Origin of the sequence: Vibrio sp. 10N.261.46.E11, assembly GCF_041472735.1 — a bacterium.
Classification (GTDB): Bacteria; Pseudomonadota; Gammaproteobacteria; order Enterobacterales; family Vibrionaceae; genus Vibrio.
This window is the reverse complement of the sequence record NZ_JBFRQW010000068.1, coordinates 42,499-91,562: the sequence shown is the minus strand read 5'-3', so window position 1 is coordinate 91,562 and position 49,064 is coordinate 42,499. Positions and strand designations below refer to the sequence as shown.

General features: G+C 44.4%; 45 protein-coding genes and 1 pseudogene. All 46 read left to right on the top strand.

What is annotated here, in order from left to right:
• The first annotated feature begins 225 nt into the window (after positions 1–225).
• Positions 226–621 carry a flagellar basal body rod protein FlgB gene (gene flgB / locus AB4407_RS19265; protein WP_009848575.1) on the top strand — a complete coding sequence of 132 codons (396 nt, stop codon included), beginning with the start codon at positions 226–228 and terminating at the stop codon, positions 619–621.
• A gap of 4 nt (positions 622–625) precedes the next feature.
• The gene (gene flgC / locus AB4407_RS19260; RefSeq protein WP_086048935.1) at positions 626–1,039 is read left to right on the top strand and encodes a flagellar basal body rod protein FlgC; all 414 of its coding nucleotides are present in this window, start codon (positions 626–628) and stop codon (positions 1,037–1,039) included.
• Positions 1,040–1,056: 17 nt separating this feature from the next.
• A complete protein-coding gene (gene flgD, locus AB4407_RS19255; protein ID WP_009848573.1) occupies positions 1,057–1,767 on the top strand; it encodes a flagellar hook assembly protein FlgD in 711 nt (236 codons plus the stop codon).
• A gap of 45 nt (positions 1,768–1,812) precedes the next feature.
• Positions 1,813–3,117 carry a flagellar hook protein FlgE gene (gene flgE, locus AB4407_RS19250; RefSeq protein ID WP_372121672.1) on the top strand — a complete coding sequence of 435 codons (1,305 nt, stop codon included), beginning with the start codon at positions 1,813–1,815 and terminating at the stop codon, positions 3,115–3,117.
• A 269-nt stretch (positions 3,118–3,386) separates the two neighbouring features.
• A complete protein-coding gene (flgF, locus tag AB4407_RS19245; protein ID WP_009848571.1) occupies positions 3,387–4,136 on the top strand; it encodes a flagellar basal-body rod protein FlgF in 750 nt (249 codons plus the stop codon).
• Between the two features lie 20 nt (positions 4,137–4,156).
• Entirely contained in the window at positions 4,157–4,945 is a 789-nt protein-coding gene (gene flgG / locus AB4407_RS19240; protein WP_372121671.1) for a flagellar basal-body rod protein FlgG, read from the top strand.
• A 71-nt stretch (positions 4,946–5,016) separates the two neighbouring features.
• Positions 5,017–5,793: a flagellar basal body L-ring protein FlgH gene (gene flgH / locus AB4407_RS19235; RefSeq protein ID WP_372121670.1), complete on the top strand. Its 777-nt coding sequence runs from the start codon at positions 5,017–5,019 to the stop codon at positions 5,791–5,793.
• A 93-nt stretch (positions 5,794–5,886) separates the two neighbouring features.
• Positions 5,887–6,978: a flagellar basal body P-ring protein FlgI gene (locus tag AB4407_RS19230; RefSeq protein WP_372121669.1), complete on the top strand. Its 1,092-nt coding sequence runs from the start codon at positions 5,887–5,889 to the stop codon at positions 6,976–6,978.
• A 10-nt stretch (positions 6,979–6,988) separates the two neighbouring features.
• Positions 6,989–7,915: a flagellar assembly peptidoglycan hydrolase FlgJ gene (gene flgJ / locus AB4407_RS19225; RefSeq protein WP_372121668.1), complete on the top strand. Its 927-nt coding sequence runs from the start codon at positions 6,989–6,991 to the stop codon at positions 7,913–7,915.
• Between the two features lie 221 nt (positions 7,916–8,136).
• On the top strand, positions 8,137–10,017 hold the full coding sequence (gene flgK, locus AB4407_RS19220) for a flagellar hook-associated protein FlgK (protein ID WP_372121667.1): 1,881 nt from the start codon (positions 8,137–8,139) through the stop codon (positions 10,015–10,017).
• Positions 10,018–10,026: 9 nt separating this feature from the next.
• The gene (flgL, locus tag AB4407_RS19215; protein WP_372121666.1) at positions 10,027–11,217 is read left to right on the top strand and encodes a flagellar hook-associated protein FlgL; all 1,191 of its coding nucleotides are present in this window, start codon (positions 10,027–10,029) and stop codon (positions 11,215–11,217) included.
• A 400-nt stretch (positions 11,218–11,617) separates the two neighbouring features.
• Positions 11,618–12,817 (top strand): flagellin, encoded by a 1,200-nt coding sequence (locus AB4407_RS19210; RefSeq protein WP_372121665.1) that lies wholly within the window; start codon positions 11,618–11,620, stop codon positions 12,815–12,817.
• Between the two features lie 667 nt (positions 12,818–13,484).
• Complete coding sequence (locus AB4407_RS19205; protein ID WP_372121664.1) at positions 13,485–14,651, top strand: flagellin; 1,167 nt, start codon at positions 13,485–13,487, stop codon at positions 14,649–14,651.
• 476 nt (positions 14,652–15,127) lie between these two features.
• The gene (locus AB4407_RS19200; protein ID WP_372121663.1) at positions 15,128–16,306 is read left to right on the top strand and encodes a flagellin; all 1,179 of its coding nucleotides are present in this window, start codon (positions 15,128–15,130) and stop codon (positions 16,304–16,306) included.
• Positions 16,307–16,386: 80 nt separating this feature from the next.
• Positions 16,387–16,812: a flagellar protein FlaG gene (gene flaG / locus AB4407_RS19195; RefSeq protein WP_372121662.1), complete on the top strand. Its 426-nt coding sequence runs from the start codon at positions 16,387–16,389 to the stop codon at positions 16,810–16,812.
• Between the two features lie 22 nt (positions 16,813–16,834).
• On the top strand, positions 16,835–18,889 hold the full coding sequence (fliD, locus tag AB4407_RS19190; RefSeq protein WP_372121661.1) for a flagellar filament capping protein FliD: 2,055 nt from the start codon (positions 16,835–16,837) through the stop codon (positions 18,887–18,889).
• Positions 18,890–18,892: 3 nt separating this feature from the next.
• Complete coding sequence (locus AB4407_RS19185) at positions 18,893–19,198, top strand: flagellar protein FliT (RefSeq protein ID WP_372121660.1); 306 nt, start codon at positions 18,893–18,895, stop codon at positions 19,196–19,198.
• A gap of 12 nt (positions 19,199–19,210) precedes the next feature.
• Positions 19,211–19,621: a flagellar export chaperone FliS gene (gene fliS, locus AB4407_RS19180; protein WP_086048951.1), complete on the top strand. Its 411-nt coding sequence runs from the start codon at positions 19,211–19,213 to the stop codon at positions 19,619–19,621.
• Positions 19,622–19,847: 226 nt separating this feature from the next.
• Entirely contained in the window at positions 19,848–21,311 is a 1,464-nt protein-coding gene (locus tag AB4407_RS19175) for a sigma-54 dependent transcriptional regulator (protein ID WP_372121659.1), read from the top strand.
• 186 nt (positions 21,312–21,497) lie between these two features.
• Positions 21,498–22,538, top strand: coding sequence for a PAS domain-containing sensor histidine kinase (locus AB4407_RS19170; protein WP_372121658.1), 1,041 nt, complete (start codon positions 21,498–21,500; stop codon positions 22,536–22,538).
• Positions 22,539–22,571: 33 nt separating this feature from the next.
• The gene (locus AB4407_RS19165; RefSeq protein ID WP_372121657.1) at positions 22,572–23,981 is read left to right on the top strand and encodes a sigma-54-dependent transcriptional regulator; all 1,410 of its coding nucleotides are present in this window, start codon (positions 22,572–22,574) and stop codon (positions 23,979–23,981) included.
• A 132-nt stretch (positions 23,982–24,113) separates the two neighbouring features.
• On the top strand, positions 24,114–24,425 hold the full coding sequence (gene fliE, locus AB4407_RS19160) for a flagellar hook-basal body complex protein FliE (protein ID WP_372121656.1): 312 nt from the start codon (positions 24,114–24,116) through the stop codon (positions 24,423–24,425).
• A 15-nt stretch (positions 24,426–24,440) separates the two neighbouring features.
• Positions 24,441–26,183 carry a flagellar basal-body MS-ring/collar protein FliF gene (fliF, locus tag AB4407_RS19155; RefSeq protein WP_017099171.1) on the top strand — a complete coding sequence of 581 codons (1,743 nt, stop codon included), beginning with the start codon at positions 24,441–24,443 and terminating at the stop codon, positions 26,181–26,183.
• A complete protein-coding gene (fliG, locus tag AB4407_RS19150; protein WP_372121655.1) occupies positions 26,176–27,234 on the top strand; it encodes a flagellar motor switch protein FliG in 1,059 nt (352 codons plus the stop codon). The genes fliF and fliG overlap by 8 nt, the downstream gene beginning before the upstream one ends.
• Positions 27,235–27,360: 126 nt before the next feature.
• The gene (fliH, locus tag AB4407_RS19145) at positions 27,361–28,161 is read left to right on the top strand and encodes a flagellar assembly protein FliH (protein WP_372121654.1); all 801 of its coding nucleotides are present in this window, start codon (positions 27,361–27,363) and stop codon (positions 28,159–28,161) included.
• On the top strand, positions 28,161–29,480 hold the full coding sequence (gene fliI / locus AB4407_RS19140) for a flagellar protein export ATPase FliI (protein ID WP_009848550.1): 1,320 nt from the start codon (positions 28,161–28,163) through the stop codon (positions 29,478–29,480). The genes fliH and fliI overlap by 1 nt, the downstream gene beginning before the upstream one ends.
• 22 nt (positions 29,481–29,502) lie before the next feature.
• A complete protein-coding gene (fliJ, locus tag AB4407_RS19135; RefSeq protein ID WP_372121653.1) occupies positions 29,503–29,940 on the top strand; it encodes a flagellar export protein FliJ in 438 nt (145 codons plus the stop codon).
• Positions 29,941–30,122: 182 nt separating this feature from the next.
• On the top strand, positions 30,123–32,234 hold the full coding sequence (locus AB4407_RS19130; RefSeq protein ID WP_372121652.1) for a flagellar hook-length control protein FliK: 2,112 nt from the start codon (positions 30,123–30,125) through the stop codon (positions 32,232–32,234).
• 113 nt (positions 32,235–32,347) lie between these two features.
• A complete protein-coding gene (gene fliL / locus AB4407_RS19125; protein ID WP_372121651.1) occupies positions 32,348–32,836 on the top strand; it encodes a flagellar basal body-associated protein FliL in 489 nt (162 codons plus the stop codon).
• A gap of 7 nt (positions 32,837–32,843) precedes the next feature.
• Positions 32,844–33,887, top strand: a complete 1,044-nt coding sequence (gene fliM / locus AB4407_RS19120) for a flagellar motor switch protein FliM (RefSeq protein WP_009848546.1) — start codon at positions 32,844–32,846, stop codon at positions 33,885–33,887.
• Between the two features lie 29 nt (positions 33,888–33,916).
• Positions 33,917–34,327: a flagellar motor switch protein FliN gene (gene fliN / locus AB4407_RS19115; RefSeq protein WP_004739851.1), complete on the top strand. Its 411-nt coding sequence runs from the start codon at positions 33,917–33,919 to the stop codon at positions 34,325–34,327.
• Positions 34,327–34,767, top strand: a complete 441-nt coding sequence (fliO, locus tag AB4407_RS19110) for a flagellar biosynthetic protein FliO (protein ID WP_372121650.1) — start codon at positions 34,327–34,329, stop codon at positions 34,765–34,767. The genes fliN and fliO overlap by 1 nt, the downstream gene beginning before the upstream one ends.
• Positions 34,754–35,683 (top strand): flagellar type III secretion system pore protein FliP, encoded by a 930-nt coding sequence (gene fliP, locus AB4407_RS19105; RefSeq protein WP_009848544.1) that lies wholly within the window; start codon positions 34,754–34,756, stop codon positions 35,681–35,683. Before fliO ends, fliP begins: the two co-directional genes overlap by 14 nt.
• A gap of 11 nt (positions 35,684–35,694) precedes the next feature.
• Complete coding sequence (fliQ, locus tag AB4407_RS19100) at positions 35,695–35,964, top strand: flagellar biosynthesis protein FliQ (protein WP_372121649.1); 270 nt, start codon at positions 35,695–35,697, stop codon at positions 35,962–35,964.
• A 6-nt stretch (positions 35,965–35,970) separates the two neighbouring features.
• On the top strand, positions 35,971–36,753 hold the full coding sequence (gene fliR / locus AB4407_RS19095; protein ID WP_372121648.1) for a flagellar biosynthetic protein FliR: 783 nt from the start codon (positions 35,971–35,973) through the stop codon (positions 36,751–36,753).
• Positions 36,754–36,762: 9 nt separating this feature from the next.
• The gene (gene flhB, locus AB4407_RS19090; RefSeq protein ID WP_372121647.1) at positions 36,763–37,893 is read left to right on the top strand and encodes a flagellar biosynthesis protein FlhB; all 1,131 of its coding nucleotides are present in this window, start codon (positions 36,763–36,765) and stop codon (positions 37,891–37,893) included.
• A gap of 347 nt (positions 37,894–38,240) precedes the next feature.
• Complete coding sequence (gene flhA / locus AB4407_RS19085) at positions 38,241–40,343, top strand: flagellar biosynthesis protein FlhA (protein WP_372121646.1); 2,103 nt, start codon at positions 38,241–38,243, stop codon at positions 40,341–40,343.
• Between the two features lie 27 nt (positions 40,344–40,370).
• The gene (gene flhF / locus AB4407_RS19080; protein WP_372121645.1) at positions 40,371–41,882 is read left to right on the top strand and encodes a flagellar biosynthesis protein FlhF; all 1,512 of its coding nucleotides are present in this window, start codon (positions 40,371–40,373) and stop codon (positions 41,880–41,882) included.
• A 13-nt stretch (positions 41,883–41,895) separates the two neighbouring features.
• Entirely contained in the window at positions 41,896–42,783 is an 888-nt protein-coding gene (locus AB4407_RS19075) for a MinD/ParA family protein (protein ID WP_372121644.1), read from the top strand.
• Positions 42,776–43,510 carry an RNA polymerase sigma factor FliA gene (locus AB4407_RS19070; protein ID WP_009848537.1) on the top strand — a complete coding sequence of 245 codons (735 nt, stop codon included), beginning with the start codon at positions 42,776–42,778 and terminating at the stop codon, positions 43,508–43,510. The genes AB4407_RS19075 and AB4407_RS19070 overlap by 8 nt, the downstream gene beginning before the upstream one ends.
• A gap of 42 nt (positions 43,511–43,552) precedes the next feature.
• Positions 43,553–43,921 carry a chemotaxis response regulator CheY gene (gene cheY / locus AB4407_RS19065; RefSeq protein WP_012603445.1) on the top strand — a complete coding sequence of 123 codons (369 nt, stop codon included), beginning with the start codon at positions 43,553–43,555 and terminating at the stop codon, positions 43,919–43,921.
• A 114-nt stretch (positions 43,922–44,035) separates the two neighbouring features.
• Complete coding sequence (locus AB4407_RS19060) at positions 44,036–44,767, top strand: protein phosphatase CheZ (protein ID WP_372121643.1); 732 nt, start codon at positions 44,036–44,038, stop codon at positions 44,765–44,767.
• A 9-nt stretch (positions 44,768–44,776) separates the two neighbouring features.
• Positions 44,777–46,978, top strand: coding sequence for a chemotaxis protein CheW (locus AB4407_RS19055; protein ID WP_372121642.1), 2,202 nt, complete (start codon positions 44,777–44,779; stop codon positions 46,976–46,978).
• A 13-nt stretch (positions 46,979–46,991) separates the two neighbouring features.
• Positions 46,992–48,116: a chemotaxis response regulator protein-glutamate methylesterase gene (locus tag AB4407_RS19050; protein WP_086048967.1), complete on the top strand. Its 1,125-nt coding sequence runs from the start codon at positions 46,992–46,994 to the stop codon at positions 48,114–48,116.
• Between the two features lie 10 nt (positions 48,117–48,126).
• Positions 48,127–48,909 carry a ParA family protein gene (locus AB4407_RS19045; protein ID WP_372121641.1) on the top strand — a complete coding sequence of 261 codons (783 nt, stop codon included), beginning with the start codon at positions 48,127–48,129 and terminating at the stop codon, positions 48,907–48,909.
• Positions 48,896–49,064: pseudogene (locus AB4407_RS19040) on the top strand (chemotaxis protein CheW); the annotation flags it as partial. The gene AB4407_RS19045 and the pseudogene AB4407_RS19040, both read left to right, overlap by 14 nt.

Below are 49,064 nucleotides of genomic sequence, written 5' to 3'. Positions count from 1 at the left end.
CTTAAGTGAACGGCATTACAGCCAAGTGCTGGGTTTTCTTTTTCTGATTTAATCTATATCTTTAAGGCAGAGTGACATTCCAATTTACTCTATTTGTTGGCTTGTATATTGCAAGTTTACCCACGAGTAACCTGTAAAAGTAATGCTAGGCCACTTTGTTTCTAAAGTTGGTATATATATTGCTTAAGTTATTTCATAACAGTCAGTTCTTGAGTTGAGGTTTACATGGCTATTTCTTTTGACAATGCTTTAGGCATTCACCAACACACAGTTGGTGTACGTGAGCGTAACGCTGAGGTGCTTTCCACTAATATCGCGCAAGCTAACACACCTGGGTATAAAGCAAAGGGATTAGACTTTAATAAATCACTGCAAGCGGCAAGTTCTGGGGCAAGCATTGGTCTTAGCCGAACAGACGGTCGGCATATTTCTGCCTCAACGACGGTGAATGGGGAAACTAAGTATCGAATTCCTACGCAACCTGATACCGGAGATGGCAATACGGTTGATTTGGATTTGGAAAGAAACCTTTTCATGCAAAACCAAATTAGGCATCAAGCCTCTCTCGACTTCCTAGGAAGTAAGTTCAAGAATTTAACTAAAGCGATAAAAGGGGAATAACTAGATGAGCTTATTTAATGTATTCAATGTGACTGGTTCTGCGATGAGTGCTGAATCTGTTCGTCTAAATACTACCTCAAGCAACCTTGCTAACGCAGACAGCGTAAGTAGTTCTGCTAAAGACACTTACAAGGCTCGCCACGCAGTGTTTGGCGCTGAGTTAAATCAGGCACGTAATAGTGGTCACACTGTGCCGGTGAAAGTATTAGGTATCGTAGAAAGCGATAAGCCGCTGAGCGCGGAGTATAACCCAGATCACCCGTTAGCGAACGACGAAGGCTATATCTATAAGCCTAACGTGAACGTTATGGAAGAAATGGCAAACATGATTTCAGCATCACGTGCGTACCAAACAAACGTACAGGTTGCTGACTCGAGTAAACAAATGCTGCTGCGTACGCTGCAGATGGGTCAATAAGGATAAGGAGGTAGCAAATGGCTGGAATCAACAATGTTGGTCAAAGCGGCTTGTCCTATGTTGACCAGCTGAAGAGTCTTCAGGATGGTGCTAAGAAGCCCGATGAAACAACAGGTAAGCAAGATCTTAAACAAGATGACTTCTTATCTTTGTTGACTAAGCAACTTGCACAACAAGACCCTTTTAAGCCGGTTAGCAATGACCAGATGATTGCGCAAATGGCTTCATTTGCGACCGTAGATGGCATTGGCAAAATGAATACACAGTTTGAAAGCTTGAATTCATCAATGACCTCTAACCAAGCACTGCAGGCATCCTCTTTGGTTGGCCGTGATGTATTGGTTCCTGGTGCGGCAGGTGTGAAACAGGGTGATGGCGGTATGGCGTCAATGGTTAAGCTTCCTCAGGCAATGGACAATGTAATGGTCCGTGTTGAGAATGAAGTTGGCCAATTGGTTCGCACTTTTGATATCGGCTCAAAACCATCTGGTGACACACGTGTTGAGTGGGACGGAAAAGACGAAGACGGTAATCCATTGCCGGCCGGTAAATACAACGTAAAAGCGTCGGGTTTATTGGAAGGTGAGAACACAGAGTTCCAAGTGTCGAGTTATGCGAACGTGAACAGTGTGCTTCTTGGTAAAGGCGATGGCAACGTACTACTCAATCTGGCTGGTTTTACATCGCCAGTACGACTTGCTGAAGTACTAGAAGTTGGTAAAGCGTAGCTCTTTTTAGAGTGATTATGCTAGCTAGATTAGGAGAATATTGGAATGTCATATGTATCTTTAAGCGGTCTATCCGCTGCACAGTTAGACCTGAATACAACCAGTAACAACATTGCGAACGCAAACACATTTGGCTTTAAAGAGTCTCGTGCAGAGTTCGGTGATGTTTACTCAAGCTCGTTGTTCACTAACGCAAAAACGACGCCAGGAGGCGGTGCGCAAGCTAGCCAAGTAGCGCAACAGTTCCACGAAGGTTCAAGTATTTATACGAATAACCCAATGGACTTGCGTGTAAGTGGTACAGGTTTCTTTGCAGTATCGAAAGACCGTATGGTGCCAGAGATCAATGAACTAACGCGTAATGGTGCATTTCACCTAAACAAAGACAACTACATGGTTACGGCTAATGATGAGTTTCTTTTAGGCTATGATGTTGATCCAAATACCGGTGAAGTTCTTTCTTACGCACCAAAGCCTCTCGACATTCCTGCAGAGTTTGGTAAGCCTAAACAGACAGAAAACATTGAAGTAGGGGTTAACCTTCCTGCAAATGGTGATCTGAAAGACCCGGCGACATTTGACTTCAAAGATCCTGACACCTATAACCGTGCAACGTCTTCGACGGTCTACGATTCTATGGGACAGTCTTACAAGTTAACGACTTACTACCTAAAAGATCAGACTCAACCGAATACTTGGCAGACGTACTACACCATGTCAGATGAAACGGGTGAGAAGCCGGTAAACATTACTGGTGGCGACGCGACGAATTCAGCTGGTCATGTTGGTCACACCATGAAATTCAACAATGACGGTACCTTAGCAAGCCTTAACGGTGGTCAGCCAATTTTGTCTGATCCTATCGGCGCAGGTGAGAACGCAATTGATTTGAACGGTGCTGATCCAACACAGGTACTTAACTTTGGTCTGGATTCTTCAACTCAGTTTGCTGCTCCGTTCGAACTGTCTAGGTTTGATGAAGATGGCGCGACAACTGGTTTCTTAACGAAAATCGATTTCGATGAGTACGGCAGTGTTCTAGGTAGTTACTCAAACGGTGAAAATGTGATACTAGGCCGCGTAGGTTTGGTTCGTGTACCGAATGAGCATGGTCTAGATAAGAAAGGCGGTACTCAATGGGATTCTACTAACGCTTCAGGTGATAAAATCTGGGGTGAATCAAATAAAGGTTCATTTGGTAGTATCAACAATGGCTCACTAGAGCAGTCGAATATCGATATGACTCAAGAATTGGTTGATTTGATTTCTGCTCAACGTAACTTCCAAGCGAACTCTCGTTCTCTAGAAGTACACAACCAACTACAACAGAATATTCTTCAGATTCGTTAATCGTTTCGAACGTCTGAATCATCTGCGAATACCCAATTCAATGTTATTGAGTTGGGTATTGTTGGTGAATTTTATATGGCTGTTTGTCTTTTTATTTGCCGCCCCTATTGCCGCACGGTAATGCCACTGGCAACAATTCTTCCTGAATGATCCTTTGATGATCACATTTCTTGTTCGATTTCTATTTAAATTACTGATAAATAACAGTTAAAAATATTGGCACAGTGTTTGCTTTATTAGCCCCAGAAGATGATTTTTGGAGCAAAATTATGGATCGCGCACTGTTTCTTGCCATGAGTGGCGCTAAGCAAAATATGCAGGCTTTGCAGCTGCGTTCAAACAACCTTGCCAACGTAAGCACTACGGGTTTCCGTGCTGATTTAGCACAAGCACGTTCAATGCAAGCGTATGGGGAAGGCATGCCTACTCGTGTTTTCAGTATGACGGAGCGTCCGGGCCATAATTTCGCGCAAGGTAGTGTGGTTACTACTGGTCGAGATCTCGACGTCACCATTCAAGGTGATGGTTGGATTTCAGTTATGGACAACACTGGTCGTGAAGGTTTAACCCGTAACGGTAACCTAAGGGTTGACCAAAACGGTCTACTTACCAACGCAAGTGGCCATTTAGTGCTTGGTGAAAACGACGCACCAATCACGCTCCCAATCCCAATCAGTAAAGTAGAAATTGGTACTGATGGTACGATTTCGGTGATTCCTCAAGGCGCTCCAGCTGAAGAATTAGCCGTAGTTGATCGTATTAAGCTTGTGCGTCCAGATAATCAAAGTTTGTTTAAAGATACGAATGGCCTATTCCGTTCGAAAAACCCAGATCAGGCATACGAAGCAGATGCAGCGGTAACGTTGCTCAAAGGTGCTATCGAAGGCAGTAACGTAAATGCCGTAGGTGAAATGACCAGCTTAATTGACTTACAACGTCAGTTTGAAATGCAGGTCAAGATGATGAGCACAGCAGAGGAAATGGACAAGTCGTCTGATTCACTGCTTCGTATGAGCTAATAGAATTTAAGGAAATTACTATGCATCCAGCATTATGGGTAAGTAAAACCGGTTTAGACGCCCAACAAACCAATATTTCAACAATTTCAAACAACCTTGCCAACGCCTCAACCATTGGTTTTAAAAAGAGCCGCGCGGTGTTTGAAGATCTGTTCTATCAGAATATTAACCAACCAGGTGGCCAATCTTCTCAGAATACCGAGCTACCAAGTGGCTTGATGTTAGGTGCGGGTTCAAAAGTGGTTGCAACTCAAAAGGTGCACACTCACGGTAATGCACAAACTACCTCGAACAGCCTAGATATGATGATCGAGGGTGATGGTTTCTTCCAAGTTGAAATGCCAGATGGTGAAACAGGTTATAGCCGTAACGGTCAGTTCACACTGAACGGTGATGGCGCAATCGTAACATCGGGTCAAGGTTATCCTCTGCAACCCGAAATCGTTATTCCTGAAGATGCGATCTCAGTAACGGTTGGCAACGATGGTGAGGTGTCGGTTCGTCTACGAGGTCAGCAAAACAACGTCGTGGTTGGCCAAATCACCATTACAGATTTCGTAAACCCAGGTGGTTTAGAGCCTATTGGCCAAAACCTTTACTTGCCTACAGGTGCAAGTGGTGACCCGCAAGAAGGGGTTCCGGGGTTGAACGGCTTAGGTAATGTTCGTCAATCTATGCTTGAAGCATCCAATGTAAACGTAACAGAAGAGTTGGTTAATATGATTGAAGCTCAACGTGTCTACGAAATGAACTCAAAAGTTATCTCAGCGGTAGATAAGATGATGAGCTTCGTTAACCAACAGCTCTAGCTGGTTAATTCGCTGTTTACTGATTTCTTTTAATTGTTCTGTTTACTATTGTCTACTGAGAGTACATCGCCATGAAACGTATTGTTTGCTTAGCTCTGTTTTTATCTATGACGGGCTGTACCACACTTGAGCCAATTGAAACTCCGGCACAAGAGAACGCAACCACAGTGGTTGATGCAGTAGAAGGCGATAAGGCTGCCCAGGAAAGCACTGGCATTATCGACACACTTCGAGATAGAACTGACCCTATTGCTGGTGACCCTGCATGGGCGCCAATCAATCCGAAGAAAAAACAAGAGCATTATGCTGCAGCAACAGGCTCTCTGTTCAATGCAAACCACATCGGCAGCATGTATGACGATTCAAAACCTCGCGGTATTGGTGACATCATTACAGTCGCGTTAGATGAAAATACGCGGGCGACCAAAAAAGCCAATGCAGATATGTCTAAATCGAACGACGCATCAATGGAACCTCTAGCGGTAGGTGGTGAAAATCTAGAACTGGGAAAATACAACTTTTCTTACGATCTGAGTAACACCAACACCTTTGCTGGAGATGCATCAGCTAACCAAAGTAACAGCATTAGTGGTTACATTACCGTTGAAGTCATTGAAGTATTAGCTAATGGCAACCTAGTGGTTCGTGGTGAAAAGTGGATGACGTTGAATACGGGGGATGAGTACATCCGCTTAAGTGGCACCATCCGCCCTGATGATATCGATTTCGAGAATACCATTGCTTCGAACCGTGTTTCGAATGCACGAATTCAGTATTCAGGTACTGGCGTGCAGAAAGATATGCAAGAGCCTGGATTCTTGGCACGATTCTTTAATGTATCTTTGTAGAGCTTGAGGCCGTGTCGGCATATTGACACTCTCTGAATTGTCTAACTTCAAGCTAACTTATTATAAATTAAAGCAATACAGACAGGTTACTCAATGAAAAAACTAACACTCGTACTCTTCGGCATACTATTTCTTGCCTCCAGTGCTCATGCCGCGCGTATAAAAGACGTGGCAAAAGTAGCGGGTGTTCGTAGTAACCAACTTGTCGGCTATGGTTTGGTCACAGGTTTGCCGGGTACTGGTGAAACAACTCCCTTTACCGATCAAACGTTTAACGCAATGCTGCAAAATTTTGGCATTCAATTGCCGCCTGGCACTAAACCAAAAACTAAAAACGTAGCGGCTGTTATTGTTACCGCTGAACTGCCGGCTTTCTCTAAACAGGGGCAAGAGGTTGATGTAACCGTATCTTCTATCGGTTCCGCAAAAAGCCTTCGTGGTGGTACCTTACTGCAAACCTTCTTGAAAGGTTTAGACGGCCAAGTGTATGCCGTGGCTCAAGGTAACTTGGTAGTAAGTGGTTTTAGCGCGCAGGGTAACGACGGTTCTAAGATTGTCGGTAACAACCCTAACGTTGGCATCATCTCTAGCGGTGCAACGGTTGAACAAGAGATTCCAACCCCATTCGGTCGCGGTGACTATATTACCTTCAACCTAATCCAATCAGATTTTACAACGGCTCAGCGTTTGGCTGATGCGGTTAACAACTTCTTAGGCCCACAAATGGCGTCTGCGGTGGATGCAACTTCTGTGAAAGTTCGCGCACCACGTGAAATCAGCCAACGTGTGGCTTTCTTGTCTGCCATCGAAAATATCGAATTCGACCCTGCAGAAGGTTCTGCAAAAATCATTGTTAACTCTCGTACCGGCACAATTGTGGTTGGTAAGCACGTTCGCTTAAAAGCGGCGGCGGTAACGCACGGTGGTATGACGGTCGCAATCAAAGAAAATCTCAACGTAAGCCAACCGAATGCATTTTCTGGCGGCCAAACAGTAGTGGTTCCTGATTCAGATATCGAAGTCACTGAAGCTGATGGCAAGATGTTTAAGTTTGAACCTGGCCTAACGCTGGATGATTTGGTTCGAGCTGTCAACGAAGTGGGTGCAGCGCCTTCTGATTTAATGGCAATCCTTCAAGCACTGAAACAAGCGGGTGCGATTGAAGGTCAGTTGATCATTATTTAAGGAATAAAGCATGATTAAAAATAATAATGACATTGGCTTTATTCACGATATCGGTAGCCTAGACCGTCTTCGTCAACAAGCGGTAAGCGGTGAAGAAGGCAGTGAAAAAGAAGCACTGACGGCTGCGGCAAAACAGTTTGAATCGATTTTCACCTCGATGCTGTTTAAGTCGATGCGTGATGCGAACTCGAATTTTAAGTCGGATATGTTGAACAGCCAGAATGAGCAGTTCTATCGTCAGATGCAAGATGACCAAATGGCGAGTGAGTTAAGTGCAAATGGTTCATTAGGCCTTGCGGACATGATCGTAGCTCAATTAAGTGCTGGTCAAGCAAGCGACGCGACGGAAGATAAGGTTCGTAATGAAGGTTTTGATACTTCACTGCAAAGGCCGCAATACTCAGGTCGTTCACAAGTTGGTGCGTTGGACGTTCAACCAACGGTAGCTGCTTCAACAGCAAAACAGTCAGTGTCCTTTGATTCACCAGAATCGTTTGTGACCTCAATGAAGCCTTACGCTGAAAAAGCAGCGAGTGCGCTCGGTGTTGATTCGTCACTATTATTGGCACAAGCTGCGCTTGAAACCGGTTGGGGTTCTAAAATGATTAAGAACTCATTGGGCAACAGCAACAACCTATTCAACATCAAAGCTGATAGAAGTTGGAAGGGCGATAAAGTTGCGACTCAAACTCTAGAGTTCCATGGAAAAACTGCCGTTAAAGAGTCCGCCTCATTCCGTTCTTACTCAAACTTTGAAGAAAGCTTTAATGATTACGTGAAGTTCTTGAACGAAAACCCAAGATACGAAACGGCGTTGCAGCATCAAGGTAACTCTGAGAGTTTCATCAAAGGCATTCACCAGGCAGGTTACGCAACCGACCCTAACTATGCCGACAAGGTTTTACGAGTTAAAGCTAAGATTGATGAGATGAAATAGCGTTATTGAATGCACTCGAGAGCTTGCCACCGGCAGGCTCTTTTTTTATCTGTCCCTTCAGCTCTTACGCGTCATTCATAGCTTTCTCCTTACACTTCAATAAATTATTGCCTTTTGACTCTCCGTTATTTCTATTGGCACATATATTGCTAAATATCTTAATAACAAGCTGTAGTAGTTAATCAGTTCATGCTGATTTTGTTAAGTTTTTTGGGGGCATTATGGCGTCGGATCTTCTGAATGTAGGGGCACAAAGTGTTCTTACTGCTCAGAGACAGCTAAACACCACAGGTCATAACATTTCTAACGCCAACACAGAGGGCTATAGCCGTCAGTCTGTGGTTCAAGGTGTGAATGACCCGCGCCAGTACGGTGGTCAAACCTACGGTATGGGTGTGCATGTGGAAAATGTTCGCCGCTCTTGGGATCAGTTTGCCGTCAAAGAACTTAACTTATCAACAACCAATGCCGCTAACAAAGCGGATACCGAAGCTAACCTAGATATGCTGTCCAGCATGTTGTCATCGGTTGTTTCGAAGAAGATCCCAGAGAACCTCAATGAGTGGTTTGATTCTGTTAAGACGCTCGCTGATACCCCGAATGATGTGGGTACACGAAAAGTCGTCATAGAAAAAGCTGGGTTATTAAGTAAAACGCTAAATGAATTTCATGAAACCGTTCGTCAACAGTCTGATTCTGCGAATAAAAAATTAGACATGGGGATCGAGCGAGTTAACCAAATTGCATACGAGATCCGTGATCTTCAGCGACTAATGGTACGAACTCCCGGACCTCATAATGATCTACAAGATCAGCACGAACAGCTAGTTAATGAGCTTTCTGGTTACACTAAAGTGACGGTGACACCACGCGCTAATAATGAAGGCTTTAATGTCCATATCGGTAATGGTCATACCTTAGTTTCTGGTACAGAAGCGAGCCAACTGAAAATGATCGATGGCGTACCAGATGCACATCAGCGTCGTCTTGCTATCGTAGAAGGAAAGTCATTAAAGGCGATTACTAACCGCGATATTGATGGACAAATCGGCGCGATGTTAGACATGCGTGATGAACATATTCCTGCAGTTATGGATGAGCTTGGCCGTTTGGCGACCGCGTTTTCATACGAGGTCAATGAATTGCAATCGCAAGGTTTGGATCTCAATGGCAATGTAGGTAAAAACCTGTTTACCGATGTGAACTCTGAGTTAGTGGCTAAGTCTCGTGTTACTGCTCACGGACAGTCAAAAGCGGATGTCGCGGTTTATATTGATGATACTTCTGCTCTAAAAGGCGGCGAGTATGGCCTGAAATACGATGGCAGCGATTATGTGGTGATCAAGCCAGATGGTGAAACGGTAAAAGTGAGCACTAATTCAACCGGAAATGCCTTTTATTTAGATGGCATGCGAGTGGAAGTTCGAAATCCGCCTGAACTGGGTGAGAAGCTTTTACTACGCCCAACCCGTAACTTTGCCGCGCAGATTCAGATGGAAACCAAAGACCCTAAAGATATTGCGGCGCAAAGCTATGAGGCATCAACTACCTTTGCCAAAGGCACTGCGGGCTTCAAAATTTTGGCGGCAGGTCAACTGCGAGAGTTTGAAGTGATCGTGTCACCAAAGGGCGAACAGTTTGCGGTTACCGATCCTAAAGGCAACATACTTATGCAGCCTCAACCGTACCCACCACAAGGCCCTGTGACAATTAACGGTACAACGTTTGAACTTACACCGGGCGCGGTGGCAAACGATAAATTTACGGCAAATCTTGTCCCATCAGAAGGTGACAATGGCAACTTGCGTAAATTGCAAAACCTCCAAACAGGCAAAGTCTTGGATGATGGTGAGTCTACGATTCTAGATCTTTACCACAATTTGAATACCAATACGGGTTTGAAATCTTCAACGGCAAATCGCTTGAGTGATATTGCTAGATTAGAAAAAGAGTCAGCTCAAGAACGTATTGCTTCAGTCTCTGGGGTGAACCTAGATGAAGAAGCGGCAAATATGATGAAATTTCAGCAAGCGTATATGGCTTCGTCTCGCATCATGCAAGCCGCCAATGATACGTTTAATACTATTTTGGCTTTGAGGTAGGAAGTATAAATGTTGACTCGTATTTCTAGCTTTCATAATTATCAGTCAGTACAAAATGACTTTCGCCGCCAAGAAAATAAGGTACATCATAATCAAGCACAACTGGCTTCTGGTAAGAAACTACAGTCGGCGAGTGATGATCCTTTGGCGACGCATTATTTACAAAACATCGGTCAGCAATCTGAGCAACTTAAACAGTATGTTGATGCGATCACTTTAATTAGAAACCGCCTTGAACATCATGAAGTCATGGTCGCCAACTCGGAAGGGTTCGCGGATGAAGCAAAACGAACCGTGATGGAAATGATTAACGGTGCACTTTCTCCGGAAGACCGTTTAGCGAAGAAACGTGAAATTCAAGAGTTATCGAATAATCTTCTGCACTTAGCTAATACTCAAGATGAGTCGGGTAACTACACATTTTCAGGTACCAAGCCCAAGAGCCAACCATTTTTTCAAGATAAAGAAGGGAATGTCTCTTATCAAGGTGATGACTATCAAAGAAAGATGCGAGTAGCAACGAGCTTTGAAATGGCAATGAACGATCCGGGCAGTAAGTTGTTTATGGAAATAGATAACCCGTTTGGTGATTACGAGCCTCAATATGATCTTGAACCTGCCTCTGAGTTATTACTAGGGCGCGCAACCAATAAAGCTGAAGATGGTTCTACCTATAAAGTGACTTTTGTTGATATGCAAACAGGCAAGTTCGCTTACCAGCTTGAAAAAGATGGCGAAGTGGTTGCTTCGGAAGATTTTGATCCTTCGAAAGGTGTTGTCTATGAAGGTCTGAATATCCAATTCAAGGGGCAGATCACTAAGGGTGACTCGATCACTTTAGAGCCGAGAAAGACATTCTCTATTTTTGATACATTCAAAGAGACTGCTGAACAGGCTGAAAATCCAGTATCGGATGCATCGGCAACGGCAAAGCTGCACCAAATGACAGAAGAATTTCATGCCGCGTTTATTCATTTGACTAAGGCAAGAACGGATGTAGGTGCACGTTTGAGTACATTGGATATTCAAGAGCAACAACATGAAGATTTTAAGTTGTCTTTAGCGAAAGCCAAAAGCAACTTTGAAGACTTGGATTATTCGAAAGCCATCATTGAATTCAATGAAAACTCTCGAGCGTTACAAGCTTCACAACAAGCGTTTGGCAAGACCAAAGACCTGACCTTGTTTAATTATATTTAGCTGTGAAAAGTCGTTAATCTGGGGTTAATTCTCTGCCGTATGTGCTATGCCATACGTGCGAATGATTCTTCGAATGCCGTTTTTTTATTCAAAGCGGCATGTTTAAAAAATAGCGGCAAAAAACGGCAACGAGAGGTATGAATCTCTTATATTCTCGACTTAATACAATTGGAATCTATGGTTGTTCTTTATTAACCGTATGTTTTTATTGTTTTTTTTAAATTATTGCAATTAATTTAAAAAGTTGGCACATAACATGCTTTTGTATTTGTCATAAATGATTAATACAGATCTTAAACCTTATCTAGGGTTTATCGCGTAATACACGGTCAGTGCTTATCCATATGAGAGTAAAGCTGGCCGCTTCGCAGAAACTTTGCGAACTCATAAGGAGAGCAATATGGCTATTAATGTAAGCACTAACGTATCTGCTATGACAGCACAACGATACTTGAATAAATCGTCTAATGAACTAGCGACCTCTATGGAGCGTTTGTCATCAGGACACAAGATCAACAGTGCAAAAGATGATGCAGCTGGTCTACAAATATCAAACCGTTTAACAGCCCAGTCTCGTGGTCTTGATGTAGCGATGCGTAATGCAAATGATGGTATTTCGATTGCTCAAACTGCAGAAGGCGCGATGAACGAATCAACGAACATACTACAACGTATGCGTGATCTAGCGATTCAGTCATCAAACGGCACCAACTCTCCGGCAGAGCGTCAAGCATTAAACGAAGAGACTATGGCTCTTCAAGATGAGCTTAACCGTATCGCTGAGACCACGGCTTTCGGTGGACGTCGCTTATTGAATGGCTCATTTGGTGAAGCTTCATTCCAGATTGGTTCAAACTCTGGTGAAGCGATGATAATGGCGCTAACTAGTATTCGTGCGGATGATTTCCGTATGGGTGGAACAACATTCGACACTGAAAACGCTAAAGATAAAAGCTGGGAAGTACCAGTAGCAGCAAAAGATCTTAAGTTTGAATTCAAAACTAAAGCAGGTGAAGAGATTACTCTCGATATAAACGCCAAAGCTGGCGACGATATCGAAGAACTAGCCACTTACATTAATGGTCAATCTGATTTAATTAACGCATCGGTTACTGATGAAGGTCGCATACAGGTATTTGTTGCCGAGCCAGATTTAGATGGTGAGATGAGAATATCAGGTGGTTTAGCTTCTGAACTAGGCTTCAAAATTGATGCTCCTGAAGGCCAGGAAACCACAACTACGGCGGATGGCAAAGTTGTACCTGCACCTGCTGTAGGTCGAATGACATTAGTTCAAGATATCGATTTGAATACTGTAGCGGGCTCACAAAACGCAATCAGTGTCATCGACTCTGCAATGCAGTACGTTGATTCACAGCGTGCTGATTTGGGTGCGAAGCAAAACCGTCTAAGCCACAGTATTAATAACTTGGCAAACGTTCAAGAGAACGTAGATGCTTCAAACAGCCGAATCAAAGATACGGACTTTGCGAAAGAGACAACGCAAATGACCAAAGCTCAAATTCTGCAACAAGCTGGTACATCAATACTTGCTCAAGCAAAACAGTTGCCTAACTCTGCAATATCATTATTGCAATAGTTATTGGTTGAACTCGCATTCGTGTTCAGACGTGAACCGCATAGCGAGGGAAACTGGCAAGCATACTTACTATTGGGTGTTTAGCTCTCTCATCTCTCACCTGCTATCCATTTTTACGGTAAGAATGCAACGGCGCGTCGGAAATGTGTTCATTTCTCGATGATCTCCGCACAGGCTCTGACACGCCAACTAGCCCCGTTTCCTTCACAGGAAAAGGGGCTTTTTCCTTTTTATTTCTACGCTTTTTCCTTTCTATTTCTACACTTTTATTTTCTTTTAGATCGTCTAGTTTACCTTTCAAATCCGCAAAACCTCGATCTCACTCATCTGTTTCACGGTAAACAACTCCATTCTTTGATTAAGAAGCATACCAATCTGAGCTCTTTGGCGACTATTCATTTCTCTACATTGGGTAACTCAAATGGTGTTTAGTGTATTTTTTGAACACTTTAAAATGCATTCTCAATTGAAGATTGCCACTGTTATAGAAAATGTGAGATTTTAAGTGCCTGATAATATTGAATTTAATATTTAATTTGTGGTTTTTTGAAAGTTTTTCTAAAGCTTCTGAATTTCGAGCCGTTATTAAAAGTAACTTAGAGATAACTACTTGGTTTTCCGAGACGTCGGAAACCGCTATACCGGAAAATCAATTGGAGAAATCACCATGGCAGTGAATGTAAATACCAACGTTTCAGCAATGACAGCACAGCGTTACCTAAATAGTGCAAATAGCGCTCAACAAACATCAATGGAACGCCTATCTTCAGGCTCTAAAATCAACAGCGCAAAAGATGACGCTGCTGGCCTACAAATCTCGAACCGTTTGAACGTTCAGAGCCGCGGCCTTGATGTTGCTGTACGTAACGCGAACGATGGTATCTCAATCGCTCAAACGGCAGAAGGTGCGATGAATGAAACATCAAACATTCTGCAACGTATGCGTGATTTGTCTCTGCAATCAACAAATGGTTCAAATACAAAAGCTGACCGTGTAGCAATCCAAGAAGAAGTAACGGCGCTTAACGATGAATTGAATCGTATCGCTGAAACTACATCTTTTGGTGGTAACAAGCTGCTTAACGGTACTCACGGTACTAAGTCATTCCAAATTGGTGCAGACAATGGTGAGGCTGTAATGCTTCAACTGAAAGACATGCGTTCTGATAACGACCAAATGGGCGGCAACAGCTACCAATTTACCGAAGCTAAAGGTAAAGATTGGGGCGTTAAAGCTGGCGCGAATGACTTAACTATGTCACTAAAAGACAGCTTTGGTGATGATCGAGAAATCAACATCTCTGCTAAAGCGGGCGATGACATTGAAGAGCTAGCGACTTACATTAACGGTCAACAAGACTTAGTTAAAGCGTCTGTTGATGACGAAGGTAAACTTCAAATCTTCGCTGGTAACAACAAAGTTGATGGGGAAATTGCATTTTCTGGTGCTTTATCAGATGAACTAGGCATGACAGCAGGTGCGAAACCTGAAGATCCAAAAACGCTAGAGGCTAAGAAAGTTACGGTTGATAGTATCGACGTAACGTCTGTTGGTGGTGCACAAGAATCTGTAGCTGTCATCGATGCGGCACTTAAATATGTAGATAGCCACCGTTCTGAGCTTGGTGCTTTCCAAAACCGTTTCGACCACGCAATTAACAACTTAGACAACATCAACGAAAACGTTAATGCATCTAAGAGCCGTATCAAAGATACCGATTTCGCTAAAGAGACGACTCAGATGACCAAATCTCAGATCCTTTCTCAAGCTTCAAGCTCGATTCTTGCTCAAGCGAAGCAAGCTCCGAACTCGGCACTTAGCCTACTAGGTTAATCGGTTGAAAGGCCACGTTAATGAAAGATGTTAACGTTTGGCTTCCACAAATTAGCTCGTGGTGAGAGATGAGCGCTAAATAAACCCAGCTTCGGCTGGGTTTTTTATTGCCTGTTATTTGGTAAAGGTACATTGGAGTGAAGTGCCGTGTCGGCGAAAACGAGTAAAAGAGAGAGCAGGGACTTTTTTATGTCAATTATCTGATAGGTATTGATACGCATTGTGCTGAATCCGGCTTTAAAAGGTGCCGTGAGATTAATCGAGCTACTTCACGTTTTTTTTGATATTGAAAATAAAACGAAAAAAATGCATTTTTTATTAAAGCTTCTAGTTAAGGGGCCGTTAAAGGGATTGAGAGAAATGATATGTACCAATGTAAGGTGAGAGAGACACTGGTATATAAAACAAAATAACATGTGTTTTTGTGAGGTGAGAGTCACATAAGTGCATGAAAAAATGCCTAAAGGAGATCAACTATGGCGATTAATGTAAGCACAAATGTGTCTGCAATGACGGCTCAGCGCTACCTAAATAGCGCGGCTGAAGGTACTCAAAAATCAATGGAGCGTTTGTCTTCTGGCTATAAAATTAATAGCGCAAAAGATGATGCTGCAGGCCTACAAATCTCTAACCGCTTAACGTCGCAAAGCCGTGGCCTAGATATGGCTGTAAAAAACGCGAACGATGGTATCTCTATTGCACAGACAGCTGAAGGTGCAATGAATGAGTCAACCAATATTCTGCAACGAATGCGTGACCTTTCTCTTCAATCTTCAAATGGCTCAAACACGAAATCTGAACGTGTTGCAATCCAAGAAGAAGTCTCTGCTCTAAACAAAGAACTTAACCGTATCGCTGAAACGACCTCTTTTGGTGGTAACAAGCTTTTGAACGGAACTTTCGGTAGTCAATCTTTCCAAATTGGTGCAGATTCTGGTGAAGCAGTAATGCTGACGATGAATAATATGCGTACTGACACTGAAGCGATGGGCGGTAAAAGCTACAGCGTTGCAGAGGGTAAAGATACGTCTTGGCGCGTAGGTGAAGACTCTGTTCTAACGATGAAGTACACCGATCAGTTTGGTGACCTTCAAGACCTGTCGATTACTGCGAAGCAAGGTAATGACATGGAAGAACTTGCCACTTATCTAAATGGTCAAAGCCCAGACGTACAAGCATCGGTAGGCGAAGGCGGTAAATTGCAACTCTTCGCTTCAAGCCAAAAAGTTGATGGTGCTATAGAGTTTGGCGGCTCGCTTGCTGATGAGCTAGGTCTTGGCTCTGGTAAAGATGCAGAAGGTAAAGAGATCCCTGGTAGCAGTAAGGCTATCGTAACGGATGTTACTGTTAACGATATTGATGTAACTTCAGTTGCTGGTTCAAACAATGCTGTCTCTATTATTGACGGGGCCTTAAAGGCAGTCGATAGTAACCGTGCTTCTCTTGGTGCATTCCAAAACCGTTTTGACCACGCAATCAGCAACTTAGAAAATATTAACGAAAATGTTAATGCGTCTAAGAGCCGAATCAAAGATACTGATTACGCAAAAGAAACAACGGCAATGACGAAGTCTCAAATCTTACAACAAGCGAGTACTTCTATTTTAGCTCAAGCAAAACAATCACCATCAGCAGCTCTAAGCTTATTGGGCTAAACTTACTTCAGTAAGTAACGGTAAACTCTACCTTGAGTAGGGTTTACTGTTAGGCTCATAAAGGTGGGAGGGAGAGTGTTATGGAAATATTATCTAACGCATCGAACATCCAGCCTTATGGCTCACCTAATGGCATTAAATTTGCAAGCGATAAAGGTAGTAGTGCGTCGAGTACTTTACAACTGAAAGAAGCAACATCTTATGACAAGGTAGAAAAATCGAAAGAGATGGCTACCGAAGCGGCGATTCAATTAGCTCAACATAGACAAGAGTTGAATGATGCGGAGCGAGTCAAAATGGTGGAGAAGGTAAATGAATTTATATCTTCTCTCAACAAAGGTGTTGCTTTTAAGGTTGATCAAGAGACCGGGAGAGATGTGGTTACCATTTATGAGACCACAACGGGCGATATTATTCGCCAAATTCCCGATGAAGAAATGCTCGAAATTCTAAGGCGCCTAGCAGCCCAAACCTCGAATAGTGGAATATTGGAGGCTAAGGTTTAAGTCGTATTATTGAGGTGGTTTAATGAGTTTTGGCCCAATGGGGATTTCGTCTGGCATGGATATCAATTCCATGGTCAGCAAAATTGTTGATTCGGAGCGTGTGCCTAAACAGCAGCAAATCAACAATGAAAGAACGCGAATAGACACCAGCATTAGTGCCTATGGAAGACTCAGAGAGTCCCTTGATTCGATGAAGAACCTGATGACAAGCTTTCGCCAGGACAAAGCTTTTGCTGTGCGAACAGTAGAAAGTTCTGATGAGGGGCTTGTTTCTGCAACCGCGACTACCGAAGCTATCGCTGGCAAATATGCCATCGATGTGTTGCAGCTTGCCCAGAGCCATAAAGTGGCTTCTGACGTACTGTCAGAGGACATGAGATTTGGCCCTGGTAAGCTGCAGGTTTCGCTTGGTAAAGAGAGCTTCGAGACACAAGTTAGTGCTAACTCAAAACTGCGTGACGTTGTTAGAAGTATTAACAGCGCCGGAGATAATCCGGGTGTCCGAGCTTCTATCATTAATGATAAAGAAGGACCTCGATTAGTCCTCGCTTCAAATATGTCTGGTGAAGACAATCAAATAAAACTCCACGTTGACTCTGAAGACAACAACCCTCTAAAAAAATTAGAATATAAAACCCTATCAGAAAGACTGAAAGCCTTAGAAGATGCTCGCTCAGTAGCGCAAGGCGTCTTAGCTGATGCTCCTCCCAAATTGGATGCCGACGGTAACCCTATTCCAGACGGTTTCGCTGTTCCGTTGCGAGACGTTAACGGGAATACTGTATTTGATGTCAACGGTAATCCTATTTATGAAAGAAAAGCGGAACCCGTCGTTGAACCCGAAGATCCTTTCGCTGAATTTGATCGTGACAATTTAACTTATGGCCAAGCAGCGGCAATAGCTGGTCAGAAGGCGCTCGATGCGGCAGCTTTAGCAGCTTCAGGGATGCCAGAAGATACAATCCCTGGATGGAACAATACTGCTTCAGGCACATTGCTCGATTCCTTTTTTAGGCCTGAACTTGAGCTTGACGAAAAAGCCATAGAGAAAGCAGCTGATATTCCAGGGTGGTCAAATACTGCCGCTGGTACGTTGACAGATTCTTATGTTACTCCCAAAGAGGCACAGCAGAAACTCGATGCCGAGAAAGCCAGAATAGAAAGTAAATTGGTTGATGAACGTTCTGAGTTGGCGAAGAGAGTTGAAAGAGGTGAACTAACCCCCCTGCAGGCTCAGCAACTAGAGAGAGCTAAATTATCTCCAGCAGAACGAGCACACTTAGAAAAAGTCGATAAAGCACAAGCTGATCTTGCTCAGGCTCAAGAGTCTTTCGATACCTACAGTGGTATGACGGAAGTTCAAGCAGGACAAAATTCTATGGTTGTTCTAGACGGCATTGCTCAGCTCTCTAGCAATAACAATGTGATTGAAGATGCCGTTGAAGGTATTGATATTACGGTTAAAGGTAAAACCCCTAAAGATAAGCCGCCAGCAGAGATTGGCGTTGAGTACGACCGCAATCGTGTTCGAGAAGATATTGAAGCTTTTGTTAACTCTTATAATCAGTTTTACCAAGTATCTAAAGACTTAGCGGGTGTTGATCCACTGACTGGTCAAAAAGGCCCTCTCTCTGGCGACAGTACAGTACGCAGTGCAGATTCTCGATTGAAAAGTATATTCTCATCAAGAATTGAAGACGCGCCAGATAATATTAAGTCTTTGACTGAATTTGGTATCACTACCACAAGACAAGGCTCGCTAGAAATAAACTACGATATGCTGGACCGTCAACTCAACAATCACTTCGATAAGTTGGGTGAATTCTTTGGTGGCAACAATGGCTTTGCTAAAAAAGTCGAAGATGCGATTCAAGGGATCACGGGTGTAACGGGCTCTATCCGTACGAGAGAAAAGAGCTTAGTTGAACAAAACTATCGGCTGGTTGATGACCAAGTCGCGCTCGACCGCCGTATGGATAGCTTGCAGAATCGCACGCACTCTAAGTTCACTGCAATGCAGGATGCAACCAGCAAGATGCAATCTCAGTTGGGTAGCATGATGAGTGCAATGGGCTAATAGATGAGCAAACTGCTTCAAGAGCTTTGTGAGCTCGATCAATTAATTATGTCTAAGCTCGAATTTAGTGAAATTAATGCTGAAGAAATCGTGCATCTTGTCGATAACAGAGAACAGTTATTGCAAAACGTGCTTCAATTAATCGATTCATGTCCCGACGTTAAGCAAAGCTCCGAGTGGTTTGAAGCCATTTCGAGAACAAGACAATTGGTCGAACTGATGCAGTCTGAGACTGGTCTAGTAGGTAAAAACTTACATAAATACCGACATGGCGCCAAATCAGTTCAACAATACAAAAAGTTTTTATAGAAGAGGTTTACTATGCGCGGTTCTTTACAGGCATATAAAAAGGTATCAGTGGATAGCCAGCTAACAGCTGCCTCACCGCATAAAATCGTTCAGATGCTAATGGCTGGTGCTATCGAGCGCTTGATTCAAGGTAAAGCGGCAATGCAAGCGGGCAACATCCCGGTGAAAGGTGAGCGACTGAGTAAAGCTCTAGATATCATTATTAGCCTGCGTAGTTGCCTATCGATGGCCGATGGTGGCGACATTGCGAAAAATCTAGATCAACTTTATGAGTTTATGATCACGCAAATTTCTGCTGCAAATCACAAAAATGATCCGCAGCCAATTGATGATGTTATCGATATTATCCGCGAAATTAAGAGCGCTTGGGACCAAATTCCGAATGAATATCACAATTTAACGTCTGCGGATGTAGGTATTTAAAGAAACACCCCAGTTTAAACCAATCGCATATCTCTGAATTGCTTGGTTGCCTTATTTTTATAATCAAATAAAATAGAAGCCATTAGATAGCCTAATGGCTTTTTTCGTTGCTGGTTTCCTAAGTTTGTCCACGTAGATCATAATCATTGATACTTTCTCTGTTTTATCTCTTGCGTCGCTTACCATTTTCCGCATCGCACCAAAATAAAGGCAATAATTCCTACTTATGCAAGGTTTGGCAAAACTGCTTGTCGTCGATGATAACGCTCAAAATCGTCACAATTTAAGCACAATATTAGAGTTTGTAGGAGAGAGCTGCGAAGTAATCAGCTCTGAACAAGCACACAAAGTTGACTGGTCCCTACAGTGGGCCGGTTGCATCATTGGTTCAATTAAAGCCAAAGGCTTCGCATTACTGAATGAAAAGCTTGTTCATGTTAATCACATCCCTTTACTGGTGATTGGCAAAAACGATTACCCGGTTGATGAACTTACTAACTTTGTTGGCGAACTCGAACTTCCTCTTAACTACCCGCAATTAAGTGATGCATTAAGACACTGTAAAGACTTCTTAGGCCGTAAAGGCGTTCAAATTGTCCCTTCAGCGCGTAAGAACACGCTGTTTCGTAGTCTAGTTGGGCAGAGTGTTGGTATCCAAGAAGTTCGTCACTTGATTGAACAAGTCTCTTCTACTGAAGCAAACGTACTGATTCTTGGTGAGTCAGGAACGGGCAAGGAAGTTGTAGCACGTAATGTTCACTATCATTCTAAACGTCGTTCTGGGCCTTTCGTACCCGTAAATTGTGGCGCTATCCCGCCAGACTTGCTCGAAAGTGAATTGTTTGGTCATGAGAAGGGCGCGTTTACTGGTGCAATTACCGCACGTAAGGGTCGCTTTGAATTAGCTGAAGGTGGCACACTGTTTCTTGATGAAATTGGTGATATGCCAATGGCGATGCAAGTTAAATTGCTCCGTGTTTTACAAGAGCGCTGTTTTGAGCGTGTAGGTGGCAATAGCACTATTCAAGCTGATGTTCGAGTGATTGCTGCAACACACCGCAATCTTGAAAGCATGATCGAAGACGATTTATTCCGCGAAGATCTTTACTACCGCTTGAATGTATTCCCAATTGAAATGCCATCGCTTCAAGACAGAAAAGAAGATGTTCCTCTATTGCTGCAGGAGCTGATGACCAGAATGGAAGCTGAAGGTGGCATGCCAATCTGTTTTACTCCTCGTGCAATCAACTCTTTAATGGAGCACTGCTGGCCGGGCAACGTTCGCGAATTAGCTAATTTGGTTGAGCGAATGGTTATTCTGTATCCAAATAGCTTGGTTGATGTGAATCATCTACCCACTAAATATAGATACAGTGATATCCCAGAGTTTCAGCCAGAGTTTAATAATTTTGCATCAGAGGAAGAGCAAGAGCGAGATGCTCTTTCTGACTTGTTCTCGGAAGACTTCAGTTTTGAGCAGCACGATGAGCTTGCTGACAATGTGAACGCACCTCAAGATTTACCCGCTGAAGGGGTTAACTTGAAAGAACTACTCGCTGATATGGAAGTGAATATGATCAATCAAGCGTTGGAGGCTCAGGGTGGTATTGTTGCTCGCGCTGCTGACATGCTTGGAATGCGCAGAACTACTCTGGTTGAAAAAATGCGTAAATATAACTTGCAGCGTTAGTGGCTATTTTGGACGAAAAAAAACTAGCACACACTTTAGCATTTTAGCTTTTTGGCAACTTTAGCTAAACGAACAGATAAACTATAGTCGAGTTGTTGCTTGCTTAACTATGTGATAAATATAGCAAATAGCCTGACTTGTGTTGTACATGTCAGGCTGTTTTAGTATTTGAGGCAAATTTTTGACATGCACCTATCTAACGAACCAGAAAATCAATCACATTTAGATTCTGTTGAGCAACAGGTTGAGCGCTATAAGCAAGTGCTTGATGTGATGCCAGCAGGGGTCATCTTGTTAGATACAGATGGTGAAGTGAGAGAGGCCAATCCTGAAGCGCACCGTATTCTCGGAGTAGAATTGGTTGGTGAGAAGTGGTTTTCGGTAATACAAAATGCCTTTGAACCAAGGGACGATGATGGTCATGAGATCTCATTGAAAAATGGGCGAAAAGTACGTTTGGCCATTTCAGCCTCGACGACTGGTCAGCTTATTTTAATTACCGACCTAACGGAAACTCGTTTATTACAGTCTCGAGTGAGCGATCTTCAGCGTTTATCTTCACTTGGTAGAATGGTCGCTTCGCTTGCTCATCAGGTTCGTACGCCGCTTTCTAGTGCGATGCTGTATGCATCAAACCTTGCCGCGCCAAACTTGCCGCCGGCAACAAAAACGCGTTTCCAATCTAAGCTGATGGATAGACTGCATGATTTAGAGAAACAGGTGAATGACATGTTGTTGTTTGCCAAAGGTGGTGACAATAAGGTGGTTAAGCCATTTACCATTGCGGAATTAATCATCGAGTTTCATCCTATGGTTGAGGCAGCGTTAAAAAGCAACCAGATTGATTATTGTCAGGAAGTTGAAGATGAAGAGACTCAAATGTTTGGCAACGCCAATGCTATCGCTTCTGCTTTAAGTAACCTGGTTTTGAACGCGGTTCAAATTGCGGGTAAGAAATCGCAGATAGATGTGTTTTTTAGGCCGGTAAACGGTGAACTTAAGATATCAGTACAAGACAGTGGCCCCGGTGTACCCAAAGAACTTCAAGGTAAAATTATGGAACCTTTCTTTACCACTCGTTCTCAAGGTACAGGTCTAGGTTTAGCGGTTGTACAAATGGTATGTCGAGCACATGACGGTCGACTGGAATTGATATCAGAAGAAGACGATGGTGCATGCTTTACCATGTGTCTACCGTTGGAAAGAAGCTCTTCTTCTGAAGACTAATAAGTTTTAACTGAATTTACACTGGAGAATCCTATGGCTCAAAGCAAAGTGTTAATCGTCGAAGATGATGAAGGTCTACGCGAAGCCCTTGTCGATACACTCGCGCTTGCCGGCTATGAATGGCTGGAAGCGGATTGTGCGGAAGATGCTCTGGTAAAATTGAAATCAAACTCCGTAGATATCGTTGTCTCTGACGTACAGATGGCAGGTATGGGCGGTTTAGCATTGCTAAGAAACATCAAGCAGCATTGGCCTAATCTTCCGGTGCTATTGATGACGGCCTATGCCAACATTGAAGATGCGGTCGCAGCAATGAAAGAGGGCGCTATCGATTACATGGCAAAGCCATTTGCGCCAGAAGTGCTGTTAAACATGGTAAGCCGTTATGCTCCCGTAAAGTCGGATGACAATGGCGATGCTATCGTTGCCGATGAGAAAAGTATCAAGCTAATGATGCTGGCTGATAAAGTGGCTAAAACCGATGCCAACGTGATGGTGCTAGGGCCAAGTGGCTCTGGTAAAGAGGTCATGTCTCGCTATATTCATAACGCCTCGAGCCGTAAAGACGGGCCGTTTGTTGCGATTAACTGTGCCGCGATTCCAGATAACATGTTGGAAGCGACACTGTTTGGCTACGATAAAGGTGCGTTTACCGGTGCGATTCAAGCTTGCCCTGGTAAATTTGAACAAGCTCAAGGTGGTACTATTTTGTTGGATGAGATCAGTGAAATGGATCTTAGTCTACAAGCGAAACTATTGCGCGTATTGCAGGAGCGTGAAGTTGAACGTCTTGGCAGTCGTAAGAGCATCAAACTGGATGTCCGTGTTCTAGCAACCAGTAACCGCGACCTAAAACAGTATGTTTCTGAAGGGAATTTCCGTGAAGATTTATACTACCGACTGAATGTATTCCCAATTACTTGGCCAGCACTGTGTGAACGTAAAGGCGATATCGAGCCACTTGCGAAGCATTTGGTTGAGCGTCATTGCACCAAACTAGGAATGCCCGTTCCTGTTCTGTCTGAGCAAGCCATTAGTAAACTCGTCAATTATCCGTGGCCGGGTAATGTGCGTGAACTGGATAATGTCGTGCAGCGTGCTCTAATTTTGAGTGAGCAAGAAAATATTTCAGGAGAACACATTTTACTTGAAGGTGTTGACTGGCAAGACGCAACTGGCTTGCAGCAAATTGTTGAAGGCAGCAGTGTTGCAGCCCCAGAAATTAAGCCTATTGCTGAAGCGAATCCTATCAATAAAGTCGTGGCAGGCAGCGAAGGGCTTGGAAATGAACTTAGAGATCAAGAGTATGCGATCATTCTCGAAACATTGATTGCTTGTCATGGTCGACGTAAAGATATGGCTGAAAAGCTAGGCATTAGCCCTCGTACGTTGCGTTATAAATTAGCGAAAATGCGTGATGCTGGAATAGATATTCCAAATTGAACATAAATTAGTAGTGTCAGCTTTCTGACTAGTGTATTACGATAGCTAGTCAAATTGATGCATGGCACGTTAATTGCTCTGTCAATAATACAGCTAAATAGATAGTCATAATTTTGACTCCTGAGGTAGTAAATGAGAATAGATGGTTTACAAGGCGAAATGCAGGCAATGATGCTTGAAGCTGCCAGCACGCGTCCTGCTGCAACGGGCCAAGCGGTTGGTGCAGATTTTGGCAACATGCTGACTAATGCCATCAATAATGTGAACTCATTACAAAAGACCTCTGGTAATCTTCAAACTCGTTTTGACAGTGGCGATCAAAGCGTGTCTTTATCTGACGTGATGATTGCTCGTAATAAATCTAGTGTGGCTTTTGAAGCGACGATCCAAATTAGAAATAAATTGGTCGAGTCGTACAAAGAGCTGATGAACATGCCGGTATAAGTTGGGTAGTAAATAGTGGCAGATAACAGTCAAACAACAGATTTAACCGTAAGCGATAGCAACGACCATGCACTTATTGCAAGTTCTGATCTAGATGGAGAAGGGCAAAATACCGATTTAGGTGAGCGCAGTTCATCTAAGTTCGATATGGCTGTCGGTGATCTCGATTTGCTTCGTCAAGTCGTCTTAGTTCTTTCTATCTCGATCTGTGTAGCGCTTATTGTAATGCTGTTTTTCTGGGTGAAAGAGCCAGAAATGCGTCCATTAGGGGCTTACGAAACAGAAGAGTTGATCCCGGTTCTTGATTATTTGGATACGCAGAAGATTGAGTACTCTCTTGAAGGGAATACCATCTCGGTACCAGCGAGTGAATATAACTCATTAAAGCTAAATATGGTTCGAGCGGGTTTGAACCAAGAGCGAAACACCGGTGATGATATTCTCATGCAAGACATGGGTTTCGGAGTATCACAACGTTTAGAGAAAGAGCGTCTTAAACTAAGCCGTGAAAGACAGCTTGCTAAAGCTATTGAACAGATGAAGCAGGTACGTAAAGCTCAAGTTTTACTTGCCTTACCTAAGCAAAGTGTCTTTGTTCGTCACAATCAAGAAGCTTCCGCTTCTGTATTCCTAACCCTGAAAACGGGGACGAACCTCAAGCAGCAAGAAGTTGATTCTGTTGTGGACATGGTGGCCAGTGCCGTCCCGGGAATGAAAACTTCACGAATTACAGTGACCGATCAGCATGGCCGACTTTTGAGCTCTGGCTCTCAAGACCCGATGTCAGCGGCACGCCGTAAAGAGCACGAGTTAGAGCGCAATCAAGAACAAGCGTTGCGTGAAAAAATTGACTCTATTTTGATCCCGATTCTAGGGTTTGGTAATTACACGGCTCAGGTTGATATTCAGCTCGATTTTAGTGCTGTGGAACAAACAAGAAAACGTTTTGATCCGAATACACCCGCAACCCGAAGTGAATACACATTAGAAGACTATAATAACGGCAACGTTGTGGCTGGTATTCCAGGGGCTTTGAGTAACCAGCCTCCTGCTGATGCTTCGATTCCTCAGGATGTGGCTCAGATGAAAGATGGTACGATGATGGGGCAAGGTTCGGTTCACAAAGAAGCGACCCGCAACTTTGAGCTGGATACTACCATTAGTCACGAGCGAAAACAGAGCGGCACGGTTAATCGTCAGACCGTATCTGTTGCAATCAAAGATCGCCAATCATTGAACCCTGATACGGGAGAAGTGGTTCACACCCCAATTCCAGCAAGCGAAATTAACGCGATACGTCAGGTATTGATTGGAACTGTGGGTTTTGATGAAAACCGCGGTGATTTACTCAATGTTTTAAGCATGCAATTTGCACCTCAAGTAACGGATATTGTTGCTGACGTACCAATTTGGGAGCACCAACACTTTAATGATTGGGTTCGTTGGTTTGCGAGTGCGTTGGTTATTATTGTTGTTGTATTGGTGCTTGTTCGCCCTGCAATGAAGAAGTTGCTTAACCCAGCAGCTGACGACGATGATCAAATGTATGGCCCTGATGGTATGCCTATTGGTGCCGACGGCGAAACCAGCTTAATTGGTGGTGATATTGAAGGTGGTGAGTTGTTTGAATTTGGTTCAAGCATCGATCTACCAAACCTTCATAAAGATGAGGACGTACTGAAAGCAGTACGTGCACTTGTAGCGAATGAACCAGAGCTAGCAGCTCAAGTAGTTAAGAATTGGGTGGCAGATGGCTAACGAAATTGTTCCACAACAAGCAGAAGGTGGTGAGCTTGATGTCGCAAGTGTCGATATCGAGTCTATCTCAGGCGAAGAGCGCGCTGCGATCTTGTTGCTAAGTTTAAGTGAAGAAGATGCTGCGGGTATCATTCGTCATCTAGAACCTAAACAGGTTCAACGTGTTGGTAGTGCGATGGCTCGTTCAACGGATTGGTCGCAAGAAAAAGTAGGTGCCGTGCACCGTGCTTTCTTAGATGATATTCAGAAGTACACCAACATCGGCATGGGCAGCGAAGACTTCATGCGTAATGCGTTGGTGGCTGCTCTGGGTGAAGATAAAGCGAATAACCTTGTTGACCAGATCCTTCTTGGGACAGGTTCTAAAGGTTTGGATTCTCTTAAGTGGATGGACCCTCGTCAGGTGGCAAGCATCATCATCAACGAGCACCCACAGATTCAAACGATCGTATTGTCTTACTTGGAATCGGATCAGTCTGCAGAGATCTTATCTCAATTCCCTGAGCGTGTTCGTCTCGATTTGATGATGCGAATTGCTAACCTTGAAGAAGTTCAACCTTCGGCTCTTGCTGAACTGAATGAAATCATGGAGAAACAGTTTGCGGGTCAAGCGGGTGCTCAAGCTGCTAAAATTGGTGGCCTGAAAGCCGCTGCTGAGATCATGAACTACATGGACAATAATGTAGAAGGCATCTTGATGGGGCAAATTCGAGATCAAGACGAAGACATGGCTACCCAGATCCAGGATCTTATGTTTGTCTTTGAAAACCTTATCGAAGTTGATGACCAAGGTGTTCAACGACTGCTGCGTGATGTTCCACAAGACGTTCTACAGAAAGCACTTAAAGGTGCAGATGAAGGCCTACGAGAGAAGATCTTCAAGAACATGTCTACGCGAGCAGCTGATATGATGAGAGACGATATTGAGGCGATGCCTCCAGTGAAAGTCTCTGACGTAGAAGCCGCTCAGAAAGAGATCTTGGGTATTGCGAGGAAGATGGCAGACAGTGGCGAGATTATGCTGTCTGGTGGCGCCGACGAGTTCCTTTAATACAGAAACCTCAAGAGCCCCACATTGTTGGGGCTTTTCTTTATCCAACCTCAAACTACAGATTAACTACCGTGTAATTGCTTGAATCTACAACGCAGTTAGACGCACTCATAGATAGGTACTGATATGTCAGGTGATAGAAAACGCGGCTTCCTTCGCCCTGAAGAAGATAATACGGTTGCCCAACCTCAGAAATGGGGGCTGCCTGACTATACCTCTGATGTGAACAAGCAAGCTAAAGAAACGGCTTTTAACTACGATCCTGGTTGGATGCCAACGGTTGAAGAAGCCATTGAAGACGAAGAGCTGGTTCTAACTGAAGACCAAATCGAACTGATCAAGCAAGGTGCTTATCAGGAAGGGCTTCATCAAGGACAAGAGGCTGGCTTTAAACAGGGCTACGAAAAAGGCAAAGAAGAAGGGTTTGCCGCAGGTCACGAAGAGGGTAACGAAGCCGGCAAACTAGAAGGTGTTACTGCTGGTCAAGAGTACATTCAGAAGCAAGTCGCTATCTTTATGGGGCTAGCCAACCAGTTCGCTCAGCCATTAGAGCTGATGAATGCTCAGGTAGAGAAGCAACTGGTGGACATGGTGCTGACTATGGTCAAAGAAGTGGTTCATGTTGAAGTGCAAACCAACCCACAAATCATACTAGATACCGTGAAAGAATCGGTAGAGTCATTGCCAATCTCAGGTCACGCGATCACATTGAAGCTAAACCCTGAAGACGTTGCAATAATACGCTCAGCGTATGGCGAAACGGAATTGGATTCTCGTAATTGGACGTTGGTATCAGAGCCTGCACTCAATCGCGGCGACGTACAAATTGAAGCGGGTGAATCGAGTGTTAACTACCGCATGGAAGAGCGCGTCAAGAACGTCATTCAAAGCTTCTGTGGTGTAAATCGTCATCAAGGTCATGAGTAATGCTTGAGTTAGCGAACCGTCTTAGCCAATACAAAGTCGAGGGGCTAAAGTCGCGACCAATTGCTTCAGGCAAACTAGTTCGTGTTGTTGGACTTACGCTTGAAGCGACCGGCTGCAAAGCGCCAATTGGCAGCTTATGCTTAGTAGAGACCATGTCTGGTCAGATGGAAGCCGAAGTGGTTGGCTTTTCTGGCGATAACCTGTTTTTGATGCCCAGTGAACAAATTACTGGGATCTTACCTGGCGCTCGCGTGACACCGATGACATCAGAAAGTGGTATCCCTGTTGGAATGGAGTTGCTTGGTCGTGTTATCGATGGTGTCGGTAATCCGCTCGACGGTTTAGGTCCAATCTATACCGAGCAACGCGCTTCCTTTAATGCTGAGCCAATCAATCCTTTAGCTCGTAAACCTATCTCTGAGCCACTTGATGTTGGCTTAAAAGCGATTAATGGCTTACTAACGGTGGGCAAAGGGCAGCGTATCGGCCTGTTTGCGGGTTCCGGTGTGGGTAAGTCGGTCACGCTTGGGATGATGACTCGTGGCACAACCGCGCAAGTGGTCGTGGTGGGGTTGATTGGTGAACGTGGACGAGAAGTAAAAGAATTTATTGAAGAGATCCTTGGTGAAGATGGTCGTAAGCGATCTGTTGTGGTCGCCGCTCCTGCGGATTCATCGCCATTGATGCGATTGAAAGGCTGTCAAACCGCACTGGCTGTAGCCGAGTATTTCCGAGACCAAGGTCTAGATGTTCTACTATTGATGGACTCATTGACTCGTTTCGCTCAGGCGCAGCGTGAAATTGCTCTGTCTGTGGGTGAACCGCCAGCGACTAAAGGTTATCCGCCATCAGTATTCGCTAAGCTTCCTGCGCTGGTGGAGCGAGCAGGTAATGGTAACGATGAACAAGGTTCTATCACTGCTTTCTTTACCGTGTTAACCGAAGGTGATGATTTACAAGACCCTATTGCCGATGCGTCACGAGCGATTCTTGATGGTCACATTGTTTTATCTCGTGAGATGGCGGATGCAGGCCACTATCCTGCGATTGATGTTGAGAAATCCGTCAGTCGTGTCATGCCTCAAATCACCACCGAAGAACATGTCTTGATGTCGAAAGCCGTTAGACAAGTGCTGTCTATCTGCCGGAAAAATCAAGATTTGGTTTCGATTGGTGCTTACAAGCCGGGAACAGACCCTGCAATCGACAGTGCTTTTACTTTGAAACCGAGATTGGACGAGTACTTACAACAGAAAATGAAAGAAACGGTTCCCTATGACATGTGCGTCAACATGTTAAAGCATGTGTTAGGCGGTTAGGTCGTGTTGAATAAGGTCAATCATGGATAACGCGTTAGAATTTCTTCTCGATCAAGCGAAAGACCAAGAGAACCAAGCTGTATTGGCGCTGAATCAAGCGAATGCCGAGCTTCAGGGTTACTACGAACAGGTTGAACAGATCGAGAAATATCGACTTGATTACTGCCAGCAACTTGTTGACCGAGGTAAGGCCGGATTAACGGCTAGCCAATATGGTCACTTAAACCGTTTCTTAACGCAATTAGATGAAACGCTCTCTAAGCAGAGAGAAGCGGAGCATCACTTTAAAAATCAGGTCGATAACTGCCAAAACTATTGGATGGAGTTACGAAAAAAGCGTAAATCCTACGAGTGGTTGATGGAGAAAAAGCAGAAAGAAAAAGCAAAGCTGCAAGATCAAAGAGATCAAAAGCAAATGGATGAGTTCTCGACTCTGTTATATAGCCGAAAGAAGATTTGAATCTAATTCACGAATGACGCAAGTGTTGCTCTCCAGATGGCAGACTTAAAACTTATAGGCATGTTTCTTGCTCTGTTTTACATCAAATAGCGAGTTATGCTCATCAAAAGCATAAAAAGCACCCGACTTTCTTTTTGTTGTCTGATTCATGGCAGCAAAGCTAGTAGATAGAGCTTGTATATATGAATGTTAGTCTTTCCTCAAATTCAGCGACCAACAAAACGTCATCGTTGTTGGAATCCGGTTCTGCTTCTTCAAAGGTAGAAGATACTGGAGACTCTAAAGGTTTCCTTGAGTCTTTCAAAGAAGCACTAGGCTTTGAAGAAAGTGACAGTAAAGTCGCAGCAAAAGACACAGAAAGCACCGCGAAACCTGATGCTAAACAGGTCTCTACCGAAGGTGAAGCGTCAGCCGAAGCGAACAAAGGTGATTCAGCTGAATCAAAGGCGACTGACGAAGTAAGCGAAGCGCAAAGCAAGCAAGCAGCTTCAGAAGTAGAAGGCGAGAAAGCTGCTGAGGAAACATCTGCAGAGGCTGCGTCTGGATCTGAGGCTAAGCTCAAAGCCAATTCAGCAGACAATAGTACTATGTCTAATAAGGTGGATGGTAAAGAAGAACAGGCTACGACCAACGAATCTAAAGAACAGACTGATAAACCCCAAGTTCAGGCTTCATCTACGGCAAATGAATCGACCCAGGCATCGCAAGCGACGGCGGCGATGAATGAAGGGAACAAGTTATTAGGCCAGTTGGATGAGGCAAACAAAACGCTAAATCAGACACCTAACGGCAAAGCTTTGCCACAACAGGCTCAGGTTGACCAAGCTCAAGGTAATATCCCAGGAGCTACTGTTGCAGGTCTTACAACTGCGGGCGAAGCGAGTAAACAGATAAACCAAACCGATGCAGCGAATCAAGATGGTACACTAGACGTTGATTCTGAAATTGCTGTGCTTACTGGTGGAAAAGGTGTTTCCCAGCTGACCGATGATGAGATTCGCCAGTTGATGGATAAAGGTGTCACTCCAGAACAAATTGAATCCAGTATGAACCGAGAGCTGAGCCAAAAGAATGCGGTTAGCGCCGCGGCGGCCGAACAGAGCCAAGCGATCTCAGCTGCGGATATAGAACTTGCCAAGCAGGTTGATGCCCATACAAAAACACTAAAACAATTGAATGGACAAATCGAATCGGAGCAGTCTGTTGTTGATAGCTTGCTTCAAAAGCAACAAAGTGGTGCTAAGTTGACGGCCGATGAGCACGCCGCTTTGGCTAAAGCGACCTCTAACTTAGACCTGTTGAATCAACAGCTCACTAACGTTCAACAACAAGCAACGGCTTTGCTAAATCAAGCTCCGGCTGTGAACAGCGCGTCTGGTGAACCCGCTGCTATTGATTGGGATAATACGGATTCAAGCGAAACTAAAGCTTTAGCTGCGGCGGCATCAACAGCAGCTGTAGCGACGGCTGCACAACAAGTGTCAGCGCAGGCCGCTTCTCAATCAACAAACAATGCTCTTACGGATAAGGCAGCAATGCTGCACGCCAACAATGCACATGCAGCCGCTCAACAAGCTAATGTTGCTTCACCTCAGCAGCAAGCAACGTTGGATCCCGCTTTAACCGCGCAAGGGATCGCGATGAATGCAGCACCAGTTACTACAAAAGCAGGCGCTACTGATGCGCTTCTTAAAGCGGGCGCAGGTGCCGCTGCATTGTCAGGTTTGGGCAAAGCCGGTGCTAAAGAAGATTCTAAAGATTCGACCTTTGCTCAGCAGATAGCCTCGGCTGCTGGCGCACAAAGTACAGCTACGGTGGGTTCAGCACCTACGCGAGCTGAAATTCAAGCGGCTCAACAGGCACCTTTGCAGCTCACTAAAGAGTTAGCGAACGAGCAGGTGGCGGAAAAAGTTCAAATGATGATGTCTAAGAATCTCAAGAACTTGGATATCCGTCTTGACCCTCCAGAGTTGGGGCAGATGAAAATTCGCATGACCATGAATAATGACGTGGCGAACGTGCACTTTACTGTCGGTAGCCAACAAGCGAGAGAGGTTATTGAACAAACCTTACCTCGTTTGAGAGAGATGCTTGCTCAGCAAGGGATGCAGCTTGCTGAGTCTTCAGTTCAGCAACAGAATTCTGGTCAGGGACAAGACAGGTACAACAATGGTGAGCAACAATCAGGCTCTAACCGTATAAATGATGGTCAAGGTGATGAAAACCTTGATAGCAACAGCAATCTTGAATTGAATGTCACGTCAAAGCGTGATGGAATTAGTTATTATGCCTAGTATCAGGCTAAGAACGCTTAGTTGATAGAAAAAACGCTTAGTTAATAGAAAAAACACTTAGTTAATAGAAAGAACCGTTAGTTAATTGAAAGAATAGGAAGTTAGAGCTGAATATGGCAGAAGAACAAGAAACACCGAAAGGAAAGAGTAAGCTTCTTATTATCGTTATCGCGGTTGTGGTGCTGTTACTTGGAGCTGGAGGTGCCGCATTTTTCTTAATGGGTTCCGATGATAAGGCTGAGGATGCTGGGTCGTCAGCTGAGGTTCAACTCATGGGGGCAGATCCAGTGGTCTATGTTAATGTGCCTCAAGCTTTCTTATTTAACGTTACGGGCGATAAAAAAGACCGCTTAGTTCAAATAAAAGTACAGCTGATGGTGCGTGGTATGAAGAATGAAGTTCTCGCTCGATACCACTCTCCACTCGTTGAAAGCGCACTACTTGCCACATTCGCTTCTGCGACGGTCGATCAATTACGATCTCCAGCCGGAAGAGTTGAACTGCGGAACAAGGCGACTGAAGATATTAAAGCAAGCTTAACTCAAGCTGTTGGCCAGCCGGTAATCGAAAAAGTGTTATTCACTGACTTTGTAATTCAATAGGTAATATGTGACCGATTTATTAAGCCAAGACGAAATTGATGCGCTATTACATGGCGTTGATGATGTTGAAGACGTTGAAGATGTCTTAGAAACCGAAAGTGACAATACGGTCAATTTTGATTTCTCATCACAAGATCGAATCGTTCGTGGTCGAATGCCGACCCTTGAACTTATTAACGAGCGTTTCGCACGTCATATGCGTATTAGCTTATTTAATATGTTGCGTAAGACGGCTGAAGTGTCGATCAACGGCGTACAGATGATGAAATTTGGTGAGTACCAGAACACACTCTATGTACCCACAAGTTTAAACATGGTTCGCTTCCGCCCGTTAAAAGGTACTGCGCTAATCACGATGGAAGCTCGGCTAGTTTTCATTCTCGTAGAGAACTTTTTTGGTGGTGATGGTCGTTTTCACGCCAAGATTGAAGGTCGCGAATTTACACCAACAGAAAGACGAATTATTCAGTTACTACTGAAAATTGTTTTTGAAGACTACAAAGAAGCTTGGTCTCCCGTGATGGGCGTTGAGTTTGAATACTTGGACTCTGAAGTAAACCCAAGTATGGCTAACATTGTGAGTCCAACCGAAGTGATTGTTGTGAGTTCATTTCACATTGAAGTCGATGGCGGCGGCGGTGATTTCCATGTGGTTATGCCTTACTCAATGGTTGAGCCGATTCGTGAACTGCTGGATGCTGGTGTCCAATCAGATAAAATGGAAACCGACGTTCGTTGGAGTTCAGCATTGCGTGATGAAATCATGGATGTGCCAGTCAACTTCCGTGTCAATTTGCTCGAGCAAGATATCTCTTTGCGTGATTTGATGGAACTTCGTCCTGGGGATGTTATCCCGATGAATATGCCTGAGCATGCAACCATGTTTGTTGAAGAACTGCCGACCTATCGTGTGAAAATGGGTCGTTCTGGAGAGAAGCTCGCGGTACAGATTTCTGAAAAAATTGAAAGACCTCATGTGGTCAAAACCGATCTCGCCTTTCTTGGCAAAGACTTAATGTCTGAGTTGGAAAATAGCGAAGATGAAGAATAGCAAAGTAGATAAAAGTATAGGAATTGGTAATGGAACCTAGTGAAGATCAAAAGCTAGCAGACGAATGGGCTGCAGCACTTGGTGAAGACCCTTCAGCACCGTCAATCGATGTTGATGATGTTCTCGCTGCACCACTTGATGAGCTAACCGATTCATCGTCTCCAATTTCAGAAGATGAGCGTCGTAAGCTGGATACCATTATGGACATCCCAGTGACTATCTCAATGGAAGTCGGCCGCTCTCAAATTAGTATCCGTAACTTACTTCAATTGAACCAAGGTTCGGTTGTTGAGCTAGATAGAATTGCTGGTGAGTCACTTGACGTGATGGTTAACGGCACTCTGATTGCTCATGGAGAAGTGGTTGTGGTGAATGACAAATTTGGTATTCGTTTGACAGACGTTATTAGTCAAACAGAACGAATTAAGAAGTTGCGTTAATGAGCTTCTTGTCTCAGAGACTGGCGGGCTCTTCTCTCGGAATGACAGGTTTTTCTCGCAGAGTCTTGGGAGTAGGGCTACTTGCTACTCCTTCTATTGCCTTTGCGGCAACGCCTCCTTCTCTCGATTTAGCGACCACCTTTGGGTCGCTAATTTTCGTTATAGCCTTCATTTTATTTATTGCTTGGCTACTGAAGCGAATGCAAGTGCCTGCGATGTCGAATCAACAAGGTTTGGCTATTATTAGGCAAATTCCGGTAGGCACAAAAGAACGTATCGCTATTGTACAAGCGGGTGATGAACAGTTCTTGGTAGGCATTACCACACAATCGATTCAGCTGCTCTCTAAGCTCGATAAACCTCTTACTCAGGAGATGCTGGAAAAAAGTACATTTTCAAGTCAGCTTTCCCAGCTAATAAAAAAAGATGCAAACAAGTAACGGATTTTTGAATCCATTTTACTTTTGCCATGCCGGATTTTTCCGTACGGTGAAAGTGTGGTTGGTTCAGCTCATTATATTCTGCTCTCTCGTATTTAGCGTGTCAGTATTTGCACAGGTTGAAGATGGCACTGTCATTCCTGCGAATACCGCTGGATCTGAGTCGGTCACCATCAGTACGATGCAGCAAGATCAAGCCAAATCGAAGACTATGACCACTGGTAGCTTAACCGGTAATGGTGGCGGCATACCTGCCTTTACCATGACCACCAATGCCAATGGCGGTGAAGACTACTCGATTAACCTGCAAATTCTTGCGTTAATGACCATGCTTGGCTTCTTGCCGGCGATGGTTATTTTGATGACATCGTTCACTCGTATTGTGGTTGTGATGTCTATTTTGCGTCAGGCAATGGGTCTTCAACAAACACCTTCAAACCAAGTGATCATTGGCATTGCGATATTTCTGACCTTCTTCATCATGTCGCCAGTAATCAGTCAGGTAAATGAACAAGCAGTTCAGCCTTATTTGAATGAACAGATATCAGCGCGACAGGCGTTTGATGTTGCCCAAGGGCCGATTAAGTCTTTTATGCTTAAACAGACTCGAATCAAAGATCTTGAAACTTTCGTTGAGATATCCGGTGCGCAAGTAACCAACCCAGAAGATGTTTCAATGGCGGTTCTGATTCCTGCGTTTATCACGTCTGAATTGAAAACAGCTTTCCAGATAGGCTTTATGTTGTTCTTGCCGTTCCTAATTATCGACTTAGTGGTGGCATCAGTTTTGATGGCCATGGGTATGATGATGTTGTCACCAATGATTGTATCGTTGCCGTTTAAGTTGATGTTGTTCGTCCTTGTTGATGGTTGGAATTTGATACTCTCCACACTCGCCGGCAGTTTTGCCTTGTAGCTGGGGGAAGCATGAATCCTGAAATATTCGTAGATTTGTTCCAAGATGCCCTTTGGATGGTACTAATTATGGTTTGCGCCATAATTATTCCTAGCCTGCTGATTGGTTTGGTTGTGGCTGTTTTCCAAGCGGCTACCTCGATCAATGAACAAACTTTAAGTTTCCTACCGCGTTTGATCGTGACGTTATTGGCCTTGATGCTGTTTGCGCACTGGATGACTCAGATGATGATGGAGTTCTTTTTTGAACTCATCGAACGCTTGCCACAAGTTCTTTACTAAACCGATATGGAATACCCAACGAGCCTTGTACTAGAGTGGTTAGCTAATTATTTTTGGCCCTACACTCGCATCTCAGCCATGCTAATGGTGATGACAGTAACTGGTGCACGCTTTGTGTCGCCGCGTATTCGTCTGTATTTAGGTTTAGCGATCACCTTTGCGGTGATGCCTATGATTCCTGCTGTTCCGAAAGAGATTGAACTGCTGTCTTTCCAAGGGTTCTTGACGGTATTTGAGCAAATCGTGATTGGTGTTGCCATGGGGTTCGTCACTCAATTCATGATTCAAACTTTCGTAATGCTCGGTCAGATCTTGGGTATGCAATCGAGCTTGGGTTTCGCCTCTATGGTGGATCCAGCTAACGGGCAAAACACGCCAGTACTGGGCCAGTTGTTTATGTTGCTAGCGACCATGTTTTTTTTGGAGACAGACGGTCACTTGAAAATGCTGCAGCTGGTGGTGTTCAGTTTTAAGACTTTACCCGTTGGCAGTGGAAGTTTGACTTCTGTCGATTATAGAGAGCTTGCACTGTGGCTTGGTATCATGTTCAAAACAGCATTAGCGATGTCATTGTCTGGTATTATTGCGCTGCTGACGATTAACCTTTCGTTTGGTGTGATGACGCGTGCGGCGCCTCAACTAAATATCTTTTCTTTGGGTTTTTCATTTGCACTACTCGTTGGCCTATTGCTTTGTTGGTATATCCTTGGCGGCTTGTTTAGTCACTATGAGTTATTCTGGATACAAACCGAACAACAGATATGTCGTCTAATCAGGTTAGAGTGCTAGGAGACTAAAATGGCAGAGTCAGACGGTCAAGAACGCACGGAAGACGCCACGCCCAAACGCTTGCAACAGGCCAAAGAGAAAGGGCAGGTTGCAAGGTCAAAAGAGTTAGCGTCGGCGTCGGTACTTATTGTTGGTGCGATTGCTTTAATGTGGTTTGGTGAATCGATGGCGAAAGCTATGTTCGAGACCATGCAACGTCTGTTCTCTCTGAGTCGGGAAGAGGTTTTTGATGCCACAAAACTCCTTGAAATTGCGGGCGGCGCATTAGTGAATCTATTGTTCCCGCTGTTCTTAATCCTGGTAACCTTATTTGTTGCAGCAGTGATTGGTGCTGCAGGTGTCGGAGGGATTAGTTTCTCTATGCAGGCGGCGATGCCAAAGGCCTCTAAGCTCAACCCACTTAGTGGTATCAAGCGTATGTTTGGCCTGCAGAGTTGGGTTGAACTGTTGAAATCCATCTTGAAAGTAGCACTTGTTTCGGGAATGGCCATTTATCTTATCCAAGCTTCTCAACACGATTTAATGCAACTGAGCATGGAGGTATACCCACAGAATATCTTCCACGCTTTGGATATCTTACTTAATTTTATTCTGCTGATCAGCTGCTCTTTGCTTATCGTGGTGGCGATTGATATCCCGTTCCAGATCTGGCAACACGCCGATCAGCTGAAGATGACCAAACAAGAAATTAAAGATGAACACAAAGATACTGAAGGTAAGCCTGAAGTTAAGGGCCGCATTCGTATGTTGCAAAGAGAAGCTGCCCAGCGCCGTATGATGGCTGACGTACCTCAAGCGGATGTGATTGTGACCAACCCAGAGCATTTCTCGGTGGCACTACGTTATAAGCAGAATCAAGATAAAGCACCTGTTGTGGTTGCTAAAGGTGTTGATCATATGGCAATGAAAATCCGTGAAATTGCCCGTGAAAATGACATCTATATTGTTCCAGCACCGCCATTGGCTAGGGCGCTTTATCACACTACCGAGTTAGAACAACAAATTCCTGACGGTCTGTTTACAGCAGTTGCTCAAGTGCTTGCATACGTATTTCAGCTGAAACAGTATCGAAAACGAGGTGGGGAGAGGCCAAAACTCCAAGATTCTAATATGCCGATCCCACCGGATTTACGACATTAGATCAATTGCTTGAGCTCTGCTTGATGAACCCTGATAATAGCGGGCTAGCTAATCCTCTTTTTTAAAGAGGCGATGGCAATAATTTGACGAAAAGTGTTGGTACAGTGTTTGCTATATCAACCTCGACTATTATAAGCCGATCATTAATAACTTTAGCATTGTAAATCTGAGCATTATAAGCCCAGTCATTATAAATCCGAGTGTTATAAACCCGATCAGTATAAATCTTAGTATTATTAAACCTGTGCATTTGAACCTATGCACTATAAATCATAGCCACATAGCTTAGACCTGAGCCTCAAATAGCTTAGTGAGATGGCTACAACATAGCGAAACTGTCTAGACTTATGAAATTCTCCCTGCCTTTTGCGGACAAGCTGCCTAAAATCCCTAATCGTGCGATGCCTGCAATTGGCGCGCCCGTTATGGTACTTGCGACGCTCGCTATGGTGGTGTTGCCGATACCAGCCTTCTTGTTGGACATGTTCTTCACTTTCAACATTGCACTGTCCATGGTTGTGTTACTGGTTTCGGTTTATACCCGTAGGCCTTTGGACTTCGCTGCATTCCCGACCGTACTTCTGATTGCGACTCTACTTCGATTAGCTTTGAACGTTGCTTCGACACGTGTGGTATTGCTTCATGGTCACGAAGGTGGTGACGCAGCTGGTAACGTTATCGAAGCCTTCGGTAACGTGGTTATCGGCGGCAACTACGCGGTAGGTCTAGTGGTGTTCTTGATTTTGATGATCATCAACTTCATGGTTGTAACCAAAGGTGCGGGTCGTATTTCGGAAGTAAGTGCGCGTTTCACCCTAGATGCCCTACCGGGTAAACAGATGGCAATCGATGCCGACTTGAATGCGGGTTTGATCGACCAAGATCAGGCTCGTACTCGACGTTTTGAAGTGACCAAAGAGGCTGACTTTTACGGCTCGATGGACGGTGCATCTAAGTTCGTTAAAGGCGATGCAATAGCCGGTATTTTGATCTTATTCATCAACATTATTGGCGGCTTGAGTATCGGTATGGCTCAGTTCGACCTTGGTTTTGGTGAAGCTATCGAAATCTATACGCTACTGACTATCGGTGATGGTCTGGTTGCGCAAATTCCATCGTTGTTACTTTCTATTGCTGCGGCGATGATGGTAACGCGTCAAAACGCTGATGAAGACATGGGCGAACAACTTGTCTTCCAAATGTTCGATAATCCTAAAGCCCTAATGATCACCGCCGCTATCCTCGGCATCATGGGTATTGTTCCTGGTATGCCGCACTTTTCTTTCTTAAGCCTTGCCGCTGTAGCAGGGGCCGGTGCGTATTTTATCGATAAAAAGAACAAGAAAAAAGTAGAAGAAAAAAATCTACCTGCAACCGCTAATGCCAATGGTGATAAGCCCGCATCGCAAAAAGAACTGTCTTGGGATGATGTTCAACCCGTAGATATTATTGGTCTCGAAGTGGGGTACCGCTTGATTCCTTTGGTCGATAGAGACCAAGGTGGTGAATTGCTTGAGCGCGTGAAAGGTGTACGGAAAAAACTGTCTCAAGACTTTGGTTTCTTGATTCCAGCAGTACACATTCGCGATAATCTGGAACTGACACCAAACAGCTATCGAATTACCCTGATGGGGGTCGCGGTGGGTGAGGCTGAGATCAAGCCGGACATGGAGCTCGCGATTAACCCTGGCCAAGTCTATGGGATGATAGATGGAGAGCCGACGATTGACCCGGCCTTTGGCCTTGAAGCAGTCTGGATTCGTGAAGAGCAGCGTGAACACGCACAAGCCTTAGGTTATACGGTTGTAGACTCTTCAACGGTACTTGCCACACACCTTAGCCAGCAGTTAACGAATAACGCTTCACAGTTGATTGGCCACGAAGAAGTTCAAAACTTACTTGAGATGCTTAGCCGATCAACACCTAAGCTGGTGGAAGGTTTTGTACCGGATCAATTACAGCTTGGTGTGGTTGTGAAAGTTCTACAAAACCTACTGAATGAAGCGATTCCAATTCGTGATATTCGAACCATTGTCCAAACGTTGTCAGAGTACTCTTCAAAGAGTCAAGAACCTGACATATTAACTGCAGCCGTTCGTATCTCACTAAAACGACTAATTGTTCAGGAAATCAATGGTATAGAGCCAGAATTGCCAGTTATAACCTTGATTCCTGAGTTGGAACAAATCTTGCATCAAACCATGCAGGCATCTGGCGGAGAATCTGCTGGTATTGAACCTGGTTTAGCCGAACGTTTACAAACCTCACTCAGTAACGCGACACAAGAGCAAGAACTGAAAGGTGAGCCAGCGGTATTATTGACCTCTGGTGTTTTACGCTCGACTCTAGCTAAGTTTGTGAAAAACACGATCCCAAGCTTGAGAGTATTATCTTACCAAGAAATACCAGACGAAAAGCAGATACGCATAGTACAAGCTGTTGGTAATTAAGCCGCCTAATTAGAACGGACGATCGAATTGAAAATTAAACGATTTTTTGCAAAAGATATGCGAACAGCTCTGCTCCAAGTTAAAGAAGAACTTGGCTCAGAAGCGGTGATCATGTCTAACAAAAAGGTCGCAGGTGGCGTGGAAATTGTTGCCGCTATTGATGGCGAATCTAGCCCATCGACAGCGAGCCCTAGACTCAATAAACCTAAGCAGCCTACGCAAAGCCAGTACACCCAAATAACTGAGTCAAAAGTACCAGCTGGGCGTCGTCAATTAGATGATGACAAGGTTAGCATCCAGCCGAATGCAGAAGGTGGACGCTCAATGACTAAGCGCTTTGCGAATATGCTAAAGCAATACAGTCATGGCGCAGAAGATGAGCAACAACATCGCGCTGAAAACGAAGACTCGCTATCAGCATTGCTCAATCGCCAGTCAAGTAAGGGTCATCAACCTCAGAGTAGCCAACATTCTAGCGGCAGCCTCGACTCGGCTTTTGCTCGTGAAACGGGTTTATCTAAATTGATCGCCGAAGATCGCAGAGTAGAGCGTCCAGCTCCTCGCTTAGATCCTACCCGTTATGATCGTGGTCGAGAGAATACTCAGTCCAAAGGTTCAGATACTGAAATGGAAACGATGCGAGATGAGATGACTTCAATTCGTCGTTTGTTAGAGCATCAAGTATCAGGTTTAATGTGGCAAGAGGTTGAGCGTCGTGAACCGCTCAGAGCCATGCTTATTAAGCGTCTTGAGCGTATGGGTGTATCTGCAGAATTAGCCGATCAAATGGCTTGCTATATTCCTGAAGATACCAAACCAGCACGCGCATGGAAGGCTTTGTTAGCACTGGTTGCTGACCAAATCTCTGTAACACAAAAAGATATTTTAAAACGCGGCGGTATTGTGGCTTTACTAGGCCCGACTGGCGTAGGTAAAACAACGACTGTTGCTAAGCTAGCTGCACGTGCTGCCATGGAATATGGTGCGGATAATGTTGCTCTAGTGACTACGGACACATATCGCATAGGTGCACATGAGCAGTTATCGATTTATGGTCGAATTATGGGTTGTCCTGTAAGAGTTGCTAAAGATTCTAGTGAATTGGCCGATGTAATATATCAGTTACGTAATCGTCGCCTGATTCTGGTTGATACTGCAGGTATGGGACAACGAGATGTTCGCCTATCTGAGCAGTTAGACACATTGATGCAAGAGAGTGGTTCCGTTATCAATAGTTACCTTGTGTTACCCGCAACCGCGCAACGCAAAGTACTACAAGAAACCATTGAACACTTTAGAAGAATCCCGCTGTCGGGATGCATCCTGACGAAGCTGGATGAATCGCTTAGTTTGGGTGAGTTCATCAGTGTGGTAATACAAAATGCATTACCAGTTGCTTATATAGCAAATGGTCAACGAGTTCCTGAAGATATCGTTATCGCTCAGCCAAAGTACATGATTGCTAAGGCCAATGAGTTATTAGAAAAATCTACAGAGAATGAACCTCATTACTGGAATAGCGATTCTGAAGGGCTCTAGGCGGCGGATAAATATGAATGAGAATATGATACACGATCAAGCTAGCGGCCTCCGTCGCTTAACCCAGCCTTCACTCACGAAAGTTATTGCTGTAACGGGTGGTAAGGGTGGCGTGGGGAAATCGAATGTAACGTTAGGTATGGCTATTTGCATGGCTCGCCAAGGCAAGAAAGTCATGGTGCTGGATGCCGATTTGGGATTAGCTAACGTAGACATCATGCTTGGCATTCGTTCTAAACGAAATCTTGGGCATGTGTTGGCTGGGGAGTGTGAGCTTAAGGATGCGATTGTCGAAGGACCGCATGGAATTAGAATAATTCCAGCGACATCGGGCACACAAAGCATGACTGAACTTTCACACGCTCAACACGCCGGGTTGATTCGTGCTTTTGGTTCGCTTGAAGACGAGATGGATATCTTGTTGGTTGATACTGCTGCGGGCATATCCGATATGGTCATCAGCTTTTCAAGAGCAGCGCAGGATGTGGTTGTGGTGGTTTGTGATGAACCAACGTCGATTACTGATGCATATGCATTGATTAAACTGCTGAGTCGAGAGCACCAAGTTCAGCGATTCAAAATTGTTGCAAATATGGTCAGAAGCTACCGCGAAGGCCGAGAATTATTTGCAAAGTTGACTTTGGTCACAGAGCGCTTCTTGAATGTGAGCCTCGAACTCGTAGCATGTATTCCTTTAGATGATAAAGTACGTCAATCAGTTAAGAGACAGAAAATCGTAGTAGATGCGTTTCCTCGCTCTCCAGCTGCATTGGCAATCAGCTCTTTGGCTAATAAGGCATTGACCTGGCCAATACCAAAAACACCAAGCGGACACTTGGAGTTTTTTGTTGAAAGGTTGGTGAACCGTACTGAATTTATAGAGGAAACATTTGGTGAATAAAGCGCTTACTTACGATCAACATGCTAATCACAATAGCCAACAGGCTTTTTTTGAGAAGTACTCTGTGTTGGTTAAGCGTATCGCTCATCATTTGTTGGGGCGATTACCGCCTAATGTATTAGTTGATGACTTGATTCAAGCTGGCATGATTGGCTTGATTGAAGCACAACAGAACTATGATGGTACCAAAGGCGCAAGCTTTGAGACGTACGCAGGTATTCGAATTCGTGGGGCAATGTTAGATGACATTCGCCGCGGGGATTGGGTGCCGAGATCGGTTCATAAAAATAATCGAGAAATCAGTAGTGCAATCGCAGAATTAGAGGGCACTCTCAATCGCGATCCCAGTGATGCTGAAGTGGCAAAGCACATGGGGCTGAGTTTAGACCAGTATCACAGTGCGTTAACTGATATTAATTGCTCAAAATTGGTTGGGATAGAAGACTTAGGTGTCTCTGATGATGTAATATCTCCGAATGAAGATTCTCAAGATAATACGCCTTTTCAAGGGGTTGCTGATGAATCATTCCGTCAAGCTTTGATCGACTCGATAAAACAGCTTCCGGAAAGGGAGGGCCTCGTGCTTTCGCTTTATTACGACGAAGAACTCAATTTAAAAGAGATTGGGGAAGTATTAGGTGTCAGCGAATCTCGTGTCAGCCAAATACTAAGCCAATCTATGCAGCGTTTACGCACTAAATTAAGTGCTTGGACACAGAACGACTAACAACACTGATTTTATTCAGTGGAGGCTAATTTGAACAAAAACATGAAAATTCTCATTGTTGATGACTTTTCAACGATGCGCCGAATTGTTAAAAACCTACTTCGTGATTTAGGTTTCAACAACACTCAAGAAGCAGACGATGGCTTGACCGCGTTACCTATGCTGAAAAAAGGCGAATTTGATTTCGTGGTAACTGACTGGAACATGCCGGGTATGCAAGGTATTGATCTTCTAAAACACGTCCGTGCAGACGCTGAACTTAAGCACCTTCCAGTGCTTATGATCACAGCAGAAGCTAAGCGTGAGCAGATCATTGAAGCAGCGCAAGCGGGTGTTAATGGTTACATTGTGAAGCCGTTCACAGCCGCAACTCTAAAAGAAAAACTCGACAAAATTTTTGAGCGTTTATAAGCACTCATAATAACCTGTTTTAGGCGCTTCATAGAGAGACATTAACTTTTTTGTTTCCCGTTTATCTCTAAGGCTGAAGCGTCACAAACTATGCGGAGTAAGGCCGGACTCAGGATGATTTCATTAGAACAAGCAAAAAAATTAGTAGAGCTGCTTGAAAACGATGAGCAGCAAGGTGCTGATTCTCTTGTTAGAAGCATTTATGAAGATAATTTTAATCTTCAAGATAACCCAATGCTTCAAGAAATAGGCAGTCTGACTCGTGACCTCCATGATTCTTTGACACAATTTAACTTTGACGAGCGTATTAACGTTATCGCAAAGGATGAAATCCCTGATGCCAGGGATCGCCTTCAGTATGTCATTGATAAAACGGAAGTTGCGGCGAACAAGACGATGGACGCTGTCGATCGTTGTATGCCAATTGCAACTAATTTACACGAGTGTTTACTTCAAGTAAGGCCTCAATGGAATGAACTGATGCATGGCCGCATTGAGCTGGTAACATTCAAAGCTTTATGCCACCGCATTGATGGATTACTTGTCCAAGTAGAAGGCGATAGTACTGAACTACGTGGACAACTGACTGAAATCTTGATGGCTCAGGATTTCCAAGATTTAACTGGGCAGATTATTAGCAAAGTTATTACCTTGGTGAATGAGGTTGAAGGACGTCTGGTAGAGATTCTCACCGTATTCGGAGCGAATCAAATAGAACCAACACCAGAGACAGAGAAGAAAGCATCTATTGCTCCTGAGGGGCCGATCATGAACCCAGAAGCTCGTGAAGATGCTGTTGGGTCTCAAGATGAAGTCGACGATTTGTTATCCAGTCTTGGATTTTAAAGGTAACGTATGAGCTACGATTTAGACGAAGATATTCTTCAGGACTTTTTAGTCGAAGCAGGAGAGATCCTTGAACTCCTATCAGAACAACTGGTAGAGCTAGAGAATAACCCTGACGACAAAGAACTACTAAACGCTATTTTCCGTGGTTTCCATACAGTAAAAGGTGGTGCTGGTTTCCTAGCATTGACCGAGCTGGTGGATACTTGTCATGGTGCTGAGAATGTGTTCGACATTCTAAGAAATGGCCAACGCAGCGTAACATCAGGACTGATGGATACCATGCTACAGGCTTTAGATACCGTCAATGTACAGTTTAAAGCCGTGCAAGATGAGGAAGCTTTAGTACCAGCAGACCAATCTTTACTGGATGAACTTCATCGCCTCTGCAAGCCAGAGTCTGAAGATGAAGTGGCACCAGTAGAAGCACCAGCACCGGTTATCCCTGAGCCTATCGTTGCAGCTCCTGAACCTGTTATCGCTCCGGAACCTACTGCTGAAAGTACAAACATCAGTGCATCTTCCGTGGATGATATTTCTGAAGATGAATTTGAGCGTTTACTGGATGAACTTCACGGTAAGGGTGGTTCACCAACGACATCATCTGTAGACACACCAGCGCCAGTACCCGTGGCACCTCAGCCAGTTGCTGCGAGTGGTGACATTACTGACGACGAATTTGAAAAGTTGTTAGATGAACTGCATGGTGCAGGTCAAAGCCCGACAGCTGCAAGCTCAACGCCACCACCTGCTCCAGTCGCTCCTGTAGCCAAAGCACCAGTAAAGTCTGAAGGCGATGACCTAATGACTGATGCTGAGTTTGAGAGTTTACTTGATCAGTTACACGGTTCAGGTAATGGCCCTTCAATTGAAGAGTTGGATGCTGCGACTAAGCCTGTACAAGCGAAGCCCGAGCCTGTTGCGCCGAAAGTCGCTCCTAAACCACAGCCTGCTCCTGTTGCTGTAAAAGCAGAGCCTAAGCCTAGCGTACCAGCAAAAGCCGAAGTTAAAGCGCCAGCGAAGAAGCAGCAAGCTGAAGCCACAGTTCGTGTTGATACATCAACACTGGATACCATCATGAACATGGTGGGTGAGCTAGTGTTGGTTCGTAACCGCCTTGTGAGCTTAGGTTTAAACAGCAACGACGAAGAAATGTCGAAAGCTGTCTCGAACTTAGACGTTGTTACTGCTGACCTACAAGGTGCAGTAATGAAGACGCGTATGCAGCCGATCAAGAAAGTATTTGGTCGCTTCCCACGCGTTGTCCGTGACCTTGCTCGTACCTTGCAGAAAGACATCGTTCTTGAAATGCGTGGCGAAGAAACGGATCTTGATAAAAACTTAGTAGAAGCACTTGCTGATCCCCTGATTCACTTAGTGAGAAACTCTGTCGATCATGGTATCGAAATGCCGGATGATCGTGTTGCTGCGGGTAAATCTAAAACCGGTAAGGTGATTCTGTCTGCCTCTCAAGAGGGCGATCACATTGAGCTTGCTATCGTTGATGACGGTGGTGGTATGGACCCTGATAAGCTTCGTGCTATCGCGGTTAAGCGTGGTCTGATGGATGACGATGCTGCGTCTCGCCTCACAAACAAAGAGTGTTTCAATCTAATCTTTGCTCCTGGCTTTTCAAGTAAAGAAAAGATCTCAGATATCTCTGGCCGTGGTGTAGGTATGGACGTTGTGAAAACAGCGATCAACACACTGAATGGTTCAATTGATATCGATTCAGAGATGGGGCAAGGCACCAAGATTACCATTAAGGTTCCTTTGACACTTGCGATCCTACCAACCTTGATGGTCGGTGTTGCGGGTCACCCGTTCGCATTGCCTCTGGCTTCTGTAAATGAAATCTTCCACTTAGATCTAAGCCGCACAAACGTGGTTGATGGTCAGCTGACTATTATCGTTCGCGATAAGTCTATTCCACTGTTCTACCTACAAAATTGGCTGACACCTAAAGAAGGTCTTGTTGAAGGACGTCAAGGTCATGGTCATGTTGTTATCGTGCAACTTGGTAGTCAACGTGTTGGTTTTGTTGTCGATGCGCTTATCGGTCAAGAAGAAGTGGTTATTAAGCCACTTGATAAGCTTCTTCAAGGCACGCCAGGAATGGCAGGTGCGACAATTACAAGTGACGGTCACATAGCATTGATTTTAGATGTGCCGGACTTGTTGAAGCAGTACGCAGCTGCATCAAGAATTTAACTTAAGGATAAATATGGCGATTAAAGTATTAGTCGTTGATGATTCGAGCTTCTTTCGTCGTAGAGTAAGCGAGATCATCAACTCGGAGGCTCGCCTAGAAGTCATCGATGTAGCAGTAAACGGTAAAGAAGCGGTTGAGAAAGCGAAACAGCTAAGACCTGACGTGATTACCATGGACATCGAAATGCCTGTCATGGACGGTATCACAGCTGTTCGCGAAATTATGGCTGCGTCTCCAACGCCTATTTTGATGTTTTCATCGTTAACGCATGATGGTGCGAGAGCAACGTTAGATGCTTTAGATGCTGGTGCTCTAGATTTCTTACCTAAAAAGTTTGAAGACATCGCTCGTAACCGCGACGATGCTGTTGCTTTGCTTCAACAGCGCGTGATTCAGATTGCTGCAAAGCGCGCGTTTATGCGACGTGCACCTGTTGCGCCAAGAACTACGGCAACAGCTACAGCTTCAACATCAGCGCCATTGCGCCAGCCTATTTCAGCAACAACCCCAGCTGCTAAACCAGCGGTTGCATCAACCGCGAAATTCAGAGCTTCGGGCAAAAAGTATCAGTTAACTGCAATTGGTACTTCTACTGGTGGGCCAGTTGCACTACAGAAAATTTTGACACGCATCCCTGCCAGCTACCCACATCCGATTGTGTTAGTGCAGCATATGCCAGCAACGTTCACCGCTGCTTTTGCTAGCCGATTGAATACCTTGTGTAAGATTGAAGTTCGTGAAGCTCAAGACGGAGACCTTTTGAAACCTGGGGTGGCTTATCTTGCTCCAGGCGGAAAGCAAATGATGATTGATGGTCGCCCGGGTTCGGCGCGTCTGAAGATTATCGATGGTGGTGACCGAATGAACTACAAGCCTTGTGTGGATGTTACTTTTGGTTCTGCAGCTAAGATCTACGGCGATAAAGTATTGTCTATGATATTGACCGGTATGGGTGCTGATGGTCGAGAAGGTTCTCGCATGTTAAAAACAGCGGGTTCGACCATTTGGGCGCAAGACGAAGATAGCTGTGTTGTATATGGTATGCCTCAAGCTGTAGCGAAAGCTGGCATTTCTACGGAAGACCTACCTCTAGACCGCGTTGCGGAACGGATTTTGGTTGAAGTTGGGTTAGCTTAGGTAAATCGACATGATTGTTTGGAGTGTTGCAAACCAAAAAGGTGGCGTTGGGAAAACGACAACGACAGTGACCCTAGCTGGCTTACTTGCCTTAAAGGGCCATCGTGTGTTGTTGGTTGATACTGACCCTCATGCATCACTAACCACCTATCTGGGTTACGACTCAGATACGGTGGAATCGAGCCTGTTTGACCTGTTCCAGCTGCGTGAGTTTGCTACGCAAGCTGTGAGAGAGTTGACAATACAGACTGAAATTGAAGGTATCGATATTATTCCCGCACACATGTCATTGGCGACATTAGACCGTGTAATGGGAAATCGAAGTGGTATGGGTTTGATCCTAAAGCGAGCTTTGGCCGCTTTGAAAAATGACTATGACTACGTGCTTATCGATTGCCCACCTATTCTTGGTGTGATGATGGTGAATGCGCTGGCTGCTAGTGATCGTATATTGATTCCGGTACAGACTGAATTTTTGGCAATGAAGGGCTTGGAGCGCATGATTCGCACTCTAACCATTATGCAGAAGTCTCGCAAAACACCGTTTAAGGTGACGATTGTCCCGACGATGTACGACAAGCGAACCAAAGCGTCATTGCAAACATTGACTCAGCTTAAAGATGACTACCCAAACCAAGTTTGGACATCTGCTGTGCCGATTGATACCAAGTTTAGAGATGCCAGTCTAAAGCGTTTGCCTGCATCTCATTTTGCATCGGGTAGCCGTGGTGTGTTTGCTTATAAACAGCTGCTTATTTATCTCGAGAGGTTAGCGATAAATGAGCGCGAATAACGAATCGACAATGACGCAACCAAGTTTATCGAGTGAACAAGCAATCGATGATTACTTCACTGCGCTGTTAGGTGATGAAAACTTTGAATCTGATGCTTTTTTTGTTGACGAGTCTAGCGACGAATCACAAACTAAAGAGCCAGAGCCAGAGCCAG

Coding starts and splice junctions, on each gene's coding strand:
- flgB (WP_009848575.1), top strand. CDS start 226: ATGGCTATTTCTTTTGACAATGCTTTAGGCATTCACCAACACACAGTT.
- flgC (WP_086048935.1), top strand. CDS start 626: ATGAGCTTATTTAATGTATTCAATGTGACTGGTTCTGCGATGAGTGCT.
- flgD (WP_009848573.1), top strand. CDS start 1,057: ATGGCTGGAATCAACAATGTTGGTCAAAGCGGCTTGTCCTATGTTGAC.
- flgE (WP_372121672.1), top strand. CDS start 1,813: ATGTCATATGTATCTTTAAGCGGTCTATCCGCTGCACAGTTAGACCTG.
- flgF (WP_009848571.1), top strand. CDS start 3,387: ATGGATCGCGCACTGTTTCTTGCCATGAGTGGCGCTAAGCAAAATATG.
- flgG (WP_372121671.1), top strand. CDS start 4,157: ATGCATCCAGCATTATGGGTAAGTAAAACCGGTTTAGACGCCCAACAA.
- flgH (WP_372121670.1), top strand. CDS start 5,017: ATGAAACGTATTGTTTGCTTAGCTCTGTTTTTATCTATGACGGGCTGT.
- AB4407_RS19230 (WP_372121669.1), top strand. CDS start 5,887: ATGAAAAAACTAACACTCGTACTCTTCGGCATACTATTTCTTGCCTCC.
- flgJ (WP_372121668.1), top strand. CDS start 6,989: ATGATTAAAAATAATAATGACATTGGCTTTATTCACGATATCGGTAGC.
- flgK (WP_372121667.1), top strand. CDS start 8,137: ATGGCGTCGGATCTTCTGAATGTAGGGGCACAAAGTGTTCTTACTGCT.
- flgL (WP_372121666.1), top strand. CDS start 10,027: ATGTTGACTCGTATTTCTAGCTTTCATAATTATCAGTCAGTACAAAAT.
- AB4407_RS19210 (WP_372121665.1), top strand. CDS start 11,618: ATGGCTATTAATGTAAGCACTAACGTATCTGCTATGACAGCACAACGA.
- AB4407_RS19205 (WP_372121664.1), top strand. CDS start 13,485: ATGGCAGTGAATGTAAATACCAACGTTTCAGCAATGACAGCACAGCGT.
- AB4407_RS19200 (WP_372121663.1), top strand. CDS start 15,128: ATGGCGATTAATGTAAGCACAAATGTGTCTGCAATGACGGCTCAGCGC.
- flaG (WP_372121662.1), top strand. CDS start 16,387: ATGGAAATATTATCTAACGCATCGAACATCCAGCCTTATGGCTCACCT.
- fliD (WP_372121661.1), top strand. CDS start 16,835: ATGAGTTTTGGCCCAATGGGGATTTCGTCTGGCATGGATATCAATTCC.
- AB4407_RS19185 (WP_372121660.1), top strand. CDS start 18,893: ATGAGCAAACTGCTTCAAGAGCTTTGTGAGCTCGATCAATTAATTATG.
- fliS (WP_086048951.1), top strand. CDS start 19,211: ATGCGCGGTTCTTTACAGGCATATAAAAAGGTATCAGTGGATAGCCAG.
- AB4407_RS19175 (WP_372121659.1), top strand. CDS start 19,848: ATGCAAGGTTTGGCAAAACTGCTTGTCGTCGATGATAACGCTCAAAAT.
- AB4407_RS19170 (WP_372121658.1), top strand. CDS start 21,498: ATGCACCTATCTAACGAACCAGAAAATCAATCACATTTAGATTCTGTT.
- AB4407_RS19165 (WP_372121657.1), top strand. CDS start 22,572: ATGGCTCAAAGCAAAGTGTTAATCGTCGAAGATGATGAAGGTCTACGC.
- fliE (WP_372121656.1), top strand. CDS start 24,114: ATGAGAATAGATGGTTTACAAGGCGAAATGCAGGCAATGATGCTTGAA.
- fliG (WP_372121655.1), top strand. CDS start 26,176: ATGGCTAACGAAATTGTTCCACAACAAGCAGAAGGTGGTGAGCTTGAT.
- fliH (WP_372121654.1), top strand. CDS start 27,361: ATGTCAGGTGATAGAAAACGCGGCTTCCTTCGCCCTGAAGAAGATAAT.
- fliI (WP_009848550.1), top strand. CDS start 28,161: ATGCTTGAGTTAGCGAACCGTCTTAGCCAATACAAAGTCGAGGGGCTA.
- fliJ (WP_372121653.1), top strand. CDS start 29,503: ATGGATAACGCGTTAGAATTTCTTCTCGATCAAGCGAAAGACCAAGAG.
- AB4407_RS19130 (WP_372121652.1), top strand. CDS start 30,123: ATGAATGTTAGTCTTTCCTCAAATTCAGCGACCAACAAAACGTCATCG.
- fliL (WP_372121651.1), top strand. CDS start 32,348: ATGGCAGAAGAACAAGAAACACCGAAAGGAAAGAGTAAGCTTCTTATT.
- fliN (WP_004739851.1), top strand. CDS start 33,917: ATGGAACCTAGTGAAGATCAAAAGCTAGCAGACGAATGGGCTGCAGCA.
- fliO (WP_372121650.1), top strand. CDS start 34,327: ATGAGCTTCTTGTCTCAGAGACTGGCGGGCTCTTCTCTCGGAATGACA.
- fliP (WP_009848544.1), top strand. CDS start 34,754: ATGCAAACAAGTAACGGATTTTTGAATCCATTTTACTTTTGCCATGCC.
- fliQ (WP_372121649.1), top strand. CDS start 35,695: ATGAATCCTGAAATATTCGTAGATTTGTTCCAAGATGCCCTTTGGATG.
- fliR (WP_372121648.1), top strand. CDS start 35,971: ATGGAATACCCAACGAGCCTTGTACTAGAGTGGTTAGCTAATTATTTT.
- flhB (WP_372121647.1), top strand. CDS start 36,763: ATGGCAGAGTCAGACGGTCAAGAACGCACGGAAGACGCCACGCCCAAA.
- flhA (WP_372121646.1), top strand. CDS start 38,241: ATGAAATTCTCCCTGCCTTTTGCGGACAAGCTGCCTAAAATCCCTAAT.
- AB4407_RS19075 (WP_372121644.1), top strand. CDS start 41,896: ATGAATGAGAATATGATACACGATCAAGCTAGCGGCCTCCGTCGCTTA.
- cheY (WP_012603445.1), top strand. CDS start 43,553: ATGAAAATTCTCATTGTTGATGACTTTTCAACGATGCGCCGAATTGTT.
- AB4407_RS19060 (WP_372121643.1), top strand. CDS start 44,036: ATGATTTCATTAGAACAAGCAAAAAAATTAGTAGAGCTGCTTGAAAAC.
- AB4407_RS19055 (WP_372121642.1), top strand. CDS start 44,777: ATGAGCTACGATTTAGACGAAGATATTCTTCAGGACTTTTTAGTCGAA.
- AB4407_RS19050 (WP_086048967.1), top strand. CDS start 46,992: ATGGCGATTAAAGTATTAGTCGTTGATGATTCGAGCTTCTTTCGTCGT.
- AB4407_RS19045 (WP_372121641.1), top strand. CDS start 48,127: ATGATTGTTTGGAGTGTTGCAAACCAAAAAGGTGGCGTTGGGAAAACG.